The organism is Domibacillus iocasae, assembly GCF_001750285.1.
Lineage (GTDB): Bacteria > Bacillota > Bacilli > Bacillales > Domibacillaceae > Domibacillus > Domibacillus iocasae.
This window is the reverse complement of sequence record NZ_MAMP01000004.1, coordinates 1-57,424: the sequence shown is the minus strand read 5'-3', so window position 1 is coordinate 57,424 and position 57,424 is coordinate 1. Positions and strand designations below refer to the sequence as shown.

62 protein-coding genes and 1 riboswitch are annotated in these 57,424 nt (G+C 43.0%); of the genes, 36 read left to right on the top strand and 26 right to left on the bottom strand.

Features of this window, described 5'->3' with window-relative positions:
• Positions 1 to 148: 148 nt before the first annotated feature.
• Both BA724_RS02750 and BA724_RS02745 read right to left on the bottom strand, forming a co-directional pair.
• Positions 149 to 1,165 carry a potassium channel family protein gene (locus tag BA724_RS02750; RefSeq protein WP_069937159.1) on the bottom strand — a complete coding sequence of 339 codons (1,017 nt, stop codon included), beginning with the start codon at positions 1,163 to 1,165 and terminating at the stop codon, positions 149 to 151.
• A gap of 121 nt (positions 1,166 to 1,286) precedes the next feature.
• Positions 1,287 to 3,020: an ABC transporter ATP-binding protein gene (locus tag BA724_RS02745; RefSeq protein WP_069937158.1), complete on the bottom strand. Its 1,734-nt coding sequence runs from the start codon at positions 3,018 to 3,020 to the stop codon at positions 1,287 to 1,289.
• A 148-nt stretch (positions 3,021 to 3,168) separates the two neighbouring features.
• On the opposite strand from BA724_RS02745, the gene BA724_RS02740 reads away from it, so the two are divergent.
• The gene (locus BA724_RS02740) at positions 3,169 to 3,702 is read left to right on the top strand and encodes a GNAT family N-acetyltransferase (RefSeq protein ID WP_069937157.1); all 534 of its coding nucleotides are present in this window, start codon (positions 3,169 to 3,171) and stop codon (positions 3,700 to 3,702) included.
• A 39-nt stretch (positions 3,703 to 3,741) separates the two neighbouring features.
• Here the strand turns inward: BA724_RS02740 and BA724_RS02735 are convergent, their stop codons facing one another.
• Positions 3,742 to 5,001, bottom strand: a complete 1,260-nt coding sequence (locus BA724_RS02735; RefSeq protein WP_069937156.1) for a dicarboxylate/amino acid:cation symporter — start codon at positions 4,999 to 5,001, stop codon at positions 3,742 to 3,744.
• Between the two features lie 135 nt (positions 5,002 to 5,136).
• Complete coding sequence (locus tag BA724_RS02730; protein WP_069937155.1) at positions 5,137 to 6,183, bottom strand: DctP family TRAP transporter solute-binding subunit; 1,047 nt, start codon at positions 6,181 to 6,183, stop codon at positions 5,137 to 5,139.
• Positions 6,184 to 6,306: 123 nt separating this feature from the next.
• Here BA724_RS02730 and BA724_RS02725 point away from each other — a divergent pair, with 123 nt between their 5' ends.
• From BA724_RS02725 to BA724_RS02715, 3 genes are all read left to right on the top strand, one after another.
• A complete protein-coding gene (locus BA724_RS02725; RefSeq protein WP_069937154.1) occupies positions 6,307 to 7,896 on the top strand; it encodes an ATP-binding protein in 1,590 nt (529 codons plus the stop codon).
• A 14-nt stretch (positions 7,897 to 7,910) separates the two neighbouring features.
• Positions 7,911 to 8,582 (top strand): response regulator, encoded by a 672-nt coding sequence (locus tag BA724_RS02720; RefSeq protein WP_069937153.1) that lies wholly within the window; start codon positions 7,911 to 7,913, stop codon positions 8,580 to 8,582.
• 277 nt (positions 8,583 to 8,859) lie between these two features.
• Positions 8,860 to 9,810 carry a bile acid:sodium symporter family protein gene (locus BA724_RS02715; protein WP_069937152.1) on the top strand — a complete coding sequence of 317 codons (951 nt, stop codon included), beginning with the start codon at positions 8,860 to 8,862 and terminating at the stop codon, positions 9,808 to 9,810.
• Between the two features lie 32 nt (positions 9,811 to 9,842).
• Here the strand turns inward: BA724_RS02715 and BA724_RS02710 are convergent, their stop codons facing one another.
• Positions 9,843 to 10,067: a hypothetical protein gene (locus tag BA724_RS02710; RefSeq protein WP_069937151.1), complete on the bottom strand. Its 225-nt coding sequence runs from the start codon at positions 10,065 to 10,067 to the stop codon at positions 9,843 to 9,845.
• 167 nt (positions 10,068 to 10,234) lie between these two features.
• Between BA724_RS02710 and BA724_RS02705 the strand changes: the two genes are divergently transcribed.
• Positions 10,235 to 11,641: a DHA2 family efflux MFS transporter permease subunit gene (locus BA724_RS02705; protein ID WP_069937150.1), complete on the top strand. Its 1,407-nt coding sequence runs from the start codon at positions 10,235 to 10,237 to the stop codon at positions 11,639 to 11,641.
• A gap of 228 nt (positions 11,642 to 11,869) precedes the next feature.
• On the opposite strand, the gene BA724_RS02700 is transcribed toward BA724_RS02705, so the two are convergent.
• From BA724_RS02700 to BA724_RS02680, 5 genes are read right to left on the bottom strand one after another with little or no spacing between them, the layout of a single operon-like run.
• Positions 11,870 to 12,895 (bottom strand): ThiF family adenylyltransferase, encoded by a 1,026-nt coding sequence (locus BA724_RS02700; RefSeq protein ID WP_069937149.1) that lies wholly within the window; start codon positions 12,893 to 12,895, stop codon positions 11,870 to 11,872.
• Complete coding sequence (locus BA724_RS02695) at positions 12,892 to 13,659, bottom strand: thiazole synthase (RefSeq protein ID WP_069937148.1); 768 nt, start codon at positions 13,657 to 13,659, stop codon at positions 12,892 to 12,894. Before BA724_RS02695 ends, BA724_RS02700 begins: the two co-directional genes overlap by 4 nt.
• Position 13,660: 1 nt before the next feature.
• Positions 13,661 to 13,864 (bottom strand): sulfur carrier protein ThiS, encoded by a 204-nt coding sequence (gene thiS, locus BA724_RS02690; protein WP_069937147.1) that lies wholly within the window; start codon positions 13,862 to 13,864, stop codon positions 13,661 to 13,663.
• Positions 13,861 to 14,997 (bottom strand): glycine oxidase ThiO, encoded by a 1,137-nt coding sequence (thiO, locus tag BA724_RS02685; RefSeq protein ID WP_069937146.1) that lies wholly within the window; start codon positions 14,995 to 14,997, stop codon positions 13,861 to 13,863. Before thiO ends, thiS begins: the two co-directional genes overlap by 4 nt.
• Before the next feature lie 16 nt (positions 14,998 to 15,013).
• A complete protein-coding gene (locus BA724_RS02680) occupies positions 15,014 to 15,556 on the bottom strand; it encodes a thiamine phosphate synthase (RefSeq protein WP_069937145.1) in 543 nt (180 codons plus the stop codon).
• An 82-nt stretch (positions 15,557 to 15,638) separates the two neighbouring features.
• Positions 15,639 to 15,749, bottom strand: a riboswitch (TPP riboswitch).
• Between the two features lie 350 nt (positions 15,750 to 16,099).
• On the opposite strand from BA724_RS02680, the gene BA724_RS17770 reads away from it, so the two are divergent.
• Entirely contained in the window at positions 16,100 to 16,237 is a 138-nt protein-coding gene (locus BA724_RS17770; RefSeq protein ID WP_083256016.1) for a Fur-regulated basic protein FbpA, read from the top strand.
• Between the two features lie 16 nt (positions 16,238 to 16,253).
• Here BA724_RS17770 and BA724_RS02675 read toward each other — a convergent pair whose 3' ends face one another.
• The gene (locus tag BA724_RS02675; RefSeq protein WP_069937144.1) at positions 16,254 to 17,489 is read right to left on the bottom strand and encodes an MFS transporter; all 1,236 of its coding nucleotides are present in this window, start codon (positions 17,487 to 17,489) and stop codon (positions 16,254 to 16,256) included.
• 111 nt (positions 17,490 to 17,600) lie between these two features.
• Here BA724_RS02675 and BA724_RS02670 point away from each other — a divergent pair, with 111 nt between their 5' ends.
• The 5 genes from BA724_RS02670 (at position 17,601) to BA724_RS02645 (ending at position 22,015) form a co-directional block, all read left to right on the top strand.
• Positions 17,601 to 18,497 (top strand): LysR family transcriptional regulator, encoded by an 897-nt coding sequence (locus BA724_RS02670; protein WP_069937143.1) that lies wholly within the window; start codon positions 17,601 to 17,603, stop codon positions 18,495 to 18,497.
• 61 nt (positions 18,498 to 18,558) lie between these two features.
• On the top strand, positions 18,559 to 19,566 hold the full coding sequence (locus BA724_RS02665) for a lactonase family protein (protein ID WP_169818480.1): 1,008 nt from the start codon (positions 18,559 to 18,561) through the stop codon (positions 19,564 to 19,566).
• 1 nt (position 19,567) lies between these two features.
• A complete protein-coding gene (locus tag BA724_RS02660) occupies positions 19,568 to 20,347 on the top strand; it encodes an SDR family oxidoreductase (protein WP_069937141.1) in 780 nt (259 codons plus the stop codon).
• A gap of 310 nt (positions 20,348 to 20,657) precedes the next feature.
• A complete protein-coding gene (locus BA724_RS02655; protein WP_069937140.1) occupies positions 20,658 to 20,873 on the top strand; it encodes a DUF6612 family protein in 216 nt (71 codons plus the stop codon).
• A gap of 473 nt (positions 20,874 to 21,346) precedes the next feature.
• On the top strand, positions 21,347 to 22,015 hold the full coding sequence (locus BA724_RS02645; protein ID WP_069937182.1) for a uracil-DNA glycosylase: 669 nt from the start codon (positions 21,347 to 21,349) through the stop codon (positions 22,013 to 22,015).
• Here BA724_RS02645 and BA724_RS02640 read toward each other — a convergent pair.
• A complete protein-coding gene (locus BA724_RS02640) occupies positions 21,962 to 23,233 on the bottom strand; it encodes an MFS transporter (RefSeq protein WP_069937138.1) in 1,272 nt (423 codons plus the stop codon). The two genes, BA724_RS02645 and BA724_RS02640, sit on opposite strands and share 54 nt — an antisense overlap.
• A 194-nt stretch (positions 23,234 to 23,427) precedes the next feature.
• Between BA724_RS02640 and BA724_RS02635 the strand changes: the two genes are divergently transcribed.
• Positions 23,428 to 24,360 (top strand): manganese-dependent inorganic pyrophosphatase, encoded by a 933-nt coding sequence (locus tag BA724_RS02635; RefSeq protein ID WP_069937137.1) that lies wholly within the window; start codon positions 23,428 to 23,430, stop codon positions 24,358 to 24,360.
• A 375-nt stretch (positions 24,361 to 24,735) separates the two neighbouring features.
• On the opposite strand, the gene BA724_RS02630 is transcribed toward BA724_RS02635, so the two are convergent.
• Positions 24,736 to 25,191, bottom strand: coding sequence for a hypothetical protein (locus tag BA724_RS02630; protein WP_069937136.1), 456 nt, complete (start codon positions 25,189 to 25,191; stop codon positions 24,736 to 24,738).
• Positions 25,192 to 25,465: 274 nt separating this feature from the next.
• On the opposite strand from BA724_RS02630, the gene BA724_RS02625 reads away from it, so the two are divergent.
• Together BA724_RS02625 and BA724_RS02620 are read left to right on the top strand one after the other, a co-directional pair.
• Positions 25,466 to 26,305 carry a YitT family protein gene (locus BA724_RS02625; RefSeq protein ID WP_069937181.1) on the top strand — a complete coding sequence of 280 codons (840 nt, stop codon included), beginning with the start codon at positions 25,466 to 25,468 and terminating at the stop codon, positions 26,303 to 26,305.
• 132 nt (positions 26,306 to 26,437) lie between these two features.
• Positions 26,438 to 26,968: a YceI family protein gene (locus tag BA724_RS02620; RefSeq protein WP_069937135.1), complete on the top strand. Its 531-nt coding sequence runs from the start codon at positions 26,438 to 26,440 to the stop codon at positions 26,966 to 26,968.
• Between the two features lie 45 nt (positions 26,969 to 27,013).
• Here BA724_RS02620 and BA724_RS02615 read toward each other — a convergent pair whose 3' ends face one another.
• A complete protein-coding gene (locus BA724_RS02615; protein ID WP_069937134.1) occupies positions 27,014 to 28,759 on the bottom strand; it encodes a mechanosensitive ion channel in 1,746 nt (581 codons plus the stop codon).
• A gap of 383 nt (positions 28,760 to 29,142) precedes the next feature.
• Here BA724_RS02615 and BA724_RS02610 point away from each other — a divergent pair, with 383 nt between their 5' ends.
• Positions 29,143 to 29,757, top strand: a complete 615-nt coding sequence (locus tag BA724_RS02610; protein WP_069937133.1) for a PH domain-containing protein — start codon at positions 29,143 to 29,145, stop codon at positions 29,755 to 29,757.
• Between the two features lie 202 nt (positions 29,758 to 29,959).
• On the opposite strand, the gene BA724_RS02605 is transcribed toward BA724_RS02610, so the two are convergent.
• The 3 genes from BA724_RS02605 to BA724_RS02595 form a co-directional block, all read right to left on the bottom strand.
• Entirely contained in the window at positions 29,960 to 30,385 is a 426-nt protein-coding gene (locus BA724_RS02605) for a hypothetical protein (protein WP_069937132.1), read from the bottom strand.
• Between the two features lie 77 nt (positions 30,386 to 30,462).
• Complete coding sequence (locus BA724_RS02600; protein ID WP_069937131.1) at positions 30,463 to 31,245, bottom strand: HAD family hydrolase; 783 nt, start codon at positions 31,243 to 31,245, stop codon at positions 30,463 to 30,465.
• A 111-nt stretch (positions 31,246 to 31,356) separates the two neighbouring features.
• Positions 31,357 to 31,770, bottom strand: a complete 414-nt coding sequence (locus BA724_RS02595; RefSeq protein WP_069937130.1) for a MerR family transcriptional regulator — start codon at positions 31,768 to 31,770, stop codon at positions 31,357 to 31,359.
• 390 nt (positions 31,771 to 32,160) lie between these two features.
• Between BA724_RS02595 and BA724_RS02590 the strand changes: the two genes are divergently transcribed.
• From BA724_RS02590 to BA724_RS02565, 6 genes are all read left to right on the top strand, one after another.
• Complete coding sequence (locus BA724_RS02590; protein ID WP_069937180.1) at positions 32,161 to 33,039, top strand: YegS/Rv2252/BmrU family lipid kinase; 879 nt, start codon at positions 32,161 to 32,163, stop codon at positions 33,037 to 33,039.
• Positions 33,040 to 33,179: 140 nt separating this feature from the next.
• Positions 33,180 to 33,689: a DUF4178 domain-containing protein gene (locus BA724_RS02585; RefSeq protein ID WP_069937129.1), complete on the top strand. Its 510-nt coding sequence runs from the start codon at positions 33,180 to 33,182 to the stop codon at positions 33,687 to 33,689.
• 20 nt (positions 33,690 to 33,709) lie between these two features.
• Positions 33,710 to 34,381 (top strand): PspA/IM30 family protein, encoded by a 672-nt coding sequence (locus tag BA724_RS02580; protein ID WP_069937128.1) that lies wholly within the window; start codon positions 33,710 to 33,712, stop codon positions 34,379 to 34,381.
• A 55-nt stretch (positions 34,382 to 34,436) separates the two neighbouring features.
• Complete coding sequence (locus tag BA724_RS02575; protein ID WP_169818479.1) at positions 34,437 to 35,000, top strand: DUF4247 domain-containing protein; 564 nt, start codon at positions 34,437 to 34,439, stop codon at positions 34,998 to 35,000.
• Between the two features lie 25 nt (positions 35,001 to 35,025).
• The gene (locus tag BA724_RS02570) at positions 35,026 to 35,421 is read left to right on the top strand and encodes a DUF350 domain-containing protein (RefSeq protein WP_069937126.1); all 396 of its coding nucleotides are present in this window, start codon (positions 35,026 to 35,028) and stop codon (positions 35,419 to 35,421) included.
• 12 nt (positions 35,422 to 35,433) lie between these two features.
• Positions 35,434 to 36,975 (top strand): polyamine aminopropyltransferase, encoded by a 1,542-nt coding sequence (locus tag BA724_RS02565; protein WP_069937125.1) that lies wholly within the window; start codon positions 35,434 to 35,436, stop codon positions 36,973 to 36,975.
• Between the two features lie 59 nt (positions 36,976 to 37,034).
• On the opposite strand, the gene BA724_RS02560 is transcribed toward BA724_RS02565, so the two are convergent.
• Both BA724_RS02560 and cls read right to left on the bottom strand, forming a co-directional pair.
• Entirely contained in the window at positions 37,035 to 37,217 is a 183-nt protein-coding gene (locus BA724_RS02560; RefSeq protein ID WP_069937124.1) for an SE1832 family protein, read from the bottom strand.
• Between the two features lie 295 nt (positions 37,218 to 37,512).
• On the bottom strand, positions 37,513 to 38,979 hold the full coding sequence (gene cls, locus BA724_RS02555) for a cardiolipin synthase (RefSeq protein WP_069937123.1): 1,467 nt from the start codon (positions 38,977 to 38,979) through the stop codon (positions 37,513 to 37,515).
• A 165-nt stretch (positions 38,980 to 39,144) separates the two neighbouring features.
• Here cls and BA724_RS18420 point away from each other — a divergent pair, with 165 nt between their 5' ends.
• Both BA724_RS18420 and BA724_RS02550 read left to right on the top strand, forming a co-directional pair.
• Complete coding sequence (locus BA724_RS18420) at positions 39,145 to 39,306, top strand: Lmo0850 family protein (protein WP_169818478.1); 162 nt, start codon at positions 39,145 to 39,147, stop codon at positions 39,304 to 39,306.
• A gap of 16 nt (positions 39,307 to 39,322) precedes the next feature.
• Entirely contained in the window at positions 39,323 to 40,207 is an 885-nt protein-coding gene (locus tag BA724_RS02550) for a diacylglycerol/lipid kinase family protein (RefSeq protein WP_069937122.1), read from the top strand.
• Positions 40,208 to 40,287: 80 nt separating this feature from the next.
• On the opposite strand, the gene BA724_RS02545 is transcribed toward BA724_RS02550, so the two are convergent.
• The 6 genes from BA724_RS02545 to mgtE all read right to left on the bottom strand — a co-directional run bounded on the left by BA724_RS02545 (position 40,288) and on the right by mgtE (position 46,072).
• Entirely contained in the window at positions 40,288 to 40,902 is a 615-nt protein-coding gene (locus BA724_RS02545) for a DedA family protein (RefSeq protein ID WP_069937179.1), read from the bottom strand.
• Positions 40,903 to 40,996: 94 nt separating this feature from the next.
• Complete coding sequence (locus BA724_RS02540; protein WP_069937121.1) at positions 40,997 to 42,115, bottom strand: MGDG synthase family glycosyltransferase; 1,119 nt, start codon at positions 42,113 to 42,115, stop codon at positions 40,997 to 40,999.
• 15 nt (positions 42,116 to 42,130) lie between these two features.
• Entirely contained in the window at positions 42,131 to 42,715 is a 585-nt protein-coding gene (locus BA724_RS02535) for a DedA family protein (RefSeq protein WP_069937120.1), read from the bottom strand.
• Positions 42,716 to 42,755: 40 nt separating this feature from the next.
• Positions 42,756 to 43,457, bottom strand: coding sequence for a polysaccharide deacetylase family protein (locus BA724_RS02530; RefSeq protein ID WP_069937119.1), 702 nt, complete (start codon positions 43,455 to 43,457; stop codon positions 42,756 to 42,758).
• Between the two features lie 87 nt (positions 43,458 to 43,544).
• Complete coding sequence (locus BA724_RS02525) at positions 43,545 to 44,450, bottom strand: hemolysin family protein (RefSeq protein WP_069937118.1); 906 nt, start codon at positions 44,448 to 44,450, stop codon at positions 43,545 to 43,547.
• 263 nt (positions 44,451 to 44,713) lie between these two features.
• The gene (gene mgtE / locus BA724_RS02520) at positions 44,714 to 46,072 is read right to left on the bottom strand and encodes a magnesium transporter (RefSeq protein WP_141719854.1); all 1,359 of its coding nucleotides are present in this window, start codon (positions 46,070 to 46,072) and stop codon (positions 44,714 to 44,716) included.
• 195 nt (positions 46,073 to 46,267) lie between these two features.
• On the opposite strand from mgtE, the gene BA724_RS02515 reads away from it, so the two are divergent.
• Positions 46,268 to 47,038 carry a hypothetical protein gene (locus BA724_RS02515; RefSeq protein ID WP_069937116.1) on the top strand — a complete coding sequence of 257 codons (771 nt, stop codon included), beginning with the start codon at positions 46,268 to 46,270 and terminating at the stop codon, positions 47,036 to 47,038.
• 11 nt (positions 47,039 to 47,049) lie between these two features.
• Here the strand turns inward: BA724_RS02515 and BA724_RS02510 are convergent, their stop codons facing one another.
• A complete protein-coding gene (locus BA724_RS02510) occupies positions 47,050 to 47,250 on the bottom strand; it encodes a hypothetical protein (protein ID WP_069937115.1) in 201 nt (66 codons plus the stop codon).
• 237 nt (positions 47,251 to 47,487) lie between these two features.
• On the opposite strand from BA724_RS02510, the gene BA724_RS02505 reads away from it, so the two are divergent.
• The 12 genes from BA724_RS02505 to BA724_RS02450 form a co-directional block, all read left to right on the top strand.
• Positions 47,488 to 48,543 (top strand): D-alanine--D-alanine ligase, encoded by a 1,056-nt coding sequence (locus BA724_RS02505; protein ID WP_069937114.1) that lies wholly within the window; start codon positions 47,488 to 47,490, stop codon positions 48,541 to 48,543.
• Between the two features lie 12 nt (positions 48,544 to 48,555).
• Positions 48,556 to 49,932 (top strand): UDP-N-acetylmuramoyl-tripeptide--D-alanyl-D-alanine ligase, encoded by a 1,377-nt coding sequence (locus tag BA724_RS02500; RefSeq protein WP_069937113.1) that lies wholly within the window; start codon positions 48,556 to 48,558, stop codon positions 49,930 to 49,932.
• 17 nt (positions 49,933 to 49,949) lie between these two features.
• A complete protein-coding gene (locus BA724_RS02495) occupies positions 49,950 to 50,636 on the top strand; it encodes an alpha/beta hydrolase (RefSeq protein ID WP_069937112.1) in 687 nt (228 codons plus the stop codon).
• Between the two features lie 138 nt (positions 50,637 to 50,774).
• Complete coding sequence (gene cshA / locus BA724_RS02490; RefSeq protein ID WP_069937111.1) at positions 50,775 to 52,250, top strand: degradosome RNA helicase CshA; 1,476 nt, start codon at positions 50,775 to 50,777, stop codon at positions 52,248 to 52,250.
• Positions 52,251 to 52,315: 65 nt separating this feature from the next.
• Positions 52,316 to 52,666, top strand: coding sequence for a holo-ACP synthase (gene acpS, locus BA724_RS02485; RefSeq protein ID WP_069937110.1), 351 nt, complete (start codon positions 52,316 to 52,318; stop codon positions 52,664 to 52,666).
• A 46-nt stretch (positions 52,667 to 52,712) separates the two neighbouring features.
• Positions 52,713 to 53,675, top strand: a complete 963-nt coding sequence (locus BA724_RS02480) for a LolA family protein (protein WP_069937109.1) — start codon at positions 52,713 to 52,715, stop codon at positions 53,673 to 53,675.
• A gap of 143 nt (positions 53,676 to 53,818) precedes the next feature.
• Positions 53,819 to 54,961, top strand: coding sequence for an alanine racemase (alr, locus tag BA724_RS02475; protein WP_069937108.1), 1,143 nt, complete (start codon positions 53,819 to 53,821; stop codon positions 54,959 to 54,961).
• A gap of 136 nt (positions 54,962 to 55,097) precedes the next feature.
• On the top strand, positions 55,098 to 55,379 hold the full coding sequence (locus BA724_RS02470) for a CopG family ribbon-helix-helix protein (protein ID WP_046179981.1): 282 nt from the start codon (positions 55,098 to 55,100) through the stop codon (positions 55,377 to 55,379).
• 5 nt (positions 55,380 to 55,384) lie between these two features.
• A complete protein-coding gene (locus BA724_RS02465; protein WP_045852181.1) occupies positions 55,385 to 55,735 on the top strand; it encodes a type II toxin-antitoxin system PemK/MazF family toxin in 351 nt (116 codons plus the stop codon).
• Positions 55,736 to 56,029: 294 nt separating this feature from the next.
• Entirely contained in the window at positions 56,030 to 56,857 is an 828-nt protein-coding gene (locus BA724_RS02460) for an RsbT co-antagonist protein RsbRA (protein WP_069937107.1), read from the top strand.
• Positions 56,854 to 57,216 (top strand): STAS domain-containing protein, encoded by a 363-nt coding sequence (locus BA724_RS02455; protein ID WP_172645569.1) that lies wholly within the window; start codon positions 56,854 to 56,856, stop codon positions 57,214 to 57,216. The genes BA724_RS02460 and BA724_RS02455 overlap by 4 nt, the downstream gene beginning before the upstream one ends.
• A 4-nt stretch (positions 57,217 to 57,220) precedes the next feature.
• On the top strand, positions 57,221 to 57,424 hold a 204-nt coding region (locus BA724_RS02450), incomplete at its 3' end, for an ATP-binding protein (RefSeq protein WP_141719853.1).

Here is a 57,424-nt window from a genome sequence, read left to right as displayed (position 1 = left end):
AGATGTTTTGAATTGCTTGAGGGGTAATTGTTAACTCAGTTAACAAAAAGTTTCAAGTAATTTTTTTCGTGTCACCATGAGGATGAAAAACGAGCAGGGGATGGATGTTCAAAACGTAAACGGCTGAGCGATGGAAAGACTTGTCTGTTTAAAGTTTGCTGTAAGCTTCTTCATCGCAAACAATAAAAAGCCGGGCATTTTTCGGAATCGGATCATCGAGTTTCTTCATAATAGAGAAATCATGATGGTTGGCGACGAGAAGAATGCCTTTTTCATCGAGCACCCGTTTCGCGTCCCGGTACGTCTGCCAGCCGGAATTATTCTCAATATGATAAAGATCGTATCCGTCGTGGCACGTCAGCTGTCGGATAATTTCACTTGATCCGTTAAAAAAAATCGAGCGGGCAGCTAAATGAGCGGCTGTATCATTCGGTGTAATAAATTCCTCTACATTTGCGTATGAAAATGCGTTTAAATGGGTGGAATCGGCCACTTCGCAAATTGTGTACACGTTTCGGCCATATTTTTGAGCAGCGGCTTCGATGCCGGATGCGATCAAAAGTGTCAGCCCATCAGCTGTTGACGGGGTCAACGCATGATCCGGAGAAAAAATCATGATCGATTTCGCTTTTAAAAAGTTCGCTTGTGTTAACGTTAGCTCGGAGGCCGGCGCCCCTTTCACAAAATCAACCCGTTCATGGAGAAAAGGGATTTTCTCAACTGTTTCATCAATAATAACGGCGTGTACATCGGGGAATGTTTCGAGCAATTCCGTCAGTGCAATGCGCGCACGGCTTGTCCAATTAATCAAAATAATGTGCTGATCGTGTGTAATCGTCAACCGTCCTTCCTCCTTCATTCTTTTCCGTATACTCAATGTATCAATAATTTTGCCAATTAGTACGGTCATCAGCCCGATGCCAAAAATGTATAGCAGCATCGCAAACAGCTTCCCTAGTACTGTAGTTGGTGAGACGTCCCCATAACCAACCGTGACAACTGTGGTCATCGTCCACCACAACCCTTCAAAAGGGGACACAAACGTTTCCGGTTCGACGTAGTACATGAAAAAACTGCTGAATAAAATGAGCGAAAACGTTGCGAAAAAGAAGGTCCAGTTGCTCATATGGATCGCTTTGAAAAATAATCTGCGAAAAAAAATCATCGAGGGGCACCTCCTGCTTCTGCCGTTTTAACGAAAATATATTTCGAGAAACTCTTCCTGTTATTATACAAGAATGAAATAAAAAGGAAACCTGTCTGCAAATGCAGTCAGAAATGAAAGGTTACGACGATCCTTGTAAATCCTGCTTTTGTGCAAGTTCATGGTAGACAGAATGGGAATGAAATAAATCCATATGTGTACCGATGCCGGTTACTTTGCCTTGTTCAAGAACAACAATTTGATCGGCATGAACGACTGTCGAAAGTCGATGAGCAATGACCAGTGTTGTCCGTCCTTTCATTAAGCTGTTTAATGCTTCCTGTACAAGTGTTTCAGAGGTGCTGTCAAGGCTTGATGTCGCCTCATCAAGAAGTAAAATATCCGGATCGCGTAAAATGGCACGGGCAATAGCAATACGCTGTCGCTGACCGCCGGAAAGCTTCATGCCGCGCTCACCAACTTTTGTGTCAAATTGTTGAGGCAGCTGCTCAATAAACGAAAATGCATTAGCTTGAAGGGCTGCTCTCTTTAGTTCATCATCGCTTACTTTGCGATTTGTCCCGTACGTCATATTATCACGGATGGAACCAGACATGACCGGGCTTTCCTGAGCAACATAGCCGATCCGCTGCCGCCAATCATACAAGTTAAATTGTGTAATCGATTCGTCTCCAAGCAAAACCGTTCCTTCAGTCGGCGTGTAAAACCGCTCCAGTAAAGAAAACAGTGTAGTTTTGCCGCTCCCGCTCGGTCCGACGATAGCTGTTGTGGTGCCTTCCGGGATAGCGAAAGAAATATTTTTTAAAATTGGCTTGTCTATTTCGTATTGAAACGATACTTGATTAAATTGAAGGGAACGCCGAATGGATGAAAGAGGAGATCCATCCGATTTTTCTTTTTCTGTTTGCAAAATGCCCTGAATCCGCTCTGTGGCACCGGCGGCTTTTTGAAACGCGGTAAAAAAAGACGCCATTTGGCTAAACGGGATAACGATTTGGAACATATAAATGATGATTGATGTAAGTGCCCCCGCTGACAGGGCGCCGGATGCGACACGGACACCGCCATAGCCGATTAAAATGACGAGAACCCCCATCATAATAAGTGACATAAAAGGAGAAATCACGGCTTGAACGCGCGCTTCCTTTAATCCGTATGAGAGCAGCCGCCGGATACCGGAACGTCCGTTTTCGTATTCAGCTTCGCCGGCCGTGTATGATTTGACAAGCCGGATATCGGTCAGCACTCGGCTTAGTGTCCCTGTAAAAGACGCCATTTCATTTTGAGTTTCTTTAGAAATTCCATACATTTTTCGGCCGAGCGGCATAAGGATAAGCATAGCGGTCGGCACAGATAACAGCATCACAACGGTCATTCTCCAATCGATATACAACAAGATGATGACAGAACCGGTAATAGAAATAATACCTGTCACAAATGTGACGAGATGATCAGTAATCAACATTTTTACCGTATTCGTATCTTGTGTCACCCGGCTCATCGTGTCGCCGGATTCTGTTTGATCATAATAGGAAACGGGTAAATGGAGAACGTGCTTCCACAGCTTTTCACGCAGCGATGCGGTCATTTGCTCTCCTGCTGACCGCATAAAATAAAACGAAAAACCGCCGGCGATGACTTGAATTAAAAAAGCGGCCGCAAGAAAAAGCAACATGGGGCGGCTGATCGAGTCGATGGCGAGCTGATCGACAAGATTTCCGGTGAAAAGAGGAACAAACAAACTTGCGATCGTCTCAAATAAACTGAGTGTCAACGCGACAGCAAGCAATTTTTTTGGCGGATCAAGTTCCTTCAGTAAGCGAAGAAATTGTGCTGGTTTAATCGGTGGATCCATTTCAACAGCTCCCAATGAATAGATATAGGTAACTATTTCGCTAAAACTCCCCATAAATCCTTTAAAATCATACGGTGGATTGATTTGCTTTTTTCTGAAAAGTAGGTATTTTTGACATAAGAGCAAACGAATCAGGAGGGTGATGAGAATGCTGTTTCAAAAAGGAAAGCTGAAGGTACGTCTGCTTGAGGAAAAAGATCAGCAGCTGCTTGTTAAATGGCTGTCAGATCCTGTCGTGCTGGAATTTTATGAAGGACGGGACAACGCGTTTGATCTGGAAAAAGTAAAAAAAGAATTTTACGCGGAAGAAGAAGGGATGGTGCGGGGAATTATTGAGTTTGATGGAAATGAGATCGGTTACATTCAATATTATCCATTAAGCGCAGAAGACCGTGAACTATACGGCTATGGAACAAGTGACATTATTTACGGCACAGATCAGCTGATCGGGGAAGTCTACTATTGGAATAAAGGGATTGGGAAAGTGCTCGTGAAATCAGTCGTTGAACATTTGGTGAAAACAAAACAGGCAAAAAAAGTAGTCATGGACCCGCAGGAATGGAATATCCGGGCGATTCGCTGCTACGAAAAGTGCGGCTTTGAAAAAGTAAAGCTATTGCCTGAACATGAGTGGCATGAAGGGAAATATCATAATTGCTGGCTTCTGGAATACAAAAATTAAAAAGCTCAACCGTCTGAAAAGGACGGTTGAGCTTTTTACTTAATTGGCTATTTTTGATTTTGTTACTTTTAAGTCAGCTGGAGGGTTAAATTCTTTCTCCATTTTAGAAACAACAACCGTTGCTACACCGTTTCCGATCAAGTTCGTAATAGCGCGGGCTTCTGACATAAAGCGGTCTACCCCAAGAAGAAGGGCAATTCCTTCAACAGGAATCATTGGGAATGCAGCCAGCGTTGCTGCAAGTGTGATAAATCCGGAACCAGTAACACCTGCTGCTCCTTTAGATGTCAGCATAAGTACCCCTAACAGCGTAAGTTCCTGCCAGATTGTTAAGTCTATTCCATAAGCCTGGGCAATGAAGATAGCTGCCATTGATAGATAGATAGACGTTCCATCAAGGTTAAATGAATAGCCAGTTGGCACAACAAGACCAACAACAGGTTTTGAACATCCATAGTCTTCAAGCTTTTTCATCAATTTTGGAAGTGCTGATTCTGAAGAAGATGTTCCTAAAACAAGTAGAATTTCTTCTTTAATAAACGCGATGAATTTGAAAATGTTGAATCCATAAAGCTTGGCAATACCGCCAAGAATCACGATAACAAAAAGAGCACATGTAATGTAAACGCCAAGCATTAACTGGCCAAGCGATACAAGCGAGCCAAGACCAAACTTTCCGATTGTGTACGCCATTGCACCGAATGCTGCAACAGGAGACACTTTCATGATCATGTTTACGATACCGAAGAAAATATCAGCTAATCGCTCAAACAAGTCAACAACTGGTTTTCCACGCTCTCCGAGAGAAGCAAGAGCAAGTCCGAAGAAAATGGCAAAGAATAAAATAGGAAGCAAGTCGCCGCCTGCAAGTGCCGCCATTGCGTTGTCCGGCACAACACCGAGAATAAATTCCATAAATCCGTGGCTTGATTCTTCAGCGCCTTTCGTATACTCTGAAACATCGCCGCCTTCAACGGAGCCTGTATTAAAGCCTGCCCCCGGCTGAAGAATATTTACGACTAAAATCCCAATAGCAAGTGCGAATGTTGTGACAATTTCAAAATAAAGAAGCGCTTTGCCGCCAATTCGTCCAACTTTTTTCAAATCACCCATGCTGCCGATTCCAATCACGACAGTAAGGAAAATAATTGGAGCAATGACCATTTTAATCATTTTGATGAAGATATCAGCCAGTACTTTTAGCTGCTCCCCAAAAGCCGGAAAGGCAAGGCCGACTGCAATACCTAAAAGAATCCCTATGATGACACGAACGGTTAAATTATTTAATGCCTTGCGCATCTTAAAACCTCCTTGTTTATTGATTGATAGCGGTTTCAGAACCTTGATTGAAATATTAACAGACTATTTGTAAAATAAATATTTTTGGTGATAATGGTTTTTTTGGTCTTTTTGGTCAAAAAAAAGAACGCTTCTTTAGCGTTCCTCGTCGGATGGAAATTGAATTTGTTTTATTAATTCATTTCCAACTTCATTTTCTACTTTTTGATAAAGTGGCTGAAATGTTTGCAGCCATTTTTGTTTTTGTTGTTCTGTTAAGTAGTGGATCTGAATAGGAGAATTTTTTTGGATTTCCTGAAGCTGCTGTGCATTCATGTGAACAGACTCTTTCATATTCCATTTTGTTGTTTCAATCATCGCCTGTTGAATTTTTTTCTGAATGTCATCGGGCAGGTTCTCCCAGAATTCCTGATTTACCATAACGGCATACCCGAGATATCCATGATTACTGATCGTCAAATGCTGCTGCACTTTATACAATCTATTGGAATAAATATTGGAAAGAGTGTTTTCCTGCCCATCAATTTTTTTCGTTTCAAGTACTTGATACACTTCATTAAAAGACATCACGATCGTATTTGCTTTTAAGAGGCGGAACTGCTCGGCAATAATGGGTCCGGGCATAACACGAAACGTTTGTCCTTGAAAGTCGTCCGGCTCAAGCAAAGCGGTTTTATTGCTGGTCATTTGCTTAAAACCGTTGCTCCAAAAGCCTAATCCTGTTACTTTTGGGTCAGTAATCATAGAAAGAAGCTGCTCACTTGTTTCACCTGTAAAAACGGCTTTCGCCTGAGTTTCACGTTCGAAAATAAACGGGAGATCAAGTACCTTCCATTCCGGCACGGTATCAATAAGCTTCGAGAATGATGGCGCTATCATTTGGATATCGCCATTTTGAAGCGCTTCGTACTCATCATCATCTGAATAAAGAACCCCATTTTGATAAATTTCCACTTTCACTTGGCCTTTTGTTTTTTCGCTGACCAGTTCAGCAAATTTTTGGGCAGCAAGTCCTTTTGGCGTGTTTTCCGCGACAACATGAGAGAATCGGATGGTAATATGTGATTTGAGCTCTTCCTGTTCGTCATCATATGAAAGAGATTGAGATCCATTATATTGATAAAAATAATAGCCGGTAAGCAGCGCGAGGGTCAAAAGACAGAAGCTGATATATTTTGTCATATGCGTCACCTGTTTAAAAGTCTTTCTTTTTATCATATCATTTTTCGGACGGAGTGCTTGTTTACATTTACGTGGTAAAATGATAGAAAGGGTTGATTATTTTTTAGAATGGCGGCGTTATGAATGGTGCGTGTCCCGATCCAATGGAAAATAACTGGACTTATTATTTTTATTTTAATGTTTTCATTTTTGGTGCTTGGCATTGTATTGACTGGAAACTATTTGGAGACAACAGAAATTGAGCTGAGGGAACGGGCCATTTTAACAGCTCGTACGGTTGCTGAACTGCCCGGTGTGTCTGATCAATTATCGTCTTCGGACAATGTGGCCGAAGAAACTGCAGCAGCTGTAGAAGAGCTCAGGGGCATCAATAAAGCGGATTATATTGTTATTCTTAACATGGATCGTGTCAGGTTAACGCATCCTCTTAGTAGCCAGGTCGGCAAAGTATCAGATGGAGACGATGAGGGACCGGCATTTGCAGAGCATGCGTATACAGCAAAAGGTGTGGGAGAAAAAGGTACGCTGATCCGTGCATTCATACCGATTATGGACGAGACACACAATCAGGCGGGGGTTGTGATTGCTGGCTACAGGCTGCCTCAGGTTATGGAAACACTGCTGTCTTTAAAAAGAGAGATTTTTATTACAACAGGAATTGCTCTTTTAATTTCATGCTGGGGGGCTTATATGCTGGCGCGGAATATTAAACGGCAAATGTTTGCACTTGAACCGCATGAAATCGCGCAGCTTGTTGTGGAACGAACGGAAGCCTTTAATGCGATGCACGAAGGAATTATCGCCATCGATAAGTTTGAGCGAATCACGATTTTTAATCATAAAGCAAAAGAGATGCTGGCTATTAAAGGAGATGTGATTGGAAAGCACATAAGAGATGTGCTTCCTGATACTTATTTGCCGGAAATTTTAACATTGGACCGTCCGGTTTTAAACAAAGAGCTCACTATTCAAAACAGGGCCATCCTCTCAACACGTGTCCCGATTCGTGTTGAAGGTTCAACGGTAGGAGCGATTGCCATTTTCCAGGACAGGACGCAAGTAAAGCGGCTTGCGGAAGAGCTGACAGGTGTAAAAGCTTTTGTTAGCGCACTCCGTGTGCAAAATCATGAACATATGAATAAACTTCATACGATCGCGGGTTTGATTCAGCTTGGCAATCGTGAAAAAGCGCTTGAATATGTTTTTCAAGTATCAGAGGAGCAGGAAGAACTAACACGCTTTTTGACGAAAAGTATACAGGATGACAGTGTGTCCGGACTGCTGCTGAGTAAAGTAAGCCGTGGGAAAGAATTGGGTGTTGACGTAACAATCGACCGGCACAGCTATTTGCGGGCATTTCCTCCCTATATGGATCATCATGATTTTGTGCTCGTGATTGGAAATTTAATAGAAAATGCATTTGATTCATTTAAACAGCCAGGAGAAGACAATCAAATTTATGTCAGTATTCAGCAAACAGGCGACCTATTGTCTATTTTAGTAGAAGACAATGGAGAGGGAATAAAAGAAGAAGATCAGCCATTTGTTTTTCAGCATGGATATTCCACAAAAGCGGATACGGGAAGAGGGATAGGGCTGTATCTCATCAAAGAAATTGTTGAAAAGGGAAACGGGGATATTCAAATGGAGTCAATTGCTGGTGAAGGGACGACGTTTCAGCTTGTATTTCCGATGAATCTTGAAAAAGAATAGAGGTGGATGATAGGTTGATTAAAGTGCTGCTTATTGAAGATGATCTAATGGTTCAGGAAGTAAATAAGGAATTTATTAATAGAGTGGATGGTTTTGAAGTCATTGGGATTGCCGGAAATGGAATTGAAGGGATGGAACAGATCCGTCGGATGTCCCCAGACCTTGTTATTATCGATTTATATATGCCTATGATGGATGGACTTGAAACGTTGCATCTTCTGCGAAAAGAAAGCCATCCAGTAGATGTCATTGTTATAACAGCTGCAAGCGATCTGCATACAGTGCGCCAAGTTATCCAGCAAGGGGCATTTGATTATATTATGAAACCTTTTAAATTTGCACGAATAAAGCAGGCGCTTGAAAATTATCGGGCTTTCCAGAATCGTTTGCGTGATGATGGAAAGATAAGTCAAAGCGAATTGGATGAACTGCTTTTCCAAAAAGAACAGGATGAGGATCTAAAGAGTTTGCCGAAAGGATTAAATACGGTGACGCTGCAAAAAATCATCTCTTATTTGAATCAAATAGATACATCTGTTTCGGCGGAAGAAGTAGCGGAAGGGGTCGGCGCCGCAAGAGTTACGGTACGAAGATATTTAGATTATTTAGAGAAAAGCGGAAAAGTACAAATCGATATTCAATATGGCGGTATCGGGCGGCCTATGAACAGATACAGATTATCTTAGCGATTAAACAAAAAAGCAAGGTACTCTCCAATTGCTCGTGTAAACGTATGAAGAAGAATAAATATGAATAGGGCGCCAATTATAATAATAATTAAACGCAAGTACCGGGATTACGGTTTTTTCATTATCTGAAGAACTTTAAGGCCGGGCGGCGCAACGATCTCTCAAGGATAAATGCAGATCCGGCAGAGACCGGCTTAAAACAAAAAAGTGAATTTCAGAAGTAGCCCGCCATAAGGAGACAATAGAGCTAAAAGAGAGAATGGAGTCTTTTAACATGCTTGGAGCAATCAACATATTTTTGGCGAGATGGATGCCTATTTTAACGCCGCTCAGTGTCCTTACTGGTGTCCTTTTAGCTGACTACATACATTCATGGGTAAAGATCGTCCCATGGGTATTTGCATTTATGACATTAACTGGAAGTTTAAATTCGAATTTCCGTATGTTTCACCATACGATGACCCATCCATTTCCTATCTTTTTAGCATTGATGATTCTTCATCTTATTACGCCGGTTTTTGCCTGGACAGTCGGTCACTTTATGTTTCCTGATGATCCACTGACGGTGACCGGATTTACGCTCGCACTGGTCATTCCGACCGGTATTACAAGTGTGATGTGGGTGACGATGTATAAAGGGAGCGTGCCACTTGCACTTGTCATCATTTTAATTGATACGATGCTTTCGCCGCTCGTCGTTCCGTTCAGCATGTCTGTTCTCGCAGGAAGTAAAGTAGAAATGGATGTAATGGCCATGGTCAGTGGATTGTTTTGGATGATTGTGCTTCCGTCGCTGCTCGGCATGATGATGAATGAGTGGCTGAAAGCAGAAAAAGCAAGCCGGATCAGTCAAGCACTGTCCCCATTTTCAAAGCTGTCACTCCCTATTGTTATTGCGATTAACAGTGCAGTTGTAGCTCCGTATTTGCGTGACATTGACGCAAAGTTTATTCAGATTTTACTGGCGATTTTTTTCGTCGTGTTATGCGGTTATTTGCTTTCATGGGGGCTCGCTGCTGCGTTCAGGCAGCCAAGAGAGAATATTGTGACGCTCCTGTACACAGGCGGAATGCGGAATATTAGTGCGGGGGCGGTTATTGCTGTCAACTTTTTCCCGCCGCAGGCAGCGGTTCCGGTCGTTGTGTGCATGCTGTTTCAGCAGCTGCTGGCCGCATTTCATGGATTCCTGCTGACCAAAGCATATCCACGGGAGGCACGGGCATGAAAAAACGCCTATCCAATTCGGATGGGCGTTTTTTATTTCTTTTTATTCTCCTGCCGGTCCCGGTGAGCGGCTACTAAATTTTCGGCATCGCCCTTCATAAGAAAAAATGAAATCACACCAGAAAAAACAGCAGCGCCAGCGGAAATAAGCAAGCGGATGTCACGTTCAATCATCGCATAGTCTTTATTCAACATCCACGTTGCGATTGAAAACACAATCACCATGATCGGGATGACGAAAACAAATCGCTTTATCATTCTAATAGTCCTTTCACAATCGTTTTTTTTAGTTTAGCACAGTTTTTTAATGAATCCAGGCAGATCATTTTTCATCTTTGTGAAAACGATAGAACGGATAAATATTTCGGATTACGAAGGTTTTTGGTATACTGGTACAGCAGATCAAACAGAAATTAGGTATAAAAATGAATGAAAAAAGAGAAACCGCGTTTTGGTCGATCATTTTTGCAGTTTTTTTCGGGAATTTTTTAGCCGTCATGAATACGTCTACTGTAAATGTAGCGGTTCCGGCGTTTATGAAGGAATTTGAGGCAGACTTGCCGGCTGCACAGTGGACAGTAACGGGATTTATGCTGGCGGCGGGAGCGGTGGCACCAGCGGCGGGATGGTTTGGCGCACGTTTTGGTTTTAAGCGTGTTTATATATCGGCACTGATTGGCTTTTTTGTTTGCTCGTTCATTAGTGTATTTGCGTGGAGTATCGAAAGCTTAATTATGCTGCGTATTTTGCAAGGGCTGTTCAGTGGCATGATTATGCCGTCGACAATGACGATTGTGTATAAAACAATTGAGCGTGAAAAACAGGCTTATGGTATCAGCCTTTGGAGTTTGTCAGCGGTGCTGGCTCCGGCTCTTGGTCCCGTTTTAGCCGGCTTTTTTATTGATACTGCAGGATGGCCGGCCTTGTTTTATTTAAATCTGCCGATTGCAGCGGCTGCGATTTGGGCGGCGGCTGTGTTTATTCCAGGTACTGATGCGGGTGCAAAAATACCGTTTGACCTGCCGGGATTAATTTTGTCATTCATCGGCAGTATTTTGCTGCTGACCGCTTTTGCTGAAGCGGAATCATGGGGATTTACAGATGCCAAAACGCTTGCAGTAGCAGGTGTGGCACTGATTTTATTATTTTTATTTGTCCGCAGGGAAATGCAAGTTCAATTTCCGCTGTTAAATTTCGAAGTGCTGTCGCATCGTCGTTACGCTTTCAGCCTGCTGCTAAGTTCCGTTATGTCGGTTGGATTGTATGCCGGCGCTTTTTTAGTGCCAATTTTCCTGCAAAGCTCCCTTGGCCTCGGGGCGCTTGAAACTGGCTTGATTATGATGCCGGGTGCGCTTGTGATGGCGCTTTTTACACCGGTAACCGGCAAATTGTACGATAAAACAGGCCCTGCGCCGCTTATTTTAGCCGGCTTAACTGTTATGATAGCAGGGACATATATGATGGGGAATTTAAGCATTGAAACAACGATGCTCTACGTTATTATTTGGACATCGGTCCGCTACCTCGGGATTGCACTTTGCAACATGCCAATTACAAACGCCGGCATGTCAGCGATTCCGGTAGAAATGACCGGCTATGCATCGGCGCTGAACAACTGGGCGCGCCAGTCGATTGCTTCATTATCGATCGCGTTGTTTTCTGCACTGCTTGCGTTTCGTTCGTCTATTTATGCCAGACAGGGAGAAGATGCTCATGCTTCATCCGCAATTGCAGCGGGTGATGTATTTTTATATTCTCTTCTTCCGCTTGTTGTAGCCTTACCGCTTGCAGGTTTGCTTAAAGAAAAAAAGCGCACAGTGAATAAAGAATAAATTAACCATAAGAGAAGGGCCGCTTCCATTTTATATGATGATGTTTCTTTTGCTCATTTGCAGTCAGACAGGGCCTTATTTTTACATGGAGGGGGCATCCGGCACAAGTAGTGTCTGACGGTTTTGTCGCTTCAGCCATTCTGCTGTATATCTATTTGTTTATATCGTTTAAGAAGAAATTAAGTTTCTATAAATAAAAATCGCGGCCACTCAGGACCGCAATTTCTGTTACTGAAAGAAGTGATAATACACTTTCTTACTTTCTTCAATTGAGGATACGCCTTGAATAAATACACGTCCGTCTCTAAAAGCAGTTACAGTATACAGTGCATGCTGAAAAGACAGCAAAAAACCGTTTTGATGGGTGATGGACGCCGTATGCTTAATATGGTCAGCCAGCTCATCCAGGTTTCGTTTCGTAACGCCGGCTGGCCGAATTTGCACAGTATCCCGGCCGCATAAAACGGCAAATTTAGTTGTCCGCTCATACGATAAAAATGGATAAACCGGATGTGCCCCGCAGGAAGGGCAGTCTGGTTTTTTCATACGCTGAACGTCAACGGAAGAAAATTGATTTTTCCATAAATCAAACGAAAAAATGGTTCCGCGAAGTGCATCTATACTGCCTGTCAGCCATTTTAATGCTTCAGCGGTCTGGGCAGATGCGGTCATTTGGACGGCGGGTGAAATAATACCGGCTGTATCGCACGTTGCACCTGTTCCCGGCATTGTGTCCATTAAACAGTGCAGACAAGGTGTGTCACCCGGCACAATAAGCATCGACAAGCCGCCGGATGCAACACATGCGCCATATACCCAGGGAACATGATATTTTTGCGCAGCATCGTTCACGATGAATCGAATATCGAAATTATCTGTACCATCGATAATGAAATCAATTTTTTCTTCTATTATAATATGTTCTAAAAAAGCGGCATCGACGTCTTGTGTAAAAGCAGAAATAATGACATTTGAATTGATCGCTGTCAGTCTTTTACGCGCTGCTTCTGCTTTTGGCATTCGGCCAATGGCATCCTGCTCTGTATACAAGTTTTGCCGCTGCAAATTGGAAAAATCAACGTAATCACGGTCAACAATCGCAACCCGGCCAACACCGGCACGGACGATCATTTCCGCATTCGCCGCACCGAGCGCGCCGGCACCAATAATGAGAACATTTTTTTTCTGCAAGGCGGCCTGTCCGCTTCGGCCAATACCGGGGAACAGAACTTGTCGTGAATACCGTTCTGTCAAAGCAAGCTCATTCCTTCGAGTGGGCTTGACGCATTCGCATGAAGCTTTTTCGGGATACGTCCGGCTTCAAAGCCGCCATGACCGGCAAGTACCGCATACTTCATCGCTTCAGCCATTTTTACCGGATCATTTGCGCCGGAAACAGCTGTATTCAATAGAACGCCATCCGCACCGAGTTCCATTGCTTTCGCAGCGTCAGATGGCACACCGATTCCGGCATCAACGATAACCGGTACATTCGACTGTTCAATGATGTAATGGATATTCAGCGGATTGACAATGCCAAGCCCGGTGCCGATTGGTGATGCGCCCGGCATAATTGCATGACAGCCGAGATCCTCAAGCCGTTTTGCCAGCAGAACGTCATCGGACGTGTACGGCAGCACAATAAACCCTTCTTCAAGCAGCATTTCAGATGCTTTTAACGTCTCAATCGGGTCGGGCAGCAGCGTTTTATCGCAGCCGATCACTTCCACTTTAATCATGTCACATAAACCGGATGCTTTAGCAAGCTTAGCAATTCGGACCGCTTCTTCTGCTGTCTTAGCACCCGCTGTATTCGGCAGCAGTGTATATTTTTTTACATCAATTTTTTCTAAAAAATTGGGCTGATTCGGCTCGAAAATATTCATCCGGCGCACCGCAAACGTTAAAATTTCTGTTTGGGATGCTTCAACCGCAGCTTTTTGTGTATCAAAGTCGGGGAATTTCCCTGTTCCGAGCAATAAACGTGAGTTAAACGAGTAAGGTCCAATCTTCAGCATATTATCCGCCTCCTACAAATTGTACAATTTCCACACGGTCGCCGTTCGTCAGCTTTTTGTTATCCCGCGTCGCTTTATCTAAAATCGATTGGTTTAATTCTACAATGGCAAGCTCTTTATTCAACTGAAAATGGTCCAGCAGGTCGCGGACTGTCACGACGTTTTCCGGAAGAGTTACTTCTCGTCCATTTACAATCATATTCATACAGGTGATGCCTCCTTTTTAGTTAAAAAACGGGCCGGTGAAAAGGGTGCAAGACGCTCCGCTGTTTTTGGGCATCCGCTTAAATACTTCTCCATCAAGACACCGGTAATAGGACTGAGCAAAATGCCGTTCCGGTAATGTCCGGTGCATAAGTAAAGACCGTCGATAAAAGGATGGGAGCCGATCACAGGAAGGTGGTCCGCTGCCAAGGGACGCACACCAGACCAGGTCCGTTCAATCGTGCCCGTGTCTAAAATCGGCAAAAGACATGCGGCCCGGTTCAACAAAGACCGGATGCCGCCAGCTGTGACAGACGGATCAAACGAGTCGGGTGTTGAGGTGGCCCCGATCAGCATTTCGTTGTTTCGTTTCGGTACGATATAGCAGCCGTCGACGGCAAATACCGTTTTCACGGGCGCAGGGTTTGTTAATTTAACGGAAATGCATTCTCCTTTAACAGGAGTGACTGGTGGTGCAAATCCGGTTTCAGTCAAAAGCGAAGAACTCCATGCGCCGGCAGCATTGATGATCCGCCCGGCATAAAAAGACCCCGTCCTCGTCTCCACCCCATAGGCTTGTCCATTTTGTATAAGCAGGCTGTGGACAGGCATTTGTTCATACACATGAACACCGGCATTGACGGCTGCCTTTAAAAAAGCGCGGGCGAGCAGCGGTGCTTTTACTTGATTGTCTTTTTCTAAATAAATCGCACCAGCTGTATTGGCGGTCATTTGCGGTTCGGCGACTGGCACATCATATGGCTCCAGCCATGTGACAGACGAATCTTTTTTAGATAAAAATTGGTATTGATCCAAAAGAGAGGATCGGTCTTCTTCAGATGCGGCTACTTTCAGCAGGCCGGCTGTTCGGAGTTCGATGTCAATACCGGACTCTTCCAATAATTCGCCACGTATATCTTCGAACATTTCCCGGCTTTGGAGAGCAATATCCATCAGCGGGTTTTCACGCTCGAATTCATTTTGTGCACCGAGCATGCCACCAGCAGCCAAAGATGCTTTGCCGGCAAAGTTTGAATCAAATAGTGCAACGGTGCAGCCGGACTTTGCTAATCGAAAAGCGGTTGAACAGCCAATAACGCCGCCGCCAACAATGATATATTCATATTTTTTCATGATGGATTCACACCTTTCAGTTAAAAAAAGCCGATATCATAGCAGCACCGGAAGCCCCTGCCTGTCGAACAGCCGTCATGTTTCCATGGTGAATGCCGCCAATTGCAATCACGGGAACGGAAACGGCAGCGGCGGCTTCATGAAGTGCATCAAGTCCGCGCTCTTTAAGTCCCGTTTTGGACTTCGTCGCAAACACATGACCGAAATAAAGGTAATCTGCACCATCCGCTTCTGCTTTTTGAGCGGAACTGACAGAATGAACAGACCGGCCAGCAAGCTTATCCGGATGTGCATGCTTAAATGCGGACAGGCGCTCATCGAATTCAGTAAAATGGACTCCTAAAACCGGGAAGAAATCAGCCAGTTCGGGTGATGAGTGAAGAATCAGTTTTTCAGGCGGAACTCCATGATTCATGAGTCTAATAACTTTGATGGAGAATTCTTTAGCTGATAGTTGTTTTTCACGAATACAAACAGCGTCAACAACGGGAGAAATGGAAATAATCTTTTTTTCAATATGATCAGGAAGGCCAGAGCCGTCTGTCACAGCGTGAATCATGAACATTACCTCCAAATTAGACAAAATAAAAAGCGCTGCTTTCCAAATAAGGGAAGCAGCGCTGTATGAACAGGTTAAAAAAATAAAGGTCTCGCCACTTTCCTACGCCAGTATGAACTGGATCAGGTTCCAGGAATCCCAAAGTCAATCACTTTGATCTCAGCCTTTTTAAAAGGCACCTCCAGTGGATGAATATTCAGTTTTTTTAAGCCTATCATAAAAAAATTCCATTGTCACGGCTATTTCTTTTTCAAGAACAAGACAAAATGACAGAATTATTTTTTTTGAAAGAAAATAGTCTATTTTTCCCCGAATGGAGGTGTACTGCTTATGCATAAAAACGGCCATCAGTAGATTTAAAGCCTTTTTTTTACAGTAAACCCCTTGCAGCAAAAGAAGCGATTCTTCTTTATGAAAAAACGTTGCGTGCCGACTGAAAATAATTGTCACTTTTTCTTGTAACTATTTGTCGTAAAGTATGTTTCATAAAATACGTCTGCGGGGAATAGAATAAATGTAACAAGAAAAAAGGGGAAGAACACCATGCATTTAACAGAACATGAACAAATGATTTGGATTGAAAAGCTTATGGCACAGGGGATTTTTAAGTATGGCGAACGCCAGCTTTATGAATTGTCAATGGAAGAATTAATATATTTAAGTGATAAAGTGGAACAATAAATAACCATAAAAACGCTCAAGCGCGATCCATCGCGCTTGAGCGTTTTTGTTTTTTTATTACGCAGTAAATACCTGGCCGGTGGTGCTCTGCATAGAAAATGAGTGGAAGGGTGATAGTAAGAAGCAAGAGAATTAAACTGATAACACCAATCCAATGAAGGTGTGCCCAAAACCAGCCACCGAACGAGCCGACGACGCTTGAACCGAGGTAGTAAAGAAATAAATAGATGGAGGAAGCCTGTGTTTTATTGAAGCTGGCGTAATCACCCACCCACTTGCTTGCAATGGAATGTGCGGCGAAAAAACCGAATGTAAATACCGCAATTCCAATGATTTTTATGAAAAGCAGCGGAAGCAGGGTCAGCACCGCCCCAGCAGCCATAATACCGATCGACCATTTCAGCATAAGCGGGTTGCCATATGTGTCGGCTTTTTTCCCCATATATATTGCGCTGAACGTCCCTGTTAAAAAAACGATAAAAATAAACCCGATTAGCGTTTGAGTGAGCGAGTAAGGAGGCTCGCTTAAAAGAAAACCGATGTAGTTATAGAGTGTCACAAAGCTGCCCATCAATAAAAAGCCTAACAAAACAATAGCTAAGAGCGGCCGATTGTAAAAATGAATTCGGTATGTCATGATCATTTCCTTAAAAGAATGTTGTTTTTTAATGGAATGACGAGGCTCGGGCAGTGTAAATAAAAAAGCGATGCTCGCAGCAAGAGCTGTAAAGCCGATCAGAATAAGTGCTACACGCCAATTAAACACGTCAGTCAATAACCCGGTTAATACACGGCCAGACATACCACCGATCGTTGTGCCGCTAATGTACAGCCCCATTGCCGAGCCGATCGCTTTTGGATTAAATTCCTCGGATACGTAAGCCATCGCAATCGCAGGTACCCCCGCTAGAAATATACCAAGCAGCGCACGAAAAGCAAGTAATGTCCAAAACGTTGGACTGAGTGCTGTTAAAATACCAATAATAGAAGCGGCAAACATCGAAATCGCCATCAATTTCTTTTTTCCGAATGCATCAGATAAAGTTCCGGCTACAATCATGGCAATGGATAGTATGCCTGTGGATAAGGAAAGTGCCAGACTCGCGGCTGAGGCAGATACGCCGAATTGCTCTGAAAAAAGCGGCATAAGCGGCTGTGTCGTATACAACGTAGCAAACGTGACAAAGCCACCCAAGAAAAGAGCGAAACTGGCTTTTTTTTGTTCAGATGTTCCTTTTTCAATAAATGACATTTTCAGCCTTCTTTCTTCACTATGCATACATTCACTATACGCTTTGAAAAATGATAATTCCAATTTATAATTAACATAATAATCATGCGTTTATGTTATGGGGGAGATCGGATGGAATGGCATCAAATTGAAAATACAGTGGCGGTCGCCCAAACCCGAAATTTTACGAAAGCGGCGAAAAAACAGGCGGTGTCGCAGCCCGCACTGAGCCGGTCTATTATCAAATTAGAAGAAGAGCTTGAGACGTCTCTTTTTATACGCGGTAAAAAAGACATTCGGCTGACACCAGCGGGAGTGGTATTTGTTGAAAAAGCAAAGCAGATTCTTCAGCTGATGAAAGAAGCGAAAGAAGAAGTTCAAGAAATCGCATCACCTAATAAAGGAAATGTCTCCATTGCGTTTTTGCCGACATTCGGACCGCACGTGCTGCCAAATTTGATCGCGGAATACAAACGAAGATTTCCGAATGTCTCCTTTGGGCTGTCACAGGGAGCTGGAGAAGTGAATATGAAAAAAGTGCAGGAAGGACAGGTGGATTTATGCATCACAGCGCCCCCTTATAACCGAGCGGATATTGAATGGACAATCGTCCGGGAAGAGCAGTTGTATATCACCGTGCCTACGCAGCATCCGTTTGCTGGCTGCAAAAACATTTCGTTTCGCGAAGCCGCGGCGGAGCCGTTTATTTCTTTTAAAAAAGGGTTCGGTCTCCGGTTTATGTTCGATGAGATGTGTGAAGAAATGAGTCTGGACCCTGACATTACATTTGAAGGAGAAGAAGTATCGACTATTGCCGGATTTGTCGCAGCCGGGCTTGGGATTTCCGTGTTGCCGAAAAAACCGGAGATTGCGCACGATCCGCTCGTTTTTATTGAAATTAATGATTATCGGCTCATTCGAAAAGTAGCCATCGGTGTGAAAAAACAAGTGCCGTTATCACCTGCTGCCCGCCAATTTAAAGCGTTTGCGGAAAATTTTCTTCAACAAAATGATGAATTGCACGTATGAAAACTGGAAAGACGGGGTAATAAGATGAAATAGAATGAAACGTATATGGAGGGGTTTATTGGTGAATCACGCACTCTGGATCGGGAGCTATGCAAAAAAGGAAGAACCGGGTATTTATGAGGTACTTGTTGACACTGAAGCCGAAACATTAACAGTGAAAAGTCGCTTCAGCGGCGTAGAAAATCCCTCTTTTTTAGCGGAAGCGGACGGTTATTTGTACGCGGCTTCTGAATCGATGGACGGAAAAGGGGCTCTTTTACGTATTGAGTCTGATAATCTTGTCTTAAAAGGAACGGCTGATTCAGGGGAAATGGCTCCATGTCATATTTGGGCGGAAGATACATATGCGTGGACAGCGAATTACGGAGGATCTGTGACCAAGTATGAGCGGAAAGGCGAAACACTCGAAAAAACCGCTTTTTCAAAACATGAAGGGAAGAACGGCCCAAATGAAAAGAGGCAGGATGCGCCGCATGTTCATTCTGTCAACCCTTTTCCAGATGGACGGCATTTGCTTGTTTGCGATTTAGGAACGGATACACTGGCTGTATACGATAAACACACATTGGAGATTGTAAAAAAGGTAAGCGCAGCACCCGGATCCGGACCCCGAATGTCTCTTTTTCATCCGAAGCAGCCTATTGTGTATGTGATGAATGAACTTGATTCCACTGTCTCGGTTTACAAGGTGGGAGAGGGTGGAACTATTACACATTTGGATACACTCGCTGGACTGCCGGCCGGCTACAGCGGCGAACATACAGGGGCTGATTTGCAGCTCAGCCCCGATCAGCAGTTTTTGTACGCAACAATACGCGGATGGGACGGCTTAGCGGTTTTTGATACTGACCCGAACGGCAGTCTCTCCACGCCACGTCACGTAAAATTGGACGGAAAGACACCGCGCAGTTTTTATGCCTTAACAAACAAGCCCTTTTTAGTCATCGCTTTTCAAGACTCAAATGAACTTTGTTTATATAAAACAGAACAGAACGGACTGCCTGTTTTTACAGGTCAGAGGGTGTCGATAACAGCACCAGTTTGTGTGATTAAGAAAGGAGAGAATTAATATGAATACATCACTGAAAGGGAAAACAGCTCTTATTACAGGCGGAGGGTCAGGAATTGGCCGGGCAGCCGTTATTAAAATGGCCGAAGCGGGAGCGAACGTTATTTTATTAGATCGGAGTCCCGAAGATTCTAATGACCTTGTCCAGAAGATTGGTGAAGAACACGCATTGCATGTAACAGCGGATGTTTCAGACGCTGAACAAATGAAAAAAGCGATTCAAGAAGGGGCTTCGAAGTTCGGAGGTATTGATATCGTCTTTGCGAACGCCGGGCAAAACGGCACATTCACACCGCTTGAACATTTGGACCCGGAAGACTGGAACTCGGTCATGATGACGAACTTAACAGGCACCTTTTTAACATTAAAATATTCGATTCCTTATTTGAAAAAACAGGGCGGCAGTGTTATTATCACATCTTCTATTAATGGGACGCGCACATTTAAAAACTTTGGTTTCTCCGCGTATGCGACAACAAAAGCCGGTCAGGTCGGCCTTGGCAAAATGGCTGCAGTAGAGCTGGCTCAGTTTAAAATCCGGGTAAATGTTGTCTGCCCGGGTGCAATTGAAACAAATATTGATGACAGTACGAACAGGGAAGAAGAAAAGCTAAAAGAAATTACTATTCCGATTCAGTATCCGGAAGGCAATCAGCCGCTTGCCGGGGGTTCTGGCCAGCCGGAGCAGGTTGCAGATCTTGTTCATTACTTAGCCAGTGAAGCGGCCAGCCATGTAACCGGCTCTGTTGTCTATGTAGACGGAATTGAATCGCTTTTATAAGCGGCGAGTGGACATAAAATGGGCTGAATGGACGTAACGAATAATGAGTAGAAACAAACTTAATTAAATGAGCATAAAAGGCAGAGACCCGAATGATTGTGGCCTCTGTTTTTTTTATGGTCTAATTTCCTAAATAAGGGAATTTTTCGAAACTTTTTCAGCCTATCTCCGTATAGAAAAGTAGGATTTTAAAAAAAGGGGAGAAAAATTCACATGAAAAAATGGGCGCAGCTAACAGCGACAGGGGTATTGGCCTTGGGGCTTGCCGCATGCGGGCAGACAGCAGAACCGACATCTGAGACAACGGAAGATGAGTATTGAAAAAGTGGACTATACGATTAACATTGATAAAGAAACATTTGAAACCACCACCGTTGATATGATCATGGACACGACGATGGAAATGGAAGGCGAAACGATGCAAATAAATCAAGTTATGAACGCCGATTACAGCAACTACAATGACGTTGAAACCATCACGGTGCCGGAAGACATTGTAAATAGTGCTCAGGAAATGCAGATGTAGTAAAACAGCCCTCGTGTAAACCAGGGTTTCAGAGTGCAGACAAATTAAATTTTTTCCGGAATATCCCCTTTCTTCTTTTCATATGAGCTGTTTTGCTGGGAGCCGAAAAGGCGGCGGGCGCGCGGCTTCGCTTTCCATGGGGCAGGCGCTGAGTCCCATAAGAGTACCCACCACCTGTGTGTTTAAACGAGCCAGCCTAAGTGGGTTCATGTAAACATCCTTATGCTCGCGCTTGTCAAACCACTTGGTGAAGCCTGCCGGATGCGGGAACAGCGGATAGAGCGTGATCCCGCAGACGCGAAGCGGCGAGGAAGCACGCCGTCCGCCCGTGGAAAGCGAAGTCCGGCTGGCTTCACCTATCGGCTCTATTCAAAAAAGCTGACGACTTTGTCGACAGCCTGCAGCCCTCGTGTAAACGAGGTTTTTTTGATGCCATTAAGGGAAAAATGAGTAAAAAAGAAAGAAGAGATTTTATGAGAATTCCGGAAGAGCTTGCAGAGATAGGCAAAAAAAGAATTGAACCATACCCGGTGGAAGGGTTTGTATACGGAAGCGGGCCAAAGCATCCAAAGCTAATGCTTGTTGGTGAAGCGCCCGGTGAAACAGAAATCGGCAATGGCATACCCTTTAGCGGACGGGCAGGAAAAGAATTAATGAAGTTTTTAGAAATGGCCGGTGTGAAGAGGGAAGATGTGTATATTACAAGTGCCGTCCGAAGCCGCCCTTACAAATGGGGAGAAAAAAATGGACCGGATGGCACGAAAGTAAAACGAAAGTACAATCGGGTACCGACGAGTGGTGAGATTTTGGCGCACGCCCCGCTGCTTGATTATGAAATCAAGCATGTTCATGCGCCGATTATTGTAACGCTCGGCAATATCGGCTTAAAGCGGCTCGCCGGAAAAGAGAAAAAAGTATCCGATCTTCACGGCGAGCTAATAGTGCAGCCAGTGATGAGGTTAAAGGGTGACCAGTACGAATGGACAGAAAAGCAATATCGTCTTTTTCCGACTTTTCATCCAGCTTCGATTTTTTATAACCGCAGCCTGCTTGAGCTTATTCATGCAGATATGGAAAAGCTACGCGAGTTATGCCGGAATTTTCCGGTGAATGATCAAGCCGATCAAGACAAAAATCATTAACGATGAAAGAGCAGCCCGGCTGGCAATGTCTCCGTAATCGGCAAGCAGCAGTGTAATTGTTCCGTACATGAGCGGCCCGACAATGGCGGATAATTTTCCTGAAAAAGCAAACAAGCCGAAAAACTGGCCGCGCTTATTTTCAGGAGATAATTCAATAATAAAAATACGCGAGGTGACCCACACAGCACCGAGAGAGATGCCAAACAAGCTGCCGGTTACCCAAAACATCGGCCGCTTCACCGCGAATGTACCGATCAGCAGTGCAACAAATAAAATGAGCCCGACATAAAATACCGCTTTTTTTGCACCAAATGCCTGTGTAACATAGCCGAAAATAAAGGAACCGACAATACTTGAAACAGTTGAAACGAGATAGAGTAAAATAAATTCACCTGACGTGAAGCCGACGATTGCTTTTGCGTAAACGGCCATCATTGCGATAGCAGTCGCAATAGCATCATTGATAAAAAAGTATACAATCATAAACAAAAAGATCGGCCGGTATTGCCTCATATCTTTGAATGTTTCCCAGACATCGCGGTAACCGGTGAAAAATGTTCTTTTTTCCTGAATGGGGCCTGCTGTTTCTTTGTATAAAAATAACATGGGCAGTGTGAAAATAAGAAACAAAAAGGCTGTTGGCAAAAAGGCCTTTGCAAAACTGCCGTCACCAATGAACACATACACTGTCAATCCGACAAGTGTCCCCATATACCCGACCGCAACGCCGAAGCCTGACAGTACCGGCATCGTTTCTTTCGTGCCGATATCCGGGAGCATCGCATCGTAAAAAATTAAACTGGACTGGTAAAAAAACTTGGCGGCGACAAAAAGAATCACAACGAAAGTAAAGGATGCCGGCAATCCGCCAAATTGACCGAGATTTTGCGGCGCAATTAAACCCATCAATGCGGTGAACACAATCGCTGCCATAGCGAAAGACATCACGTACCGCTTTTTACGTCCGCTCCGGTCAATCCATACACCGAATAACGGTGAAAATACAACGAGGAAAAAGCTTGAAACCGCATTGGCATACGATAAAAACGTGCTGGCGATTTGGTCCATCCGCTCGCTGCCGCCTGCTATCTCCTGCACGTAAAAGGGAAAGAAAATCGTTGTAATATTTGATGAAAAAATCGTATTAGCAAAGTCATATAAGGCCCAAGATAAAACAGGCAGCGTAAAAAATAATTTCCACCCGTGCTTTTTCTGCATAAAAACACCTCCAGCTATACTAATTCGGATTTGTCTTCTCCTGTTCCTGCCCTTTACAATAATTTAACGTTTAAACCTATTAACCTTATGGGAATTTAATATCATTTCCGTTATACTTTAATTTAAGTAAGGAAACTTTTTTCGTTTTGCGTTAAAATGAAACGGAATACTCTACATAAAGCGAGGGAAAACAAGTGGGAAAAACATTTATCTTTGGTCATAAAAATCCGGATACGGATACAATTTGCTCAGCAATCGTTTACGCGGACTTAAAAACAAAGCTTGGTTTTGATGTGGAAGCTGTTCGCCTTGGCGACGTAAACGGCGAAACAGAATTTGCGTTAAAAACATTTAACACGGAAGCACCGCGCTTAATTGAAAAAGCGGCACCGGAAGTAGAAACGGTTATTTTAGTCGATCACAATGAGCGCCAGCAAAGTGTTGATGATATTGATGACGTGCATGTTCTTGAAGTTATTGACCACCACCGTATCGCAAACTTTGAAACGACTGATCCACTTTACTATCGTGCAGAGCCGGTTGGGTGTACAACAACCATTTTAAATAAGCTGTATAAAGAACATGGTGTGGAGATCGAAAAAAACATCGCCGGCCTTATGCTGTCAGCTATTATTTCGGATTCGTTATTGTTTAAATCGCCAACATGCACAGAAGAAGATGTAAAAGCAGCGAAAGAATTAGCGGAAATCGCAGGTGTAAACACAGACGAGTATGGACTTGATATGCTTAAAGCAGGAGCGGACTTAAGCGGCAAAACAGCGGCTGAACTAATCGGCATCGATGCAAAAGTGTTCCCGATGGGCAGCAAAAAAGTCGAAATTGCACAAATTAACGCAATTGATCCGGCTGACGTGCTAGCTCTAAAAGCGGAAATCGAAGAAGCCGTAACGGAAGCAATCGTTGAAAAAACGCTTGATCTGTTCCTTGTTGTAATTACCGATATTTTAAACAGCGATTCAGTTGCTGTGGCAATTGGTGCTGAAACATCCGCTGTTGAAGAAGCATTTAACGTGAAGCTTGAAGACAACCAGGCACTTTTAAAAGGCGTCGTATCACGTAAAAAACAGATTGTTCCGATCCTTACAGAAATTTTACAGGCACGCTAAAAAAGGGACTGTCTCTTCATTCAGAGAGACAGTCCTTTTTTTAATTCATAACCCATTTGTCTTTTAAAAACAGCATTCGTCCGATGATTAAAAAGACAGCCATGCATCAATGATACGCTCGAGATTCCACCCCGCATAACGAATCAGTTGTTTAAAAAGGGTAGTGCTTCAACAAAAGGCGGTGGACATAAAGGAACAGGAACAGTTCTGATTCATCGCTGCGTGAAAAAAACGATGGCTTTCTTGATTTCATTTATAAAAATGAAACATTTTGTCTTAAAATCAAGGTGCCGGCCATTATGACAGACCTTCAAGAAAAAAGAAGGCCGACAGTCAGCTAGTCTTGATTATCAAACCTTCACTCTTTTTTTATGATTATTTTGGACCACCCATATCGTTTGTAATAAGTGTTTTAGAATCAATCAATTCTTCATAATCCGGATCGGCATATACTTTTAAGACGTGTTTTGTCTGCAGTGTTGCACTGGCCATTCTAACATATTGTTTATCATAGAAGTAAACAGTTTCAATTCCACTGTTTAAAATGGCCGTCGCCGTTGGTGTCAGAGCAGCGGCAGCCGGCCCGGCGGCAGCATAACCGATCAGGCCGCCCAGACCGGCAATAATTCCTTTCGTTGTTGTATCTTCAAATTTTGTACTTCTTTTTACTGTTTTAGCGTACATCCAGCCGTTTGCTGTTTCGCTTTTTTCCTGACTGACAGATGCATTGGAAGGAACTGCCTGCTGTTGAGCTTCTGCCTGATTGTAAACAAAAGAGCCGGATGCGATAAGAGAACTGGCTGTCATCATCGAAATAAGCTTTTTCTTCATACAGGAATACCTCCACGATAAATTTATTTTTCACTCATACAAGTACCCGCGCTTTTGTAAAGGTAACAGAAAATGGGGTATTTTAACTTAACTGTAACCGGATTTTAGTGTGAGTAAATACTTGGTAAAAACAATGCGTAAAGAGGAGTCGTTTTATTAAAAAGCGAAAATTGCTATAATGGAAAGAAATAGAATACGAGGGGGTGAGTGTGTGAATGAGGAACAACCGGCAGTAAAACAAAGTGAAATTCAGCGGCAGCACCAGAAAATCAGCATGAAGCGACTGATGAAACGAACGCTGTTTATTTTTATTGGCGCTATATTAATGGCCATCGGTATTGAGATTTTTCTTGTCCCCAACTTAATAATGGATGGTGGAATTGTTGGGATTTCCATTATTTTATCAAATTTAACAGGCATGAAGCTTGGACTCTTCTTATTTTTACTTAATATTCCTTTCTTTTTTCTCGGCTACAAGCAGATCGGAAAAACCTTTGCGATTTCAACGGTATTTGGCATTACAGTGCTGTCGATTGCAGCAACTTTTCTGCATCCGGTAGCCGCTTTTACGAGTGATATTGTATTAGCTGCTGTATTTGGCGGAATGGCACTTGGGGCGGGAGTCGGTTTAGTGATTCGGTACGGCGGGTCACTGGATGGAACTGAAATTTTGGCTATTTTAATTAATAAAAAGCTACCGTTTTCCGTAGGCGAAATTGTGATGTTTTTTAATATTTTTATTTTCGTATGGGGTGGTTTTGTCTTTGGCTGGGATCGTGCTATGTATTCGGTACTTGCTTATTTTGTCGCGTTTAAAACAATCGATGTCGTTATTCAGGGATTGGATGAATCGAAATCAGCATGGATCATCAGTGATCAGTATCAAGAGATTGGAGAAGCGATTATTGCCCGCCTCGGACGCGGTGTCACCTATTTAAATGGGGAAGGCGCGTATACGGGTGATAACAAAAAAGTCATCTTTTGTGTTATTAACCGATTGGAAGAAGCAAAATTAAAATCAATCGTGGAAGATCTGGACGAAAGTGCTTTTCTCGCAGTGGCTGATATCGCCGAAGTGCGCGGCGGCCGATTTAAGAAAAGAGATATTCACTAAGTAAAACTTTCCAGAAAATGCTGGGAAGTTTTTTCTTTACAAAAATTAATAAATATTTATCTTGAATTCGAAATAAACTTTGTGTATAGTAAGGTAAGTAAGTTACTTTTATAAATCAAGGAGGAATGAAGCATGGCAACATTTACATTGGACAAAGTACACAGCGGGATCGCATTTCAAGTGAAACATATGATGGTATCGAAAACAAAAGGGGAATTCACGAACTTCGATGTACAAATCGATGGCGACGTAAACAACCTTGAAGCAGCAAAATGGACGGTTACAATTGATACAGCGTCTATCGACACAAACAATGAAGACCGCGATAACCACCTTCGTTCAGGCGATTTCTTTAATGTGGAAAACCATCCTCAAATCACATTCGTCAGTGACTCCATCAAAAAAGTATCAGACGGTGAATATGAAGTAACAGGTCAATTAACGATTAAAGACGTAACAAATACAGAAACATTTAACGTGGAATACAACGGTACATCGAAAAGCCCAATGGACGGCAGCACAATCGCCGGCTTTGACGCAGAAGGCAAAGTAAACCGTGAAGCATACGGATTAACATGGAATGCACCACTAGAAACAGGCGGCGTGCTTGTTGGGAAAGACGTGAAATTCAGCGCGAACTTTGAGTTTGTTGTTGGAGAATAATTATTAAAAAACCTGTACCTGCTGAGAGGCGGTACAGGTTTTTAATTACAGCTTATCGTTTTCATCGTTTAAGCCAGGATTTAAATCTGGACGACTCGGATTGGAGAAGTTATCTGAATCCGGGTGATCAAACAGCTGCGTTTCAGGCTTCATTTCTTCTGCTGTTTTTTGTGCATCATCGGTTTGTTGTTTCATTTCATTTGCTTTCATTTTTGCTTCATGTTTCATCTGTTCTTTTTCCTGCCTTGCTTTTTCTTTTACTTCGGCAAAATCGGTTTCGTCAATTTTTGAATCAAGCTGACGCAAGTATTTAGCGGCTGTTTCTTTCCCGCCAAGACCAAAGGCAAGTCCGAATGCCAGCGCGAGACCGCCAAGAATGAGCATGAACGCCGTATTAACAATTGAATCTGCTACACCAAGCTGGTCAAGTGCCATGAAAAGAGCGAAAATAATGACCGAGTATTTGGCAACCGAACCGAGGAGACGGAAGTCTGAACCTGACAATACATTGCGTAGAACACGCTGAACGATGTTGCCAAGGATGATGCCGACCGCAAGAATTAAAACGGCTGCAATGACACTAGGCAAATAGGACACAATGCCAAGCGAGAGCGTGACGAGGAATTCAAGGTTAATAATTTGCAGTGCTTCGACAACAAATAAGAAAGTAATAAAGATTTGTACGATCCATGATAATAGCTTTGCCGGTGTCATGCTGCTTTCGTCCGCAGTCCAGCCCCAGCTGTCGAGGTGAAGGTTTTTCGTTAATGAATTTACACCGGCTTTTTGCAAAAGATCCTCTGTAAATTTCGCAGCCCATTTCGCAGCCCATTTCGCAGCCCAGATACCGACGATTACTAGCACTGCGGCTACAATAATATTTGGAATCATTTCCAGCACACGATTTAACATATTAATTGCCGGCTCTGAAACGCCGCGAAGTTCAAGACGCTCTAAGGCGGTAATCACAACCGGGATTAAAATAAGTACGTACACAATTATTCCAATAATCGACGAAATACTCATGTCGTCGCTTGTTTTACCAATGCCGGCTTTTTTCGCATAGCGGTCAACACCTGCAGCACTTAACAGGTTTGTGATGAGATCACGGACAATTTTAGCAACAAGCCAGCCAATAACAAGGACAATAATCGCAGCGAATAGTTTCGGAATAAATGCTAAAAAGCTGTCCAGCATGTTTTCAAATGGCCCAGCGATGCCGTCAATATTCAACGCATCCAATACACCCGGAATAAACATAAGAAGGACAAGATAAAAAACGACTTTTCCGGCTGATTCAACGAGACGTCCCGCTTGTGCATCCGTATCAGCAAGGTTTCCTTTTTTCATCCATTTCGCAAATTTTAATTTTGCACCGCCTTTTGTGATTAATGCTTTTAAGATGGAAGCGGCAACCCAGCCAATTAATAGAATTAAAGCAGCTTTCAAGATATTTGGAATAAACGACGCCATTGTTGTAAACATCGACACGAGTGGTGACGCAATAATCGTCAAGTTTAAGATGTTAAAGAATAAAATAAAAACAAAGGTAAGCAGGATGTAATAGATGATTTTTCCGACGATTTTTTCAGGTGGATATTTCTCGCTGCCAATACTCGCTTTTGAAAAGAAACGATTGTCTGTATTCGTTTTTTTTAACGCTTTTTCAACAGTACTGCCGATTAATTTAGCAATGATCCAGCCAATCAACAAAACGAGAAGTGCCATAATTAAGTTTGGCAGTTCGTTTACATAGCCGTACCAGCCGCCCCAGAACATATTATTGTTCATAAAAACCCTCCTTTAAATTAGTTATTCTCCTTACTGCTTCCCATTGTGAAGGAGTAAATAACCAAATTTTCAGAAAATATTTTTAAATAAGCAGAAATAGTCTGTCTTACTTAAACCCATCATTGTGAAGGCAAAGATAAAATAATATTGAAGAATTGTTTTTGAAATTTAACAACCATCGGAAGTGCTTTGAATAGAAGGGATCGACCTTCTAGAAAATCAAATGGCTGTCATCGATAAGAAAAGAGATGGATGCCGGATTTCAAAATATTATTATCGCCTATTTGTAGAAAAGAAATAATAGCTCTTTTTAAATAAAACTGAAACTTTTGAAGAAAGAAGATCGTATTCATTCATATACTTTGTTAAAAGGAGATGGGATTATGTTTGGAAAGGTAGCGGCAGACGTATTAGGATTGAGCGATGTTGGAGCGGTTATCAAGCCGGCTGATTATAATAAAGTGGACGCGGATGATTACATTATGCACGAAGACAATGAGAAAATTTATTTTCTCATTAAGTCAAAAGCGGACGAATATTGCTTTACAAACATTGGGCTTGTACATGTAGACGGAGCAAACGCTGTCAGCAAAAAGCGCATGCTTCGCCGGTTTAACTACGTGACTAATCGCGTGTCAAACGTGTACCTTGAAACAGCAGGCACAGTTGACCTTGATGTGGAAATTAAATTTACACTTGGCAGTGAAACGTATTCCATTGACGTGCATAAAAAGCATCTGGAAGAATTAAAAGACTTGTACAAGGCACTATTGAAAATTGCGGAAATGCAGCGGGAAAATGAAATGTATCTCGGATATGCCCAGCAAAGCCTGGAGATGTCAGCAAATTCAATTAAAAACATTACCAAAACGCAAATCGATTTGTCAGCTGAATTCGAAAAAGTAAATGCATATGCATTTGATTGGCTGAAAAAATCGAGTGATGAGTACCGTGTGAAAGACTTCGGATCCGTTTACGAAAAATACATTAACAACTAATTTGAGAATCCGAATATGTTTATCCGGATTTTTATTTTTATTCTTCGCACACCCGCTATCGTATTAAAATATATACCCATGACGGCATGTTGGGGAGCGGAAAAATGCGAAGAGAAATGGCTGCAAAAGAAGGATACGCAAGCATGCCTTATTTTCTACACTTTGAAACGGCACCTGTTTATTTTGCACAGGTGCCGTTTTTTTAATATTCTACTGTTACAGATTTAAGATCATTTGGTTCACATGGAAGGAGCGTATAGCCAAGCTGCTCGACTTTTTCTTTCATATTGCCGGAGCAATCCGGCCCAAAGATTAAAAATGTTCGATCACGCTGCACTTTGTCGCGAAATGACGACAGCATACCAAAAAGGGCAGACGTTTTTTCTTCAGACAATGTTTGAGTGAAAGATGACGTGGCTTCTGTTACAGGAACAATCCATAATTCGCATGCATCTTCTGTTTGAAGCAGTTTTTCAAATACATCCGCTTTTTCAAGCGGGGTCCGCATCGTTTCATCCTGAAGCTCATATACCTCTTTATCGTCGAGCGGCGTTTCCGTAAACGGACGGCTGTTTTTCTCATCAAAAATTTTAATGTCCAATTTGGACGGTTCAAAGTGCTTTTCCATTAAAGTCTCTCCTCTTATCTCGAAAACAGGCATCTGTTCTTTTTCATACTGTTTACCCGTTTTGTATAAGTATAAACCTATTCAATAAGTGAAAGAATGTCTTTTAGCCGGTTGAGTTTGTGAACCGGATTTGCGCCTTCGATTACTTTTCCTTCGCCATGGTCGATCCAGGCGGATTCAATGCCAGTACGGGTTGCACCTAAAATATCCGTTCCCTGATTGTCACCCACCATTAAGACATCACCCGGTTCAAGATCCATCAATCTTAAAGCGTGCTCAAAAATAGCTTTTTCCGGTTTTCCAAAGCCGAAATGGCCGGAAATTAAAACATGTTCAAAATAAGGAACGAGCTCTGGCGTCATCGTCAACTTTTCCAATTGAAGCGAAGGGGCGCCATTTGTTAAGAGTAAAAGGCGAATCCCTTTATCGCGCAGCGTATTCAGCACATCGTATGTTTCTTCGTAAACAAAAGCGGACTTCCGGCGAACGCTGCGGAACCGTTCGCGTGCCCAGCTCGCTTCGGAAGATAGAATGCCTGCTGCCGATAAGCCGTTTTCCCACGTTTTCAATTGGTAGTCGGCAATTTGGTCTCCCATTGAACGGAATCCATTATGGTGCACGTCACCAAAGTCTCCCCACAGCCCTTCAAACGGGTTAATCCCAATTGAAATGGTGATCGGGTAAAAGTCATATGTTTCATATTGTGCTCGGGCTGCTGCACGAACATGCTCTTCAATATCAGCCGCATTCTTTTCATATTTTTGAGCCAGTTCGCCGCATGTAACGTCAAAAGCGGTCTGAATGCTTTTTTTATCGTCCAAAAGTGTATCATCAAGGTCAAAAAATATTGCTTTTTTCAAAATAAAGTTCTCCTTCTTTTTCACATAGTCTAACTTGAACAGGATGTTCTTGGTTCTCCGCTGCACACAGGGCGTGTGCGGTTTAGGAGAAGTTCCTTAAACATTCTATGACTACTTCGACAAAAAGCTTAAAAATCCTGCTTTTCGACGTGGTAAAAATAAAAAAGAAGGCGGCGAGTAATCAGGAATGTGATGAACAGGAAGGCGGGCTAATTTAGAAGACAGATCTTCATACAAATGCATTAAATGGTCCTGCCGCTGTTCAATGGCAGAAAGGCGTTCTTCAATTAAAGACAGATACGCGTTTTGTCCGATTGCATTGGCTGCCTGTCCCGGAGGAATATTTTGAGCGGCCGCTGTGTCAATCATCTGCCGCAGTGTGGCCATTTCGTTTTCGTCAAACAACCGGGCATTGCGTTTTCCTGTTTCAAATCGGAAGCCTGCTCCTTCAAGTGCCATAACGTATTTACTGAGTGTTGACGGGCTGATGTCTAAGGCGGCGGCTGCTTCTTTCGTTGTATGCATAGAAAACCCCTCCTTATAGTCTTCTTTAATACATTCAATGCCATCCGCTTTTTTCCTTTCACTATTTTTAGCGAAAAAGCGCATATTGCCATGTTCTTTTCGTCAAAATTCGGGTATACAACCGATAGGTGAATGATCATGAAACTAGTAAGCTGGACTTATACAAAGCGATACAATATAAAAGCAGTTTTTAACAGATTTCCACATTCAAATGTTATTTTTCGGCTCATCCATAAATATTATTTTATTTACATTGTTAACTGGTCCGAGAACGATCCGCCGGTTGACAAAGTAGATTTAGAAAGAATGGAGATGCTGCTGAATGACGAACTGGGTACCGAACAGTTTTACCGAAATCGCCGATCAAGAAAACAGGGAGGGCCATTACACATGAAAAAAGCCATGATTATTGCAAACCCATCTTCAGGGAAAGAACAAGCAGCAGAGTATATTGACCACATTAACATGCAGCTTGAAAAATTGGGATACGAGACAGAAAAACGCCTTACAGAAGGAGAAGGAGATGCCACACGATTTGCAAAGGAAGCGTGTGAAAAGAAAATGGACGCTGTAATTGCGATGGGCGGCGACGGTACGATGAATGAAACGGTTAACGGTCTGGCAGAGCAGCCGCATCGTCCAGTAATGGGAGTAGTCCCCCTTGGCACCGTCAATGATTTTGCACGTGCTTTAAATGTTCCGCTTGACCCAGAGGAAGCAATTGCTGTTTTAGGTGGCAGCACGAGACCAGCTGATATCGGAAGAATAAACGACCATTATTTTCTAAACATTTTAGCGATTGGCGGCATTGCCGAAGCTGCGGGTGAAGTAACATCTGCACAAAAAACAACACTTGGTCCACTTGCTTATTTAGTGGAAGGGCTGAAAACATTAAAAGAAAAAACACCGTTCCCAATTACTGTTGAAGCGGATGATGGTGTGTATGAAGAAGAAGCGCTTATTTTCCTGGCCGCCCTTACAAATTCAGTAGGGGGATTTGAAAAATTAGCACCGGAGGCAGAAGCGGCAGATGGACTTTTCCATTGCTTTATTGTAAAAGATGTCGCGCTGCCAAAATTGCTGCGTATCGGCGCGAATTTATTAAAAGGAGACTTCCAGGAAGATCCAGATGTTTTATATTTCCGAACAAAAAAAGCAAAGGTTCGTTCTACAATAGAACTCTTAGCGAATGTAGACGGCGATCTTGATGACCCTGTTCCATTTGAACTGGAAGTGCTTAAAGGTCACATTGATGTGTTTATTCCATAAAACAGCCGTTTCTGGCTGTTTTTTAATAACAATTGAACCATTTATTTCGTTTCTAAATTAAAAAAGTTTTTTCTTTTTTATACTCAAAAAAATGAAACTCTTCCATAAATTGATCGTACGTATAGTGAGGTGAGAAATCCATGAGTTTTTGGAAGCGGCTTTTTGGCGGATCAGAAGAAACTGTACCAGAAGCAAAAGAGCGAACATTGCTGACATTACGCGTCGGGGACTTTGTTACGTATGATTTAGCTGATTATGAAGTAACCGGCAAGATTCATTACAATGACAGCGGGTATACGTGGGATGCGTATCAGCTGGCGGCGAATGGGAAAACACTTTGGCTAAGCGTGGAGCTGGATGATGAACTTGAAGTCGGGATGTATGAAACGATTCGTATACCGGGTCTTGAACCGGGAGCGAAAAAAGTTTCTCATGACGGGCGCACGTATTATTTGGAAGAACAAGGCCGCGCTTATGTAAAAGCGGAAGGACGCAGCGAGAATGTTCACGGTAAAAATGTGGATTACTATGACTACACAGACGATTCAGAAGAGCATTTCTTATCTGTTGAAGTGTGGGGCGGCGATGTGGAAGTCAGTTATGGGTATGAAATTGAAGAATACGAAATCACCATTTTAGCGGGAAGCTAACCAACATTGGAGGAGAGAAAATGTTTCAATTTTTTAAGCGTGTACAGACGTATGTAGGGTCCGAGTTGAATGCAGCACTTGATAAAGCTGAAGATCCGGTGAAAATGCTTGATCAGTTTATGCGCGAAATGTCCGCGGATATTCGTGATGCGGAAACAGCGGTTGCAAAACAGCTGGCAAATGAGAAGATGCTTAAAAAGAAATACGACGATGCAAACAGCATGGTAGAAAAGCGCCAGAAGCAGGCGGTCGATGCGATTGAAGCAGGCAATGAAGACTTGGCCCGCCGTGCGCTTGAAGATAAAAACAATCATGTGAAGCAGGCAGATTCGATGAAGGAAGCGCATACACAGGCTGCGGCCGATGTAGCGGTTCTTCGCGATAAATTGTCAGAAATGAAACGTGAATACGAAGAAATGCAGCTGAAAAAAGATTCGTTAAAAGCGCGGGCGGAATCAGCAAAAACACGGACGAAGATGAACCGGGCGATGTCATCTGTTGGCGGCGACGAATCAAGACGGGGCTTTGAGCGGATGGAAGAAAAAGTAATGCAGTACGAAGCAGAAGCAGAAACGTCAGAAGATTTACGAGCAGGTTCACGCAGCCTGGATGACGAATTGGCTGCGTTAAAGAAAAACAGTGCAGTGGATGACGAACTTGCCGCACTTAAGCAAAAGCTCGGAAAAGAATAAGGAACCGCGGTCCGCCCGGTACGGCGGACCGTTTCTGTTCATTTGGAGTGTTTTTATGATGAAAAAAAAGAAATGGCTGACAATAACCATTGCGGCAGCGGTTTTCCTGGCAGCATGTGGTTTACAGGAAGCAGATGACTATATCGATGAAAACTATATATTCATCGATGCCGTTCAAAACAGCTCGAATACAAATGATCGGGCGATGGTATACCGGACTGATCAAAGTGTTGCGAATACAGCGGCAGAACTTTCAGATGTACAAGAGCCGGAACAAATCGGCACAGAAGTAGACGGCCGCCAGGTGCTTGTTTACGACGATGAATTTATTATCTTAACAGAAGATCCGGACAATCCAGGATCAACACTTGTTGAGGTGGCGGAAGATGAATTTGTCCGCACTCACTACAGCCCGGGCTTCTTCACTGGAATGTTTCTTGGTTCTATGTTAAGCGGCCGGTTTGGATCAAGCTGGGAGCGCACGCAGTCAAACAAATGCAGAAATAATCGCGATGACTGTTATTCGGGCGGAGGCTACTATGGAACCGGCACTTTTTCATCTGGCTCTTATGGCCGAGGTTCAACATTCCGCGGCGGCGGACCGGGAGAAGGAAAATAATGAGACGAAATGAGGGAATGCAGCTGTGAATCCATTTTTATTGACGTTTTTGTATTACGCAGTGGCCATTGCAGTGGTGATTGTGGGGCTGGTTATTTTTGAATTAATGACGAAGAAGTATAAAGACTGGGATGAAATAAAAGGAAATAACGCAGCCGTTGCACTGTCGATCGGCGGGAAAATTATCGGTATTTGCATTATTATTACATTTTCTATTTTCCATAACGATACGATTATTGAAACGACTATTTGGGGATTGTTTGGCATGGTGCTTCAGCTCATAGCCTATGTACTATTTGAAGTGCTGACAAGAAGCTTTTCCGTTGAAGAACAGCTTAAACGGGGGAATTTAGCTGTTGGGATTGTTTCTTTTTCTGTTTCAGTCGGTTTGGCGTTCGTTATTGGCGCTTCGATTTCGTAAGGCGGTGTTTTTATGACTGAACAGGAATCTATCCGGCAAAGCCGTTCGATTTATTACGCATCGGGCATTGTCTCGATTTGCGGAATTATTTTTGAAGTGCTTTTCGGTGCACTCGGTTCATACATTCTAGGAGATGGAGTGAAGCAGTACACACTCACCATCTCCCTTTTTTTAACCGGAATGGGCATCGGGGCTTATATAAGCGAAAAAATGACGAGACATTTGATTGCATCTTTTATTTGGATTGAGTATGGGATTGGCCTCATCGGCGGCTTTTCCGCGATGCTGCTGTTTGGAGTGACCGCTTATTTGCCAGACGGTACCGATGCATTGTTTTTATATAGCGTGACGCTGCTGGTTGGGACGTTAACAGGTGTAGAGCTGCCAATCTTGATCCGGAAAGCCAATGAAATCGGGGTGTCTCTGGAAAAAAGTGCGGCAAAAGTATTGTTTTCAGATTATGCCGGCGGTCTGGTCGGAGGCTTATTATTTTTATTTTTACTTCGTCCGTATTTCGGGCTTGTAAAAACATCATTTCTCGTCGCATTGATCAATGTGGCGGTGGCGCTTTGGATTGTTTTCCGCTTTCGTCACGAGCTAAAAAGGTTTCGGCTGCATGCGACAGCTGGTGTCGTCTTTTTAAGTATATTAATTGCCGGTGCACTCTTTGGAGAAGAAGCGGCGTTTCATTTTGAGCAAAAACTCTACAAAGATCCGGTTGTTTATTCAGAGCAAACGGCGTATCAGCAAATTATTTTAACAAGAGAGCAAGGGGATACACGTTTGTACTTGGATGGGCAATTGCAATTCAGCTCATCTGATGAACACAGGTATCACGAAATTCTCGTTCATCCGGCGATGGCCGCGGCTGCGCGTCACGATCGCGTTCTAGTCCTCGGCGGCGGCGATGGACTGGCGGTTAGAGAAATATTAAAATATGAAGATCTTGGAAGTGTAACGCTTGTTGATCTTGATCCTGCCATGACGAAAACAGCACGAACCAATCATTTACTAACTGATTTAAATGAAGGTGCATTGGACAATCCACAGGTGAAAGTGATCAATGAAGATGCGTTTCAGTTTTTAGAAAAAGCAACAGGTTTTTATGACGTGGTGATTATTGATTTACCCGACCCGAATAATGAGTCACTAAATAAACTATACACACAGGAGTTTTATTCACTTGCCCGTAATCATTTACATCCGGATGGAGCCATGATTGTCCAGGCGACCAGTCCGGTGTTCGCCCCAGAAGTGTACTGGACGATTGACCGGACTGTTCAAGCAGCAGGATTGCAAACAGAAAACCTGCACGCGGACATTCCCAGCTTTGGCGGATGGGGATATGTGTTAGCGTCACGTGAAGGCATTGAAGTAGAAGAGCTGGTGCTTTTAGAAGACACACGCTACTTGACTGCTGATTTACTGCCAGCACTAACAAAATTCGGGAAAGATGAAGATTCGATAATGGAAAATGGAATAGAGATTGAGCCAAATACATTAATTCGTCCAAACTTAATTGAAGTATATGAAAAATCGTGGCGTTATTATTAACAATAAAAGCCGTCCTTTAAAATGAACGGCTCGTTTCTTGACCAGATCTATCGATTTGCCTATTTTTCTGCCGCAAGAAGCTGCTCGTTTAATTCTTTTAATTCATTTTCCATTTCAATCAGCATCTCTTCTGCTTTAGACGTACCGTGTCCGGTAGATTCTAATTTTTCAATGTCGCCTTGCACACGGATATAGTCCATTTTTAATTCTCTAATCTTGTATTCTATTTGTGATTTATTCATCTATGTCCCGCCTTTTTTCTTTTATTTTATCAAATGAAAAAGCCGTCTGCACGTGGCAGACGGCTTTTAGTTATTAGCGGGAAATGATAAATTCAATAGCGAGGTTTAAGAAAAATACCGTATGGACCGCCGCAAAAATGAGTCCTTGTTTGTTTAAACGCTGCATTAATATTTGATCCATATCAATCACCTCATAAATTAGTTTGTAAATATACTATAACATAAGTTCGCAAAATGTTCAAAAAGAATTTACGAAATTGCAACAAAATAAAAAAGAAGCAGTGGTTCTGCTTCTTTAAAGGATGGGCGACAGGAGCCGAGAAATAGATTCTTTAAATTTAATCCAACTAGACCGCTGCTGGTATAAAGCTGGTGTCAATTCATAGGAAACCGTCATGTCATGCCAGAAAATCTTCGCCAGCCGGCTGCCGGTTTCATAGTCATACATAAAGGCGTTTACTTCAAAATTTAAACGAAAGCTCCTTACATCAATGTTCGCTGTCCCCACTGAACTTAATTTTTCATCCACAACAATCGTTTTTGCATGAATGAAGCCATCGTTATAAATGTAAATTTTCGCTCCTGCTTTCAATAATTCACCAGCATATGAATACGTTGCCCAATAGACAAATGGATGATCAGGTTTATTTGGAATCATAATCTTTACATCAATTCCTGACAAAGCTGCAATTCGAAGTGCGTCTAAAATACTCGCGTCCGGAATAAAATAAGGTGTTTGAATATAAATGGACTTTTTGGCCGTTGTAATCAGCTTAAAGTAGCCGCTTTTAATTTGTTCCCACTCTGAATCCGGCCCGCTCGTTACAATTTGCATAGCTGTATCGCCTGTATGGTCCGGGACAGGAAACAACCGCTCATCATACATAAAGTCATGCCGCTTTGAGGCTTGATTCCAGTCTAAAATAAAGCGGGTTTGAAGCGCATGTACCGCACTTCCTTGGACACGAAGGTGCGTGTCGCGCCAGTAGCCAAAGGACGGGTCCTTGCCTAAATATTCATCACCGACATTAAAACCGCCTACATAACCAATTTGTCCGTCAATGATAACAATTTTTCGATGGTTCCGGTAATTAAGGCGCAAATTAAAAAAGGGGATGCGGGAAGGGAAAAACGTTTCGACCACACCGCCCGCCTGGATGAGCTTTTCGAAATGTCTGCGACGGAGCGTTCTAGAGCCCATGTCATCATACAGCAAACACACTTCAACGCCTGCGAGCGCTTTTTCCATTAATAATTTAATGAGCTTTTTTCCGAGCTCGTCGTTTCGGAAAATATAATACTGAATGTGAATATGGTTTTTTGCCTTGCGTATATCATTCATAAGTGCCTCAAACTTTTCAACACCATCTGTATAAATGTATACGTTATTGTTTTCGGACAGAACAGCATCATTATGACTGAGCAGCATGTAAACAAGCTTCGCATTTTTTTTCGTATGTGGATTGGCAAACGGATAGAGGCCGCTTTTAATGGCTTTTTTCTGATGTTCAATCTGCTCTTCAATGCCAACTTTTTTCTTATCTTCCCAATCAAAAAGCCGCTGTTTGCTTAAATTTTGCCCAAAAACAAGGTAAAGAATAAAGCCGAGAAGCGGAATGAAAAAGAGCACCATCAGCCAGGCCCATGTTGCACCTGGATCGCGCCTTTCAAGAAAAATAACAGCAGATGCGAAAACAATATTCAGGGCAAACAACACATAGGCGGCCGATGGGAAAAGACTAAATTCTATTAACACGTTCATCACCGATCCGTTCTAATAAAATACTTGCTTTAACTATACACGAAAAAGTGCAAATGATCTGGATTGAAAAAGGCAAAATGGGGAAAATAAAAAAGGATGATAAAAAATGAAACACTTTTGTATAAAAAACGTATAAACAAATAAAAACGAAAAGGATGGAGCGCGATGAAAAGTAAGGATCGGACACGGCAAATTGTCGATAACATTGCCAGGCTTGGTGTGAAAGCAAAGGTAACAAAATCAAGAGCGGCTCTATGGAGCGCGCTGCAAGGCAGTGGAGAAGTGAAAGGTCAGCTGAAAGTGGTAACTTCCTGCCATCCAGGATAAGGAAGGGGCGTAAACGATGCACTTTAGCAAAGGGCTTCTTTTATACAATGAACAAGCAGGCAAAGGAAAAGTGCCGATTAACGAACAAATTGTCCCTGTTTTAAAAGAAGCAGTAGAACATGTAGAGGAAGAGATTATTTCAGCGCCAGGAGAAGGAGAGAAAATTTGTTTTGAGAGAGGAAGCGATTATGACATTATCATCCTCTACGGTGGCGATGGGACGATTCATGAATGTGTCAATGGCATTGCCCGGCTTGAAAACAGGCCGGTTGTCGCTGTACTGCCTGGCGGCACATGCAATGATTTCAGCCGGGCGATTGGTGTGCCGGAAGAAATGGATGGAGCTTGCCGATTGTTAAAAACAGGCGTCGTTCGCCATGTGGATCTTGGTTTAATGAATGATCGTTATTTTGTGAATTTTTGGGGAATTGGCATGATTACAGATACATCAGAAAACATCGATGAAAATAAAAAAACAATGATCGGTAAAATGAGCTATTATTTAAGCGCACTGGAGACCATTCGCAACCCGTCTTTTTTTCATTATATGATTGAAGCGGACGGAGTGAAACTGGAAGGGGATGCTGTGATGGCTGTAGCGTTAAATGGCAACTACATCGGAACGATTAACCTGCCATTTGAAGCGAACCACGAAGACGGCTACCTGGATCTCATCATCGTGAAAGAATCGGGCTTTCCTCTTATTAAAGAAGTGATTCAGACAGAAAAGATAAGAGCAACAGGCGAACACGCAGCAAACCTTGAACATCACCGTGTCCGGTCATTTACCATTGCGACGGACAGCCCGATGCGCATTGATATGGATGGAGAAGTGTATGCGGTCACCCCATCTACTTGCAGTGTGAAAAAGGGCCATATCCGCTTCGTCAGTTCTATATAACAGCGTCCGGACCAGTCAAGGCCAGGACGCTGTTATTATTTAAGAAGAAAAGAATTTGTCTGTAAATGAAAGAATCATCATTAAACAGATCGGCTGCGAAATTTTTTAATAAACCAAATAACCGCCGCAATAAAGATAATGGCTAAAATCGCGTAAACAATATTTGAATACACATCCATATACTCAACAACGGTATGCCATGAATCGGAAAAAGCGGCACCTAAATTGACAAGAATCGTGTTCCAGATTAATGTTCCAGCTGTCGTAAACAATAGAAACAAGAAAAAGTTCATGTTTGACATCCCGGCCGGAATGGAAATCAGGCTGCGGATGAGTGGAACCATTCGGCATAAAAAGACCGTCCATACTCCATATTTGTCAAACCACTTATCCGCCCGATGAATATCTTCTTTTTTCACCCGAAGAAATTTCCCGTATCGTTCAATGATTTTCTCTAATCTTTCAACATCCATCAGCAATCCGATGCCATATAGAATGACAGCACCTGCAACGGATCCCGCTGTTGAAGCTAAAATGACGCCTGTGACCGTTAAATCTGTCTGTCCGGTCATAACACCGCCAAAGGTGAGGATGACTTCAGACGGAATCGGAGGAAATAAATTTTCAAGAGCAATTAAGAAAAAAACTCCCCAGAGCCCGTATTGTTCCATCATCGAAATAATCCAGTTTTCCATTACATTCCCTTTCTGTGAAGAAAATTTTTTCGCTTCGGTTGACATTATATCATGGAGAATCAGAGGTTCACCAATAAAAAGAAAAGACCCGCTGTTAGAGCGGGACAGAAGAAGTAGTACTACCAAAAATTGCGGTTAACGTCATTGTCAGTGTCTGTTCTTTTTCAAGACTGTATTGATCAAGCCGTTTTTTCCATTTGTTTCGTTCAATGTCGCTGTCAATAATAGCTGTAATTTGCTGCTCGATGGGAACAGCATCGGTTAGTTCATAAATGAGTTCCCGTTTTTTTAAGTAGTCCGCATTAAATTCTTCTTGACCGGGAAGCGCGCCGGAAATAAAGACAGGAAGCTCTTTTTCAAGCACTTCACTAACGGTGATGCCGCCTGGCTTTGTAATAATCGCGGATGCTTCTTCATAAAACCGGTTCATCTCTTCACGGCTGCTCATGTATGGCAATGCTTTAATACGTGGATTTCCCAGCAGTTCGATTTGTGTGCGTAACTTTTCATTATGGCCGCACAGTACTTTATATGTGTAAGAAAGGGAATGGTCATTTAAATGCTGAAGCAGTTTTTCTAATTGTCCGAGACCGCTGTTCCCGCCTGCGACAAGTATAGACCGGTGTTTAGTTCGGACATGGTCCACTTCAAAAGAAGGATGGACCGGAATGCCTGTTATATACACGCGTTCTGCCGGGACACCGAGTTGTACAAGCCATTTTTTTGCTTCTAGATGAGGAACGAAATGATAATCGATGCTGCGTTTTCCCCATACATCACTGACAAAAAAATCTGTGTATACGTTAATAATAGGTACCGTTACTTTTTTCTGGCGTTTCAAATGGTTGAGCAGTTTTGACGGATAGCTGTGTGTACAAATGATATAGTCCGGACGTTCTTTTTCGATAAACCGGGCAAGCCGGAATTCAAAATATTTGTCCCATACATAAAGCGGCATTTGCTCGCTTCGCCTGCCATCAGATGTATAAATAAACGATTTATAAAATTTGCTGTACGATTCTGGTTTTTTGCTAATCCACTGCATGTACATTTTTGAAACGACTGATTCAAGCGATTCATGGCAATAACTTAAAATATCCACAGTTTGGATGTGCGCATCCGGCCGAATCATACTAATGTGTTCGATAACCGCTTCCGCTGCTTTATGATGGCCCGACGACAGACGAAATAAAGGAAGCACAATAATTTTCATATCAATTTGACTCCTTTAACGGCGGGAATATGACGATTTTTTCCATTTGACAATAAAATGAATAATGAATAAAACAAAAAATACAGCACCGGCAATTGCCAAATACTCCGGTTCAATTCGAATGTAGGAGCTAATTAAAAAACCGGCTGACATATACATGAATACCCATATAAATGCACCTAAAACAGAGAGGGCAAGGAAAGCGGGAATGGGAAACTTCGCAATTCCAGCAAAATAAGGGTTAAACTGACGAACTCCCGGGATGAAAAAACCGGCTAAAAGCGAACGGGATAAATCCCAATGCATAATCGTTTTTCGAAGCTTTTTTTTTGTGACACCTAAATATTTCCCGTAACGGTCCAAAAGAGGCTGACCGATGACCCGGCCAAGTGTATAGCTGATCAACATACCGGTCAGCGTGCCGGCCATTAATGACGCAAGAGCCCCAGAAAATGAAATAGATCCGTTTTTGGCAAGCATGCCCACATACACATACAAACTTTCTTCCGGCGCCGGGATGCCGACGATACCGAAGACACCGGCTAAAAATAAGATAACATATCCATACTTCGATAAATACGCAATGACTAATGATTCCATGTAATCCCTCACTTCAAAAACAAACTGAGCCAATGATCAATCAATTTTTCCGGAACAATGTATGTACCGTTACAAATGAAAAGGAAGCGGACTTCTGATCCGATAAAAAAAGACGAAGAGCATCCATCATGATAAGTGGCGCTTTTTCGTAGGCGCCGGTTGTTTCACCGCTGTCATGAAGCGTAATAATGGCGCCGTTTGACCTTGCCATCCTCAATTTTTCAGCCAGTTTTTCAGCGGTCATGTTTTTTTTCCAATCTCCTGGAATAGATGTCCACAGAATGGTGTCAAATGCTTTCGCTTGTTGGAGTGTAAACGGATTAAAGTGTCCCCATGGCGGCCGGTATAGGGTGACACGATTTCCTGTAATGGAATGTACACTGTCTGCCGCTTTTATAAGCTGTCTTTCTAATGCGGGCGGCGATAGGAACCAGTTTGAAATATGGCGGTTATTATGAATGCCAATTTCATGGCCTTCAACTTCCATTCTACGGATTAACTCAGGATAAAGTTTCGCTTTTTCCCCAACAACAAAAAAGGTGGCTTTTACATTATATTGTTTTAACATGTCTAATAGAAGAGGTGTGTACACAGGGTCCGGCCCATCATCAAATGTAAGAGCGATTTCCGATCGGTCCGGTCCGCGTTTTTTAACGTTGTGCGCATACATATGTGCATGGACAGTTGGCAGCACAGTCCATGAAGCCGCGAGCAGCGCGGCGGTCGTTATAATCTTTTTCATTTGGGCGCTCCATTTCGCAATAGTGTTTCGTTAATTATAATTCTGATTTAGAGAAAACACAAAACCCGCTTTTCAGCGGGTTTTGTGTTAGGCATTATATGGTTCTGCAATCACGACAGGTGCGGCGTCTTCCTGCAATTGTATTGTTTCCTGATCTGGCATGCGTTGAATTTCAATATGACGAATTTGATGGTCTTCCATTTGTAAAACGGTAAACAGGAACCCGTTGTGCTCGATTGATTCGCCGGGCTGAATAGCATAATTCTCCGTTAGAATCCAGCCTCCAAGTGTATCAACGTCTTCGTCATTCATATCGATGTTGAGCAAATGAGCGGTTTCAGCAACCGGCATTTTGCTGCTGGCGATATAATGGAGATCACCAATTTGCTGAATAACGGGTGGTTCGGCAATATCAAATTCATCATACAATTCACCGACAATCACTTCGACGATATCTTCTGACGTTACAATGCCGGCTGTCCCGCCGTACTCATTAATCAACATGACCATCTGTGTGCGTTCTGTCTGCATTTTGGCGAGCAGTTCGTGCACAGGAGTTGAGTCAATCACCCGGATTATCGGCCGGACGAAATGCTTAATGCTTTTCGAGCCAACGACAGGGTCCGTTACATACTCGGCAATAACTTCTTTAAAATTCACGAACCCGATAATCCGGTCTTTGTCTCCGTCCGCAACGGGATAGCGGGTATACTTTGTTTCCCGGAACAAGCTGATACAATCCCGGACTGTGTCTTCTTTATCGAAATAAACCATTTCCGTCCGGGGAACCATCACTTCCGTTGCAGCCCGGTCATCAAGCAGCGACAAATGGTTTTCATGCTCTATACCGCTTAATTCAGCGAGAAGAGCGGAGGAACGTCCTGTCGAGGGGGGTTCTCCTGTTTCATTTGATTCTTTCCGTTTTGCATAGCGAATGGCTGTAAATGACAACGCCAAAAGGATAACAGCAATAAGCCCAATCCATATGTCCAATCAGATTTCTTCTCCCGCAAAGGCGAAAGAAGAAGTCACCTCCTATTAAATATGATGATCAATGATGAAAAACCGGCAGTATAGCTGAAGATGTTTACCGTCAATGTCCCATTTGATCACCCTCTTTCTATCGATCGTCGTATTTAAGGAATTTCCGCTAAGACTGGCAGGTCCGGTACCTGATACAAAACTCAATACATTTTGTATCAGTTAAGTCATTTTATTATATTAAAGACAGATAATTCGGTCAAATAACAAAACCTTCACAAAAGCTGTGTTAAAAACCAGGATGCAATTGTAAAATACGTGATTAATGAAAAAATATCGTTAATTGTTGTAATGAGCGGACCGGATGCAACGGCCGGATCCACATTTAATTTATAAAGAACAAGTGGAATAATTGTGCCGGCCAGTGTTCCGATGATAAGTGTCAGCAAGAGAGAGGAGCCGACTACAAATCCGAGAATAGCACTGCCCTGCCAAAAAAAAGCGATAAAAAAGATAAGGATTCCACAAACCGCCCCGATAATGAGCCCGACGCCAAACTCGCGCATGACGAGCGCCAGCACAGTTCGCATGTCAATGTCACGTGATGCAAGTCCACGGACAACAACGGCCAGTGACTGCGTGCCCGTGTTTCCGGTCATGCCAGAAATCATTGGCATGAAATATGTGAGCGCCACTACTTGATGAAGCGTATCTTCAAAACCAGAAATAATGCTGCCGGATACGAGCCCGATGAATAACAGTAAAACGAGCCAAGGAAGCCGTCTGAAAGCTGCGACACCCGCTTTTGTATCAAAATCAATCGATTTACCAGAAGCAGATAATTTTTCAATATCTTCGTTCGCTTCCTGAATAACGACGTCGATAATATCATCAAATGTAACGATCCCGATCAAGACATCTGTATCATCAACAACAGGAATCGCGAGAAAGTCATAGCGTTCAATGAGGCGGGCAATCTCTTCCTGATCAGTGTACACATCGACTGAAATAACACGGCCATACATAATATCTGCAATTTTCTCATGCGTGTCCGCTAGAAGCATGTCTCGATAAGAAACAACGCCGACGAGCTTTTTTTCGTCATCAATGACATATAAGTAATTGATGGTTTCTGCAAATTCCGCAAACGACTTTAGCTTTTCAACCGCTTCCCGGACCGTATAGGAATGCTTAATCCAAACGAATCGGTTTGTCATAAGACGTCCGGCAGTTTCCGGCGGATAACTCATCATGTTTTCGATAATCGTTGATTCTTCTTTTTTCATGCCGGATAAAAATTGCTTAATGTTTTCCGGCGACATATCATCAAGAAGAGACGCCAAATCATCGTTGTCCATATCATCGAGTACTTTGCGTGATCGTTCTTTTCCGACTTTTTTGAGGACAGTCATTTGCTCATCACTGTCAAGCTCTTGAATCATATCGGTTAAAATTGGAATCGTTAGATGGAGCAAAAAACGTGTTTGATGCTTTTCCGGCAGGTGCTGATAAATGGCTGCCATATCATACGGGTGAAGTTCCTCGACTAATTGCTGCAAATCCGTTTTTTTGCCTTCTTTTAAATGCTTGATGACAAGCAGGGTCAGCTGGTCTTCGGTTAAATTCGAGATCACAGGCATCCCCTCCCTTAAAATGAAATTTGAGCTGCTTATTCAGTATAAAACGAAACCACGTAAAAAAGTGTCACAGATTATGTGAAATTCATCATAAATTTACATACGCAGATGAACAAATTTTGATAAAATAATAGTATAGCAAAAAAAGCTGGTTTCAGCTATGCACTTTGTCACGATGTGGAGGTTAGGTGATTGAAAAGTCCCGGAAACATGAAAGAACTCATTTATATACATTTACACCCGATTAATCAATATGTCATTTCATATGGAATTGAATTCCATGATTTTATGAAATCTCTTCCGGAAACACCGCCTCATTTGCTTTTATTGAAACATAGGTTTGAGGGCAGCGACTTTAATATGCATACCCGTTTTGATTACATTGAATCTGAAGAATTTTTTCAATTATTAAAAGAAGACGTTGGGGAATACGGTGATTTTTGCTGGGTGGATTTTGAAGATTCAGATGGATTAAATGAAATGGAAGGACAGGAAATTGCGGAACTTCTTTACTTAGCCCATAGCAAAGAACATTTGCGCCGCCCTTTTTATAGCAAGCTGAACAATCGCTATGCATATTTATCTCATGATGATGAATGGTTTAATAAGACGTATTACCGTCACATTCCAGATTTTTATGGTGTCCTTGGCAAGCTTATTTCATTGAAGCTTGGATTATTCCGGAGTGAAAGATCCTTTTTCGCTTTGAAGAAAGGGTCTGCTTTCCCGCCAATTCCGCCGGAGATGATGGCGCGGCTTAGCGGCAGCATGAAAGAAGGAATTGTCATTTCGCTGTCAAAAACGGAACAAAGCCGCTTTAAAGTGGAAGTGCCGATGTGGATTGTCGGTGATCATATTAGTATGGATGATGTATTCGATGATTATATGACAAGCTTCCGAGAGCCTCCAAATGCCCGGCTTGTTTTTGACAAAAAAACACACGAATGGAGCATATTTTCGTAAAAAACGGATTCTCAAAAAGAGAATCCGTTTCGTTTTACAGAAGTGGCTGTGTCTTTTTTCGTTAAACTGGCCACGGCCAATGTGATAACATCATTACCGGGAACGTTGCAGGCAGCGCCAAAATTATTCTGGGCAGGATAAAGAGCGATTGTTAATAAAAGAATTGCTTCGTAAAAGTCGAACATTGTTTTCAAGAGTCCGATTGCCGTCATTAGAGCAACTTTAGAATGCTTGTTGCAGTAGACTATTGTAATGTCAAATATTTAAATAAATGGAAGTATAGGGTGCGCAAAACAAAGGTTAAGGTGAGAACAGATAGACGGAATATTGTTATTATTCAGAAGAAGTTTACATATAAATAAATTGAGTATGAAGTCGGATGGAAAGATTCTGTTTATTAAAGAAAAGCATGGTAGAATAAAAGTGACCGACTTTTTTGGAGGATGAATATGAAAACAAAACTTGGATTGCTTTACGGAGGAAAATCAGCCGAACATAACGTATCACTGCAAACGGCAAAAGCTGTGACCGCAGCGATTAATTTAAATAAATTTGATGTATACCCTGTCTACATTTCATTAGACGGTACATGGACAGAAGGAGAAAAGCTTGAAGCGCCTGCGAAAACAGTAGAAGAGCTAAAGCTGACTGGAAACGGCGGAACGGAGCATGTATTGTCGATGCTTGCGCAAAATAAATATGACGTTGTTTTCCCGCTTCTGCACGGGCCAAATGGAGAGGATGGGACCGTACAGGGGCTTCTTGAAGTGTTGAACGTGCCATACGTAGGAAATGGTGTGCTCGCTTCTTCAGCAGGCATGGATAAAATTATTATGAAAAGTGTATTTGCACAGGCAGGTCTTAAACAGGTGAACTATACACATATGACGCGGGCAAAATGGGAGCAAAACAAAGAAGAAGCATGCATCACAATTGAAGAGGAAATCGGCTGGCCATGCTTCGTTAAACCAGCTAATCTTGGCTCAAGCGTCGGGATCAGCAAGTGCCAAAGCCGCGATCAGCTTACGAGCGCCATGGAAGAAGCATTTCAATTTGATCGGAAAGTCATTATCGAAGAAGGTGTGACTGCTCGTGAAATCGAAGTCGGCATACTCGGAAATGATGAGCCTGAGTGCTCGGTAATTGGGGAAATCCTGCCTAAAAAAGATTTTTACGATTATAAAGCAAAATACGAAGATGGCGATACAGCTTTGATTATTCCAGCGGACATTACTGAAGCGCAGCAAAAAGAAATGAAAGAACTGGCGATTCGTGCGTATCAATCACTCGATTGCTCCGGTCTTGTACGTGCGGACTTTTTCTTAACAGAAAACGGTGATTTTCTTATTAATGAAGTGAATACGATGCCTGGTTTCACGCCGTTTAGCATGTTCCCGCTTCTTTGGAAAGAAGCAGGCGTCGAGTATCCGGAGCTAATTGAAAAAATGGTTGAACTTGGCATTGAACGTCATGCAGAAAAACAATCAATTAAATATACGGTTTAAAGGTGGGCGCTCATGATTCAAAAAACAGTTGAGCAATTAGTAAAAATGATCAATATAGAAAACGATGTGACACAGTGGCATGATCGGTCCATTAAAGGTGTGTCAATCGATTCACGCAACGTGGAGGGGGGGTGCCTGTTTGTCCCGCTTGCCGGGGAAAATACTGACGGTCATAAATATGTTAGGCAGGCGATTGAACACGGTGCTGGTGCAGCGCTCTGGCAAAAAAACATCCCGGGCGCACCGGACGACTTGCCAGTGTTAATCGTGGAAGATACGCTACTGGCTTTACAGCAGATGTCAAAGTCATACCGTGATTCTCTGGAGGTCAAAGTGGTTGGCATTACGGGAAGCAATGGAAAAACAACCGTGAAAGACATGGCAGCTTCGGTTTTTGCCCAAAAGTACCGCGTGCAAAAAACGGAAGGCAACTTTAATAACCATATTGGTCTTCCGCTGACGATGCTCTCTCTCTGTGAAGACACGGAAATAGCGATATTAGAAATGGGTATGAGCGGCAGAGGAGAAATCGAACTGCTGTCAAAGCTTGCTTCACCAGACGCGGCGATTATTACAAATATTGGAGAGTCACATCTTAAAGATCTGGGCTCCCGAGAAGCAATTGCGGAAGCTAAATTAGAGATAACAGAAGGATTGTCCGAGGAAGGGATGCTTCTTTATTTGGGCGATGAACCGCTTTTGTCCGAGAAAATTGACGATGAGGTCCCATTTCGAACGAAAACATTTGGCGTGGAAGAAACAAATGACGTGTATCCGGTCTTGATTGAGCAAACAGAAAGCGGCAGTGCTTTTTCAATTAATCAAGCTCCATCTGTCCGCTTTGAGCTCCCGGTCCTTGGTCAGCATAATGTAACGAACGCATTGGCGGCTGTTTCAGCAGCGTCACTGTTTAATGTGCCGTTCACGGCGATGGCGGAAGGACTTCGAAAAGTCGAACTAACCAAAATGCGCATGGAATGGGTAGATGGTAAAAATGGCATGAAGATCATTAATGATGCTTATAATGCCAGCCCGACATCTGTGAAAGCGGCGGTCTCGCTCGTCTCAGATTTACCTTCGCAGTCCAAGAAAATTATTGTTCTCGGCGATATGCTGGAACTGGGTCTTGATGAAGAGTTATTTCATTACCAGACAGGCCAGTCCATTGACCCTGACAAAATTGACTATGTATTTACATACGGAGCGCTTGGTCAATTTATTGCTTCTGGCGCAAAGGGTGCATTTGGGACAGAGCGTGTCTTTTCATTCCAAGATAAAAATGAACTTATCCAATCGCTTGAAAATATTTTAGAAGGCGGCGAGCTTATTCTTGTGAAAGCATCAAGAGGCATGAAACTCGAAGAAGTCGTTGACAGCCTCTCACATTAAAAAGGCGGTGGATAATCATGATCGGATGCCTTTGCATTCATGGTTTTACTGGCTCTCCATATGAAGTGCAGCCGCTTGCGGATTATTTGCGTGACCATACTGACTGGAAAATCGCCGTGCCTGTTCTACCTGGGCACGGCGAAACGCTGTCACTGAAAAAAGTAAGCTGTACGGAATGGCTTGACTGTGCCGAAGCAGCGCTGCTTGAGCTGCTCGATGAATGTGAGACGGTTTATATCATTGGGTTTTCAATGGGTGGATTGATTGCTGCTTATTTAACAGCCCGCCATCCGGTTCAGAAACTTGTCATGCTGAGCGCGGCAGCAAAGTACATCAATCCGGTTCAGGTAAAAGAAGATGTCAAAATGATGGTACAGGATTTGCGTGAGAAAAAGCTGCATGAAAACGAATTGTTTTTGAGGTATCGGGAAAAGCTTTTAATGACTCCACCTGGAGCAGCCCGGCAATTTCAAAAGGTGGTCGGTCTTGCCCGTCCGGCCTTTAAAAAAATTAATGTACCGGTATTTATCGCACAAGGAACAGCAGACGGCATCGTTCCATTAAAAAGTGCGGCTTATATTTACCGCCGTCTTTCATCAGCAGAGCGCCACTTGTATTATTCACCAGAAGCAAAGCATTTAATTTGTCATACAGGGAACACAGAAGAGCTTTTTAAGAAAGTCTTTACTTTTCTTTCCGAATAACGTAAAGTTATACAAATGCGCATTGAAAATTCGGACGTGAAATGATAAGATAAAAAAAGACATGTTGCTCTTCGCATGAATGTAGAAGGGTATTTTTTTTGTGCGGATGGCAGTTTAACATAGAAGGAGAAGAAACTATTGACAAAATTTAAAGATCTAAATTTAAGCGAAGCGACGCTCAAAGCAATCGACAAAATGGGGTTTGAAGAGGCGACACCGATTCAGTCTGAAACGATTCCTTTAGGCTTAACAGGAAAAGACATCATTGGACAGGCACAAACAGGAACGGGTAAAACGACTGCGTTTGGTATTCCAATGGTAGAAAAAATTGACACGAAAAATGATGCTATTCAAGGGCTGATCATTGCACCGACACGTGAGCTTGCGATTCAGGTTTCAGAAGAACTTTATCGAATCGGCAGCGGCAAACGTGCACGCGTACTTGCTGTATATGGCGGACAGGACATTCAACGCCAAATCCGTGCGTTGAAACAACGCCCGCATATTATCGTTGGAACACCGGGACGTATTCTAGACCATATTAACCGCCGTACATTGAAACTTGAAAATATCCAAACGCTCGTTCTTGATGAAGCGGATGAAATGTTGAACATGGGCTTTATTCAGGATATTGAATCAATTCTTTCAAATGTTCCGCCAGAGCGCCAGACCCTTTTGTTCTCTGCAACAATGCCGGGACCAATTCGTGCGATTGCAGAACGTTTCATGAAAGATCCAGAAATGATCAAAGTGAAGGCGAAAGAAATGACGGTTTCTAACATTGATCAATATTATGTGAAAGTGCCGCAGCGTGAAAAATTCGACGTTCTTGCGCGTCTTATGGATTCTCATTCACCTGAGCTTGCTATTATCTTTGGCCGTACAAAACGCCGTGTTGATGAATTGGCAAATGCGCTTAGCTTGCGCGGTTACCAGGCGGAAGGTATTCATGGCGACTTGACACAAGCGAAGCGTTTAACGGTATTAAACCGTTTTAAAGCAGGAAAAATCGATGTGCTGGTAGCAACGGACGTAGCAGCGCGCGGTCTTGATATTTCCGGCGTTACACACGTTTATAACTATGATATTCCACAGGACCCTGAAAGCTATGTTCACCGTATCGGCCGTACAGGGCGTGCTGGCAAAGAAGGAATGGCCGTTACGCTGGTTGACCCACGCGAAATGAGCTACCTTCGTGAAGTGGAACGTACAACGAAAAAACGCATGAACCCGATGGAAGCTCCATCTTGGGATGATGCACTCAGCGGGTTGCAGCAAGCAGCTGTTACGGAGCTTGAAGAAGCGATCGCAAAAAATGAATGGGCGGAGTACCGTGCATTTGCAAAAGACATGCTTGAACAATACAATCCGGAAGACCTTGTAGCAGCTGCATTGAAGCTCATTACAAAAGAACCGGACCGCACACCGGTTCATATTACGAACGAAGCAGCACTTCCACAGCGCCGTGATAAATTCCGCAGTAAAAATTCGGGCGGCTCTCGCAAGCCAAGCGGTAGCGGACGTCAAGGTGGCGGACGCTCTTACGGCAACCGTGACCGCAAAAGCGGATCAAGCGGATCAGGCGGCGGACGTCGTAAATATTCTTCTAACTAATAACTAAGCATTTAAAAACCGTTCCGGATTTCCGGAACGGCTTTTTTTTAGAAAGGACGAACAAAATGATTAAAGGGATTGGTATGGATATTATCGAAATCGACCGGATTCAAAAACTGATTGAACGGCAGCCGAAGTTTTTAGAACGGGTGCTGACACCCGAAGAGATGCGCCTCTTTCATGAAAAAACCGGCACACGACGCTGGGAATATGCAGCAGGGCGATTCGCGGTTAAAGAAGCTTTTTCAAAAGCAGAAGGGACGGGCATCGGTGAGACCTTGTCTTTTCAAGATATTGAAGTGAGTTCTGATAGAAAAGGGAAGCCCATATTGATCCGGCCCTATTCAGAAGGTGTACATGTTACGATTACCCACAGCAGGGACTATGCGGCGGCAGTTGTCGTCATTGAATCATAATTGTACAGGCCTCCTCATATAGTGCTTATGAGGAAGGGGTGCGGACATGAAAAAATGGTTTGGATTGCTGTTAGTTGTGTTTTTATTGTCTGCTTGCGGAACACCGTCAAAAGAGGAAGTTATAGACGATATTTCAGAAAAAGCGAAAAATGCCGCCGGTTACAAAGCGAAGGCCATTCTGGAAGTGCAGGCAGGAAAAGAGAAGCAGACTTACAATATAGACATTTGGAATCAGCGCCATACGAATTACCGTGTCCATCTTTCATCGGTGACAAACAAACACAGCCAAACAATTGTTAAAAACAAATCGGGAATTTATGTGATGACACCGTCACTTGGCAAAAGCTTTAAGTATGAAAACAACTGGCCGGAAAACAGCAGCCAGTCGTATTTGTTTGAATCGCTTGCTGCCGATATTCAAGCGGACGGTGAAACGGTATTTAAAGAAACAGACAACTATTATGTATTCGAAACGAAAACCAGATATACAAACAGTCAAATGCTTCCTCGTCAGCAAATTTCGTTTCATAAAAAAGATTTAACCCCAGCGCTTGTAAAAGTCATGGATAAAAAGAAAAAAGTCGTTATTTCTGTTGTTTTTAAAAAGATGGATTTAGACCCGGTATTTGCAAAAGATGATTTTAGCCAAAAGAAAGCCGCTACGAAAGAAACAGCAGCTGAAGTGCCAGCAGAGTTCACAATTCACTATCCAACTGCTGCCGGTGGAGCTGAATTGGCGGATGAAGCGCGTATAGACAACCGGGTTGTACTAACGTATGAAGGTGACAAGCCGTTTACAGTAATTGAGCAGCCCGCCTCATCTAGTGAAGAAGGAATTGTTGAGGCTTCAGGAGATTTATCAGATATGGGGTTTGCGGCCGGAGAAGCAGCAGATGGATCGCTCCATTGGGTGTACAACGGCGTAGAATTTATGCTGGCATCTGATCAATTGTCTCAAGGCGAAATGGAACAAATAGCAGCATCTATGACGCCGGAAGTGATTAAATAAAGTGCAGCGGGTGCAGTTTACCGCTGCTTTTTTTTTGTTTACAATAAGATCGAAGGCTAAGAACGCAGCGTCCTGCTGCAACGCCTTTATGACCCGCATCGTGCGGGCCCAATGTATGACGATAAAGAAAGTAGGAAGTGACATTGATGGAGTTTTACCGTGACACGTGGGCGGAAATTGATCTTGATGCAATCAAATGGAACGTTGAAAAAACAATAGAAGAGCTTGATCCATCCGTTGCTTTATTTGCGGTTGTAAAAGCGAATGCATATGGGCACGGGGATGTCCAGGTTGCCCGATCGGCGCTCCAAGCAGGGGCAAAGGGATTAGCGGTTGCTTTTTTAGATGAAGCATTAAAATTAAGAGCATCAGGCATCGACGCGCCGATCCTTGTTTTAGGAGCGAGTCGTCCGGAAGATGCCCATTTGGCGGCGGAGCATCGGATTTCTGTCACTGTTCATGATGAAGACTGGCTGTCAAAAGTGTATTTAAAAAAAGGGCTGCTGCTGAATATACACATAAAATGCGATACGGGAATGGGCCGCATCGGCCTTAAAACGAAAGAAGAGCTGCGGCATGTTGCCGGGCAGATCGATCAGTCTGATTCTTTTGTATTCGAAGGAATCTTTACTCATTTTGCTACAGCAGATGAGCCGGAAACGAATTATGTAGAAAAACAGCTGGAGCATTTTCAGCATCTAGTCAATTCTCTTTCGGTAAAACCGCCTTTTGTTCATTGTTCAAATAGTGCGGCAACACTCCGTTTTAAAGGAGCAGGCTGCAATACGGTGCGCCTCGGTATTTCAATGTATGGATTAACCCCATCGACAGACATAGCACCGCTATTGCCATTTCAGCTGAAGCCGGCATTTTCACTGAAGTCGAAGCTTGTACACGTAAAAAAACTTAAGCCGGGTGAAAAAGTCAGCTACGGCGCTACGTATGAAGCGTCAGAATATGAATGGATTGGCACACTTCCGATCGGTTATGCGGATGGATGGATTCGGAAACTTGAGGGGCAGGATGTGTTAATTGACGGCCGGCGGATGCCGATTGTTGGAAGGATATGTATGGATCAATGTATGGTTCGTCTTCCAAAAGAATACAAAACCGGAACATTGGCAACACTTATTGGAAGACAGGGAAATGAAGAAATTACAATGGAAGAGATTGCGGAAAAAAGAGAGACCATTAATTATGAAATTCCATGCGTTATTACTTCGCGTGTGCCAAGGGTTTATATTGAAAAAGAAAAAATAATTTCTGTAGCCAATTCACTGTTATAAATAACATAGGGAATCAAATTTCCTTTTATACAGCATTTTTTGAAAATCCCCTTTCAAACCATTCTGTTGAATGGTATGATAAGTAAGACAGTAATAAACAAAGAGATGTGTGCAGTGATTGGTGGAGGTGTAGTTCTTGTCTGAATCCGGTACGATGACAGATGTGTTAGTAAACTTGCCAAAGCAGTTTGTAAATGAACTTGACTGTTTTGCGGAGCAGGAAGAAATCAGCCGCAGTGAATTCATTTACCGTGCAACGAAAATGTATTTGCGCGAGCGGAAAAAGCGCCATATTCAAGAATCCATGCGCCGCGGCTATATGGAAATGGCCAAGATCAACCTTGCCATTGCATCAGAAGCGATGCAAGCTGAATTTGAGGCGGGAAACACAGTCGAACGTTTAGTAAGTGGAGGATAAACCGTGTGATCGTAAAACGTGGTGACGTATATTTTGCAGACCTGTCTCCTGTTGTCGGCTCCGAACAAGGCGGCGTCCGGCCTGTTCTTGTCGTTCAAAACGACATCGGGAATCGGTTCAGTCCCACTATTATCGTCGCAGCCATTACAGCTCAGATTCAAAAAGCCAAACTGCCGACGCATGTGGAAATTAATGCGGAGCGGTATGGATTTGAAAGAGACTCCGTTATTTTGCTCGAACAGATTCGAACAATCGACAAGCAGCGCCTGACAGATAAGATAACGCAGCTCGACGAAGGAATGATGGAGAAAGTGGACGACGCTTTGCAAATCAGTTTAGGTCTTATACAATTTTAATGAAGGCACCTCCGTATAAACGGCAGGTGCTTTTTTCTATAAGTATGCATTTTGGAGCATTATCTAGTTCCGAACGGCATAGAGACCCGAATGACACACGGACCTGGCAGCTTTGAAGAGCGAAGGCCTGATATCGCGTTCTTAGCCTCCGCTCTTTTCATGTATAACATAATTTTTCATGGCGAACAGGTGATACTGCTTTTTTATTGCTGAAATAACCTATATAATGAAAATAATGAACGTTTTTGACGAAAACCGCAAAGACAGAGCGGTATGATGATTGGAGAGAACTGAATGCGAAAAAAGATTTTTCAATATGTACAGTCTCATAGTGATGAAATATTAAACGAGTGGATTGAGTTAATGCGCACGGAAGCGGATGAGCGTGCGTTTCAAGCCATGTCTGACCAAATGTTTGCGGAAACAAGCTCGGAGTTTATTCAACTGGTTATGTCAAATTTTTCAGATTCTGAAGAAAAATTTCATGAGCGTGCTGTCGATTTTTCAGAGAAAATTGTTCGGTTGGGCTGGCCGCTGACAATGATTACAGAAGGTCTTCGCGTCTTTGGACAAATTGTCGAGCGAGGTATGCAGCGTGTAGGTGCAATCGATCAACACAGCTATATTGATTTTACAGCAGAAATTAATAACTGGATGTTCCCGATGTATAAAACGATTACAGAAGCTTATACGACTTCTTGGGAACGGACTGTCTCTCTTCAAAAAATCGCTCTTCAGGAACTCTCTGCACCGCTTATTCCTGTTTTTGATAAAATTTCAGTTATGCCGCTTGTCGGTACGATTGATACAGAACGGGCAAAGCAGATTATGGAGAATTTACTTGAAGGTGTTGTAAGCCATCGGGCAGAGGTTGTTTTGATCGATATTACGGGTGTTCCAGTTGTTGACACAATGGTCGCCCATCATATTATTCAGGCGGCAGAAGCCGTTCGTCTTGTCGGTGCAAAGTGCACGATTGTCGGTATTCGTCCTGAAATCGCTCAAACGATTGTGAACTTAGGTATTAATCTTGAAGATGTGACGACAACAAGCACGATGAAAAAAGGTGTGGAACAAGCACTTGCGATGACGTCAAGAAAAATTGTGGAGGTACAAGAATGAATATGCGAATTCCGATTTTAAAACTGCATGATTGTTTGCTCATTTCAATTCAATGGGAGCTTGACGATCAAACAGCGCTACAATTTCAAGAAGACCTTCTTCATAAAATTCACGAAACGAGTGCAAGAGGGGTCGTCATTGATTTTACATCCATTGATTTCATCGATTCATTCATTGCCAAAGTATTAGGTGATGTGATTAGCATGTCCAAGCTGATGGGCGCTAAAGTGGTGATTACCGGTATTCAACCTGCTGTCGCTATTACACTGATTGAGCTTGGTATCCGTCTTGAGGAAGTGATGACCGCGCTGGATCTTGAAAAAGGTTTGGAGAAACTTCAACGGGAACTGGGGGACTGAAAAAATGGACTCTAGTGTAAAGATTATAAATGAATGGGATATCGTAGCGGCGAGACAACTCGGCCGGAATGTGGCAAAGGAACTTGGGTTTGGCACAGTTGACCAAGCGCGTATCACGACTGCGATCAGCGAACTAGCTCGTAATATTTATTTATATGCGGGTCAGGGGGAAATTACCATAGAGAAATTGGAGAATGGGGCAAAAAAA

Bases quoted from the DNA above. Each gene is read 5' to 3' on its own strand.
- BA724_RS02750 (WP_069937159.1), bottom strand. From the start codon at position 1,165: ATGATTTTTTTTCGCAGATTATTTTTCAAAGCGATCCATATGAGCAAC.
- BA724_RS02745 (WP_069937158.1), bottom strand. From the start codon at position 3,020: ATGGATCCACCGATTAAACCAGCACAATTTCTTCGCTTACTGAAGGAA.
- BA724_RS02740 (WP_069937157.1), top strand. From the start codon at position 3,169: ATGCTGTTTCAAAAAGGAAAGCTGAAGGTACGTCTGCTTGAGGAAAAA.
- BA724_RS02735 (WP_069937156.1), bottom strand. From the start codon at position 5,001: ATGCGCAAGGCATTAAATAATTTAACCGTTCGTGTCATCATAGGGATT.
- BA724_RS02730 (WP_069937155.1), bottom strand. From the start codon at position 6,183: ATGACAAAATATATCAGCTTCTGTCTTTTGACCCTCGCGCTGCTTACC.
- BA724_RS02725 (WP_069937154.1), top strand. From the start codon at position 6,307: ATGGTGCGTGTCCCGATCCAATGGAAAATAACTGGACTTATTATTTTT.
- BA724_RS02715 (WP_069937152.1), top strand. From the start codon at position 8,860: ATGCTTGGAGCAATCAACATATTTTTGGCGAGATGGATGCCTATTTTA.
- BA724_RS02710 (WP_069937151.1), bottom strand. From the start codon at position 10,067: ATGATAAAGCGATTTGTTTTCGTCATCCCGATCATGGTGATTGTGTTT.
- BA724_RS02705 (WP_069937150.1), top strand. From the start codon at position 10,235: ATGAATGAAAAAAGAGAAACCGCGTTTTGGTCGATCATTTTTGCAGTT.
- BA724_RS02695 (WP_069937148.1), bottom strand. From the start codon at position 13,659: ATGCTGAAGATTGGACCTTACTCGTTTAACTCACGTTTATTGCTCGGA.
- thiS (WP_069937147.1), bottom strand. From the start codon at position 13,864: ATGAATATGATTGTAAATGGACGAGAAGTAACTCTTCCGGAAAACGTC.
- thiO (WP_069937146.1), bottom strand. From the start codon at position 14,997: ATGAAAAAATATGAATATATCATTGTTGGCGGCGGCGTTATTGGCTGT.
- BA724_RS02680 (WP_069937145.1), bottom strand. From the start codon at position 15,556: ATGATTCACGCTGTGACAGACGGCTCTGGCCTTCCTGATCATATTGAA.
- BA724_RS17770 (WP_083256016.1), top strand. From the start codon at position 16,100: ATGCATTTAACAGAACATGAACAAATGATTTGGATTGAAAAGCTTATG.
- BA724_RS02675 (WP_069937144.1), bottom strand. From the start codon at position 17,489: ATGTCATTTATTGAAAAAGGAACATCTGAACAAAAAAAAGCCAGTTTC.
- BA724_RS02670 (WP_069937143.1), top strand. From the start codon at position 17,601: ATGGAATGGCATCAAATTGAAAATACAGTGGCGGTCGCCCAAACCCGA.
- BA724_RS02660 (WP_069937141.1), top strand. From the start codon at position 19,568: ATGAATACATCACTGAAAGGGAAAACAGCTCTTATTACAGGCGGAGGG.
- BA724_RS02655 (WP_069937140.1), top strand. From the start codon at position 20,658: ATGAGTATTGAAAAAGTGGACTATACGATTAACATTGATAAAGAAACA.
- BA724_RS02645 (WP_069937182.1), top strand. From the start codon at position 21,347: ATGAGAATTCCGGAAGAGCTTGCAGAGATAGGCAAAAAAAGAATTGAA.
- BA724_RS02640 (WP_069937138.1), bottom strand. From the start codon at position 23,233: ATGCAGAAAAAGCACGGGTGGAAATTATTTTTTACGCTGCCTGTTTTA.
- BA724_RS02630 (WP_069937136.1), bottom strand. From the start codon at position 25,191: ATGAAGAAAAAGCTTATTTCGATGATGACAGCCAGTTCTCTTATCGCA.
- BA724_RS02625 (WP_069937181.1), top strand. From the start codon at position 25,466: ATGAAGCGACTGATGAAACGAACGCTGTTTATTTTTATTGGCGCTATA.
- BA724_RS02620 (WP_069937135.1), top strand. From the start codon at position 26,438: ATGGCAACATTTACATTGGACAAAGTACACAGCGGGATCGCATTTCAA.
- BA724_RS02615 (WP_069937134.1), bottom strand. From the start codon at position 28,759: ATGAACAATAATATGTTCTGGGGCGGCTGGTACGGCTATGTAAACGAA.
- BA724_RS02610 (WP_069937133.1), top strand. From the start codon at position 29,143: ATGTTTGGAAAGGTAGCGGCAGACGTATTAGGATTGAGCGATGTTGGA.
- BA724_RS02605 (WP_069937132.1), bottom strand. From the start codon at position 30,385: ATGGAAAAGCACTTTGAACCGTCCAAATTGGACATTAAAATTTTTGAT.
- BA724_RS02595 (WP_069937130.1), bottom strand. From the start codon at position 31,770: ATGCATACAACGAAAGAAGCAGCCGCCGCCTTAGACATCAGCCCGTCA.
- BA724_RS02590 (WP_069937180.1), top strand. From the start codon at position 32,161: ATGAAAAAAGCCATGATTATTGCAAACCCATCTTCAGGGAAAGAACAA.
- BA724_RS02585 (WP_069937129.1), top strand. From the start codon at position 33,180: ATGAGTTTTTGGAAGCGGCTTTTTGGCGGATCAGAAGAAACTGTACCA.
- BA724_RS02580 (WP_069937128.1), top strand. From the start codon at position 33,710: ATGTTTCAATTTTTTAAGCGTGTACAGACGTATGTAGGGTCCGAGTTG.
- BA724_RS02575 (WP_169818479.1), top strand. From the start codon at position 34,437: ATGATGAAAAAAAAGAAATGGCTGACAATAACCATTGCGGCAGCGGTT.
- BA724_RS02565 (WP_069937125.1), top strand. From the start codon at position 35,434: ATGACTGAACAGGAATCTATCCGGCAAAGCCGTTCGATTTATTACGCA.
- BA724_RS02560 (WP_069937124.1), bottom strand. From the start codon at position 37,217: ATGAATAAATCACAAATAGAATACAAGATTAGAGAATTAAAAATGGAC.
- cls (WP_069937123.1), bottom strand. From the start codon at position 38,979: ATGAACGTGTTAATAGAATTTAGTCTTTTCCCATCGGCCGCCTATGTG.
- BA724_RS18420 (WP_169818478.1), top strand. From the start codon at position 39,145: ATGAAAAGTAAGGATCGGACACGGCAAATTGTCGATAACATTGCCAGG.
- BA724_RS02550 (WP_069937122.1), top strand. From the start codon at position 39,323: ATGCACTTTAGCAAAGGGCTTCTTTTATACAATGAACAAGCAGGCAAA.
- BA724_RS02545 (WP_069937179.1), bottom strand. From the start codon at position 40,902: ATGGAAAACTGGATTATTTCGATGATGGAACAATACGGGCTCTGGGGA.
- BA724_RS02540 (WP_069937121.1), bottom strand. From the start codon at position 42,115: ATGAAAATTATTGTGCTTCCTTTATTTCGTCTGTCGTCGGGCCATCAT.
- BA724_RS02535 (WP_069937120.1), bottom strand. From the start codon at position 42,715: ATGGAATCATTAGTCATTGCGTATTTATCGAAGTATGGATATGTTATC.
- BA724_RS02530 (WP_069937119.1), bottom strand. From the start codon at position 43,457: ATGAAAAAGATTATAACGACCGCCGCGCTGCTCGCGGCTTCATGGACT.
- BA724_RS02510 (WP_069937115.1), bottom strand. From the start codon at position 47,250: ATGACGGCAATCGGACTCTTGAAAACAATGTTCGACTTTTACGAAGCA.
- BA724_RS02505 (WP_069937114.1), top strand. From the start codon at position 47,488: ATGAAAACAAAACTTGGATTGCTTTACGGAGGAAAATCAGCCGAACAT.
- BA724_RS02500 (WP_069937113.1), top strand. From the start codon at position 48,556: ATGATTCAAAAAACAGTTGAGCAATTAGTAAAAATGATCAATATAGAA.
- BA724_RS02495 (WP_069937112.1), top strand. From the start codon at position 49,950: ATGATCGGATGCCTTTGCATTCATGGTTTTACTGGCTCTCCATATGAA.
- acpS (WP_069937110.1), top strand. From the start codon at position 52,316: ATGATTAAAGGGATTGGTATGGATATTATCGAAATCGACCGGATTCAA.
- BA724_RS02480 (WP_069937109.1), top strand. From the start codon at position 52,713: ATGAAAAAATGGTTTGGATTGCTGTTAGTTGTGTTTTTATTGTCTGCT.
- BA724_RS02460 (WP_069937107.1), top strand. From the start codon at position 56,030: ATGCGAAAAAAGATTTTTCAATATGTACAGTCTCATAGTGATGAAATA.
- BA724_RS02455 (WP_172645569.1), top strand. From the start codon at position 56,854: ATGAATATGCGAATTCCGATTTTAAAACTGCATGATTGTTTGCTCATT.